Raw genomic sequence first — 55,513 nt, 5'->3', positions numbered from 1 at the left:
CACCCTGGCCATGAAGGAACGCGGCCTGGAGCCCGAATTTCCGCCAGGCGCGCTGCAACAGCTGCAGGCCCTGCACGGGCCGGGCCGTGATGCTGACCCCCAGATCCGCGACCTCACGGCGCTGCCCTGGTGTTCGATCGACAACGACGACTCGCGCGACCTCGACCAGCTCACCGCGTGCGCGCCCCTGCCGGGCGGGGCCGTGAAGGTTCTGGTCGCGGTGGCCGACGTGGATGCGCTGGTCCGCAAAGGCTCGCCACTCGACGCGCACGCACACACCAACACCACGTCGGTCTACACCTCGGCGCGGGTGTTTCCGATGCTGCCCGAGCGCCTGTCGACCGACCTGACCTCGCTCAACCCGCACCAGGACCGGCTGGCCATCGTGACCGAAATGGAGGTGGACGGTGAAGGCGCGGTGGCCCATTCGGCGGTGTACCGCGCCCTGGTGCGCAACCAGGCCCAATTGGCCTACGAGGCCGTGGCCGCCTGGGTCGAGGGCGCGGGCGAGCTGCCCGAGGCCGCGCGCGCCGTGCCCGGCATGGACGCGCAGCTGCGCACGCAGGATGCGGTGGCCCAGGCCATGCGGGCACGCCGGCGCGCGCAAGGCTCGCTGGAGCTCGAAACCTTCCAGCCGCGCGCGGTGTTCGAGGGCGATCGCGTGGTGGACCTGCGCCAGCCCGTGCACAACCGCGCGCGCCAGCTCATCGAGGAGTTCATGATCGCCACCAACACCTGCACGGCGCAGTTCCTGGCGCACCACGGCGCCGCCGCCCTGCGCCGCGTCGTGCGCTCGCCCGAGCGCTGGCTGCGCATCGTCGAGGTGGCGCGCAGGTACGGGGAGACCTTGCCCCAGACGCCCGACTCGCAGGCGCTCGAGGCCTTTCTGGCGCGCCAGCGCAAGGCCGATCCGCTGCGCTTTCCCGACCTGTCGCTGGTCATCATCAAGCTCATGGGCTCGGGCGAATACGTGGTCGAGCAGCCGCACGGCGCGCCCATCGGCCACTTCGGCCTGGCGGTGCGCGACTACGCGCATTCCACCGCGCCGAACCGCCGCTACCCCGACCTCATCAGCCTGCGCATGGTCAAGGCCATGCTCTCGGGGGAGCGGCCGCCCTATAGCGTGGCCGAGCTGGAGGCGCTGGCCGTGCACTGCACGCGCCAGGAAGACGCGGCGCAAAAGGTCGAGCGCAGTGTGCGCAAGTCCGAGGCAGCACTGTACCTGCAGCCCTTGATGGGCCAGCAGTTCGACGCCATCGTCACCGGCCGCACCGACAGCGCCACCTGGGTGCGCACCTTGGCGCCACCGGCCGAAGGCCTGCTGGTGGCGGGCGAGCCTTTGCTCGATGTCGGGCAAAGGATCCGCGTGAAGCTGGTGGGCACGAATGTCGAGCGCGGCTTCATCGATTTCGAACAGGTGCGCGCGCCATGAGCCCGTCCCCCGCGCCTTCGGCGCCGTCCGACCGCGAAGACCGGGCCCGGGCGTGCTACCGCGCCGTCCGCGGCGGCATGGTGGCAGGGGCGCCCGCGGCGGTGCTGCACATCGGCGCGCAGGGCAGCGTGGTCGTGGCCGGCACGGGCGCCGAGCCCGCAGCGACCCTGGCCCTGGCAGTGGGCGCGCAGAAAACCGCGCAGGATTTCTTCCGGCGCAACCCGCCCACGCCGCTGGAGCTGGAGAACGCCATCGCCACCGTCGAAGACGAGGTGGTGCGTGCGCTGGCGGTGCTGCCGGCAGGTTGCACGCTGTGGTGTGGCGACACCCTGGTGCGCGAGGTGGCCGTGCGGGCCGGCGTGCAGCCCGGCCCGCGCATGGCCCTTTCGCTGGAGGCCATGGAGCGGGTGTTCGAGCGCTTTGCCGCGGTGGCCGAGGGCCGGCCCGCCGCGCTCGAAGGCCTGCCGGGCAACCCCGAATTTGCCGCCACCTTGCTGATCCTGCGCGAGTTCATGCACCACCTGCGCTTTGCGTCCATCACCGTGCTGGCGGACACCGCGGCATAACCGTCCGGCAGCGATGCCCCTGCGGACATCGCCGGGGCGGCCGGTGTCCAGCACGGCCATGGGGCTGCAATTTTTTCGCCCATTGATGCAACTATTCAATTATTGTTGAATAATTGCCCTATGGACAAAGCCACTGCCACCACCGTGTTCGAATCGCTGGCCTCGGGCGTGCGGCTCGACGTCTTTCGCCTGCTGGTCAAGCAGGGGCCCGCAGGCCTGGTGGCAGGGGAAATCGCCACCGCGCTGGCGCTGCCAGCCACCAATCTGTCCTTCCACTTGAAAGCGCTCACGCAGGCGGGCCTGCTGACGGTGGTGCAGGAGGGGCGCTACCAGCGCTACCGCGCACACATCGCCCTGATGGTGGACCTGATCGCGTACCTCGGCGACGAATGCTGCGCCGGCCAGCCGGCCCTGTGCGAAGGGCTGGCCGTGCCGGAGTGCCTGTCCTGCGGCAGCGGACCCACCCACGCTGCCTGACACCCCACGGTCTGCCCAGCGGCGCAGGCCCGCTCCATTTCCTTGTTTCCCCACTCCACCATGAACGTCCTGTTCCTTTGCACCGGCAACTCCTGCCGCTCCATCCTGGCCGAGGCCACCTTCAACCACCTCGCGCCTGCGGGCTGGCACGCCACGAGCGCCGGCAGCCAGCCCACGGGCCAGGTGCACCCGCGCGCGCTGGCGCTGCTGGCGCGCGAAGGCATTTCCGCCGAGGGCTGCCACAGCAAGCCGTGGAACGACCTGCCGGTGGTGCCCGACGTGGTGGTGACGGTGTGCGCGAACGCCGCCGGCGAAACCTGCCCGGCCTACCTGGGGCCGGTGCTGCGCACGCACTGGGGCGTGGCCGACCCGGCACACGCGACGGGCACGGAGGCGCAGATCGATGCCGCCTTTCTGGCCGCCTACCGCACGCTGCGCGTTCGGATCGAGGCCTTTCTGGCGTTGCCGCTGGCGGGTTTGCGGCAAGAGCCGGCCCGCCTCCAGGCCGCGCTGGACCGCATCGGCACGCTGCTGCCCTGACCGCGACGCCCCTTCCTGAAGAAGCTTTTCATGACAACGCCTCCAGACGCTCCCGCTCGATCGAACCGTGCGAATGCCATCCCCGCGGCAAACCCCGCCAGGCGCACGGCCTGTGAAGGGGTTGCCCGGCCGGCGGCCCCGGCCCCCATGGGCGTGTTTGAGCGCTACCTCACGCTCTGGGTTTTTGCCTGCATCGTCGTTGGCATTGCGCTCGGGCAGGGGCTGCCGGGGCTGTTCCAGGCCATCGGGCGCATGGAGGTGGCGCAGGTCAACCTGCCCGTGGGCCTGCTGATCTGGGTGATGGTCATCCCGATGCTGGTCAAGGTGGACTTTGCGGCGCTGGGCCAGGTGCGCCAGCATGTGCGCGGCATTGGCGTGACGCTGTTCGTCAACTGGATGGTCAAGCCGTTCACCATGGCGTTTCTGGGCTGGCTGTTCATTCGCCACCTGTTTGCGCCGCTGCTGCCCGCCGATCAGCTCGACAGCTACATCGCCGGTCTGATCCTGCTCGCCGCTGCCCCGTGCACGGCCATGGTGTTCGTGTGGAGCCGCCTCACCGGCGGGGACCCGCTGTTCACGCTGTCGCAGGTGGCGCTCAACGACAGCATCATGGTGGTGGCCTTTGCGCCGCTGGTGGCGTTCCTGCTGGGCATCTCGGCCATCACCGTGCCGTGGGACACGTTGCTGGTGTCGGTGGGGCTGTACATCGTGGTTCCGGTCATCCTGGCGCAGCTCTGGCGGCGCGCGCTGCTGGCACGGGGGCAGGGCGCGTTCGACGCTGCCATGGCGCGCATCGGGCCGTGGTCCATCACCGCCTTGCTGGCCACGCTGGTGCTGCTGTTCGCTTTCCAGGGCGAGGCCATCCTGGCGCAGCCGCTGGTGATCGCGCTGCTGGCGGTGCCCATCCTGATCCAGGTGTTCTTCAACTCGGCGCTGGCCTACGGGCTCAACCGCGCGCTGGGCGAGAAGCACAGCATTGCCTGCCCGTCGGCGCTGATCGGGGCCTCCAACTTCTTCGAGCTGGCCGTGGCGGCCGCCATCAGCCTGTTCGGGTTCCATTCCGGCGCGGCGCTGGCCACGGTGGTGGGCGTGCTGATCGAGGTGCCGGTGATGCTGCTGGTGGTCCGCGTGGTCAACCGCACCAAGCCGTGGTACGAGCAGGGCCGGCCCTGAAGCCGGCCTCCTTTTGACCATTTCACAGAACCTTCATGAGCGATTTTTCCGACCTGCCCCATGTCCAGCCCGATCTGGTGCAGGTGCCCGACGGGGCCCAGCTGCGCGCGGCGGCACCTGCTGCGCACGCGCCGCGCTTTTTGCTGTTGTATGGCTCGCTGCGGCCGCGCTCCTTCAGCCGCTTGTTGGCAGAGGAGGCGGCGCGCCTGCTCACGGCCCTGGGCGGCGATGTGCGGATGTTCCACCCCGGTGGCCTGCCGCTGCCCGACGATGCGCCCGACACCCATGCCAAGGTGGTCGAGCTGCGCGCCCTGGCCCAGTGGGCCGAAGGCATGCTATGGTGTTCGCACGAGCGCCACGGTGCCATGACCGGCCTCCTGAAAGCGCAGATCGACTGGATCCCGCTGGCCCAGGGCGCCGTGCGGCCCACGCAGGGCAAGACGCTGGCGCTGATGCAGGTGTGCGGCGGATCGCAGTCGTTCAATGCCGTCAACCAGATGCGCGTGCTGGGGCTGGATGCGCATGCTCACCATTCCCAACCAGTCCTCCGTGGCCAAGGCCTACCAGGAGTTTGGCGAGGACGACCGCATGAAGCCCTCGCCCTACTACGACCGGGTGGTCGATGTGGTGGAGGAACTGGTCAAGTTCACGCTGCTGACGCGCGACGTGGCGCCCTACCTCGTGGACCGCTACAGCGAACGCAAGGAGGCTGCGGCGCAGCTGTCGCGCCGCGTTGCGCTGCCAAGCCTGTGAGCGGCCGGGGCAGGGTTGCCTAGCGCAGCACCAGCACCGGCACCGGGCTCAGGCGCAGCAGCGCCGTCGTGGTGCTGCCCACGATGAGCTGGCGGATGCGCGCGTGGCCATAGGCTCCCATCACCAGCACGGCATTGCCCTGGGTCGCCAGCAGCTCGGGCAGCGCTTGTTCGGGATCGCCCTGCCGCAGCGCGGTCTGCACGGCAAAGCCGGCCGCTTGCAGCACCGACTGCGCCTCGTGCAGCTGCCGGTGCGCCTCGGGCGTGTCGGGCGCCACCATGGCCACCAGCGCCGGCAGGCCCTGCAGCAGCGGGCTGGCCGCGACCATGGTGATCATCTTGCGCGCAGTGGCGCTGCCGTCGAAGGCCAGCACGAAGCGCTCGGGCGCGGCAAACGGCGACACGGTGGCGACGAGCACCGGGCGTTTGATGCTGCGCACCACGCGTTCGACGTGGTGGCTGAGGTAGATCCTGCGCGGCGTGCTGGCGCGGTAGTGCTCGCCCAGCACCACGAGCCGCGTGCTGGCCTCCAGGCCCAGCAGGGTCTCGACCAGGTCGCCGTAGTGCATGCCTTCGGCGACGTGCGGCACGCCGGCGGCGCTGGCGCGCTCGCACGCGCTCTGCAGCAGATGGCGGCCGGCCTCGCGTTCGATCGCGCCGCGCTGCTCGTCCAGTGCGCTGAGCTGCTGCTGGAGCAGCTCCTGCGCGCCAAAGCCCAGCGCGCCGCTGTAATCGCCCACGGGCGGCATGGCCGCGGGCTCGTCGAGCACATGCAGCAGCTGCAGCGGCGCATTCAGCCGCAGCGCCGCCCATGCGGCCCAATCGACCACCGCAGCGGCGGCGGGCAGGGCATCGATGCAGGCACAGATCTGGTGGTTCATGGTCTCTCTCCTTGGCAGCGATGGCAGCACTGTACGCCGGCTGCGCCCTGTGCGGCCGGCGGGCGCGCCGCGCGCTGCGGTGGCGGGCCGCACGCCATTGGCGGCAGTGGCCACCGGTGCGAAAGGTTTTGGCCCAATAGGCCTTCAGCGCTTACCCATCCAGCGCCATGCGCTATCAATAATGCGGCATTCGAGCGCGCCATGCCTTGCCCTGCCAGCGTGCAAGGCTGCGCCGCTGCCGGCCCTGGCAGGACACGGGGTAAGCTCTCCGCGGGCGGCCCGCTCCCTGGCCGCCAGCCCCGAACCGCCTGTTTGCCATGACGCCCCCGCCGTTTACCGAAAAATCCCCGGACACCCGGCACACACCCGAAGCCCGTGCGGCCGCCGCCGCGCGCAGCACCTGGGTCAGTGTGGGCGTCAACCTGGTGCTGTCTGCGCTGCAGATTGCCGTGGGGGTGCTGGCCAAATCGCAGGCGCTGATCGCCGACGGCCTGCATTCGTTCTCCGACCTGGTGGCCGATTTTGTCGTGCTGTTTGCCAACCACCACGCGCACAAGGACCCCGACGAAGGCCACCCCTACGGCCACCAGCGCTTTGAGACCGCCGCGTCGCTGATGCTCGGGCTGGTGCTGCTGGGCGTGGGCGTGGGCATGGTCTGGTCGGCGGTGCTGAAGGTGCAGAACCCGGCCGCATTGCAGCAGGTGCATGTGGCGGCGCTGTGGGTGGCCCTGGCCACGCTGGTGCTCAAGGAGCTGCTGTTCCGCTACATGCTGCGGGTCGCCAAGCGCGTCAAGTCGAGCATGCTGGTGGCCAACGCATGGCATGCGCGCGCCGACGCCGCCTCGTCGCTCGTGGTGGCCATCGGCATTGCGGGCAACCTCGCGGGCTACACCATCCTGGACACCATCGCGGCGCTGATCGTGGGGCTGATGGTGGCGCGCACCGGCTGGCAGTTCGGCTGGAGCGCGCTGCACGACCTGATGGACAGCGCCGTGGACGCGAGCGAAGTGCAGGCCATCGGCCAGACGCTGCGCGAGACGCCCGGCGTGCGCGGCGTGCACGACGTGCGCACGCGCAAGATGGGCGACATGGTGGTGGTCGACGTGCACCTTGAAGTCGACGCCACGCTGAGCGTGGAGGCCGGCCACGCGATTGCCGTGGATGCCCGCGCGCGCGTCCTGCAGCGCCACCGCGTGCTCGATGTCATGACCCATGTGGACCCGTGGCGCCGGCCCGACCTGGACCACGCGCCGCAGCCGCTGCCGCCGCAGCCGGTGCCACTGGCGCAGCCCCCGCACCCCGCGCCCGCCGCGCGCCGCTGAAGTCGGCCGGTCAGGCGGGCCGCAGTTCCACCATCCGCGCGACCAGCGCCTGCGCCGCCACCGACAGGCTGCGGTCGCGCCGGCGCACCAGGTAAATCTGCCGCGTGAGCCCGGGCAGCGCCAGCGGCCGCGTCACGAGGCCGGGCTGCCCGAAGTGGAACAGCGTGAGCGCCGGCACCACGCTGATGCCCAGGCCCGCGCGCACCATGCCCATCACGGTGGCGAGCTGCTCCACCTCCATCAGCGTGTGCATGGCCTGCGGGTGGAACGCGGCCTCCAGGTACTGGCGCACGCTGCTGGTGCGCGCCAGGTGGATGAACGGCCACGCGGCCAGGTCGGCAGGGGCCAGCGTGCGTTGCCGCAGCAGCGGGTGGCCGCTGCGGCAGACCAGGTGAAAGTCGTCGGCGCAGAACGGCTCGGCCTGCAGTTCGGGCGTGTCGGCGCGGATCGCGGCGAGAGCAAAGTCGGCCTTGCCGGTGGCCACCTGCTCGATGCAGCGCTCGGACAGCACATCGGCAATCTCCAGTTCGACGCCCGGGTGTGCCGCGTGGTAGCCGGCCAGCACGCCGGGTAGCCAGCCCGCGGCCAGGGAGGGCAGCAGCGCGATCGCCACGCGCCCGCGCTGGAGCGTGGCGGCGTCGCGCATGCGGGCCAGCGCGCTGTCGATTTCGGCGCGGATGCGGCGCGCCGCCTCCAGAAAGTTCTCTCCTTCGCCCGTCAGTGCCACATGGCGCGTACTGCGGTCGAACAGGCGCAGGCCCAGGCCGTCTTCGAGCGCGCGGATGAGGGCGCTGAAGGCCGGCTGCGACAGGTGGCACTGCACGGCCGCACGGGTGAAGCTGCGCTGTTCGGCCAGCGCGAGAAACGCGTCGACCTGCCGGGAAGAAATATTCATTTGAATTCCAGATGGATTGATCGCAACAATCAATTTCACAGAATAACCCGGTGCACCTACATTGGTGGCAGGAGACCTTATGGCGAACCCCCACAACTTGCTGATCGGCTGCGCGGCCGGATTTTCCGGCGACCGCACCGACGCCGCCGCACCGGTGGTGCAGGCGTTGATCGACAGCGGCCAGCCGGCCGTGCTGATCTTTGAGACGCTGGCCGAGCGCACGCTGGCGCTGGCCCAGCTGGCGCGCCGCGCCGACCCCGACGCCGGCTACGAGCCGCTGCTGGCAGACCTGCTGCGCCCGGTGCTGGCGCAGTGCCTGCAGCACGGCGTGCGCATCGTCAGCAACTTTGGCGCGGCCCACCCGCTGGGCGCGGCGCGGCGCATCCTGCAACTGGCGCGCGAGCTGGGCACGCGCCGCCCGCGCATCGCCGTGGTCCACGGCGACGACCTGAGCGGGCCGCAGCACCGCGCGCTGCTGCAGGAGGCCCTGGGCAGTGCCATGCCCACCGACCCCATCGTGAGCGCCAACGCCTACATCGGCGCCGAGGCCATTGCCGATGCGCTGCGCGCCGGCGCCGACATCGTCGTCTGCGGCCGCGTGGCCGACCCGGCGCTGGTGCTGGGCCCGGCGCTCGCGCACTTCAACTGGCCGCTGGACGACTGCGACCGGCTGGCGCGCGCCACCATGGCAGGCCACCTGCTCGAATGCGGCGCCCAGGTCACGGGCGGGTACTTTGCCGACCCGGGCTACAAGGACGTGCCGTGTCTCGCCCGGCTCGGCTACCCGCTGGCAGAGATCGACGCCAACGGCGACTGCACCCTCACCAAGCCACCCGGCACCGGCGGGCGCATCGACGAGCGCACGGTCAAAGAGCAGCTGCTGTACGAACTGCACGACCCCGCCGCCTACCTCACGCCCGACGTGGTGGCCGACATCACGCAGGCGCGCGTGCGGTGCGTGGGACCCGACCAGGTGCGCCTTGAAGGCGTGCGCGGCCATGCCCGGCCGCCAACGCTGAAGGTGAATGTGTGCTCTGAAACCGGTTGGTTTGCCGAGGGCGAGATTTCGTATGCCGGCGCGCGCGCCGAGGCCCGCGCCCGGCTTGCCGGCGAAGTGCTGCGCGAGCGCCTGCAGGGCCTGGGCCCGCTGCGCATCGATCTGATCGGCGTGACCAGCGTGTTCGGCGACGACGCCGGGCGCTGGCTTGGCGCGCCGGCGGGCGATGCCCGCGATGTGCGCCTGCGCGTGGCGCTGCAGCACCGCGACCACGCCAGCGCCCAGCGTCTGGTGCGCGAAGTCACGGCGCTGTACTGCTGCGGCCCGGCCGGCGGCGGCGGCGTGCGCACCGCCACGCGCCCGCGCCTGGGCACGGTGTCGTGCCTGGTGCCGCGCGGCGCCGTTGCCACCGGCTACGACATGCTGGACTGAGCGCGAGAAAAAAACCATGAACGCACCCACCCTGACCGTGCCCCTGTACCGCCTGGCCCACGGCCGCACCGGCGACAAGGGCAACCGCTCGAACATCAGCGTGATCGCCTGGCATCCCGCGCTGTGGGACGTGCTGGTCGCGCAGGTCACCGAAGCTGCCGTGGCGCGGCAGTTCGCGCTGCGCCAGCCCAGCCGCGTGGCGCGCTACCTGCTGCCGAACCTGCAGGCGATGAACTTCGTGCTCGACGACGTGCTCGATGGCGGCGTCAACGACGCGCTCAACCTCGACAGCCACGGCAAGGCGCTCTCGTTCCTGCTGCTGGACCTGCGCGTCGAAGTGCCGGCCGCGCTGGCGCAGCACCTGGCCGGCCCGCCCTGAATCACCGCCAATTTTTTCCCCCAACCCTAGAAATACAGGAGACAACATGAACCCCCATTTCCCATCCCGCCGCCGCGCGCTGGCCCTGGCCAGCTCTCTCGCCGCCACCACCCTGAGCCTGGCGCTGCCCGGCATGGCCGCCGCGCAGGCGCCGGCGTACCCGGCCAAGGCCATCACCTTCGTCGTGCCATTTGCCGCCGGCAGCGCTACCGACCAGCTCGCGCGCGCCATCGGCCAGGCCGTCAGCGCCGAAACCAAACAGCCCGTGGTGATCGACAACAAGGCCGGCGCCAGCGGCATGATCGCCGCGCAGGCCGTGGCCAAGGCCCCGGCCGACGGCTACACGCTGCTTATCACCACCAACACCACGCATGCGGCCAACGAGCACCTGTACAAGAAGCTGTCCTACGACCCGGTCAAGGATTTCGCGCCGATCTCGGGCCTGGGCAAGGGCGGCCAGGTGCTGGTGGTGAACGCCGCCGCGCCCTACAAAAGCGTGGGCGAGCTGGTGGCCGCCGCCAAGAAGAACCCCGGCAAGCTCAGCTTCGGCAGCGGCAGCTCGTCGAGCCGCGTGGCGGGCGAAATGCTCAAGCAGCTCGCGGGCGTGGACATCCTGCATGTGCCCTACAAGAGCAATCCGCTCGCGATCACCGACCTGCTGGGCGGCCAGATCGACCTGATGATCACCGACACCTCGACCGGCGTGCCGCAGATCAAGGCCGGCAAGCTGCGCGCGCTCGGCTATTCCACGCACAAGCGCAGCGCGCAGTTGCCCGATGTGCCGACCATCGACGAAGCGGGCGTGAAGGGCTACGACATGGGCTACTGGTTCGCGGCCTACGCGCCGGCCGGCACACCCGCGCCCGTGGTGGCGCGGCTGAACGAGCTCATGGCCCGTGCCACGCAGAGCGCCGCCGCCAAGTCGTTCTTCGACATGGCCGGGTCCGAAGCCTGGACCACCACGCCCGAGGAGCTCGCCAAGTTCCAGGCGGCCGAGACCCAGAAGTGGGGCAAGGTCATCCAGGCGGCGGGCATCGTGGCCGAGTGACGGTCCGTGGCAGGCTCGGGCGAACAGGGCCTGGCTCTGGAGCCAAAAAGGCCTTCGGCGCTCGCGCAGCAAGCGTTGCAAGCTATCGATAGTGAAGCATCGCGCGGCGCCCGAGCGTGGTCGGGCGTGGGGGCTGCGACAATCTGATCCGTATTTTTTACCAAAATCTGGATCTGTACTGTTTTGGTGGTGCGCGTAGAGTCTGCGTGTTCCCCACGCCCCCTAATGAACCACCCATGATTGCTTTCTTGCGCACCACGCTGCGCCGTTTTCTGCCGCTGCTGCTGGGTTCTGCCTTGTGCGGGGGCGCGTTGGCCGCCCCTGCGGCTGCGCCTTCCGCGCCGGCCACCGCCGAACGGGCCGATGCGATGTCCACGCGCGTGCTGGCCTGCACCGCCTGCCACGGCAAAGAGGGCCGCGCCACGCCCGAGGGCTACTTCCCGCGCATCGCGGGCAAGCCGGCGGGTTACCTCTACCACCAGCTGCTCAATTTTCGCGACGGGCGACGCAGCTACCCGCCAATGGCCTACCTGATCGAGCACCTGACGGACGCCTACCTGCAGGAGATGGCGGACCACTTCGCCGCGCTCGAGGTGCCCTATGCCCCGCCGCCCGCGCCCCAGGCGCCGCCGGCCGCGCTCGAGCGCGGCCGCCTGCTGGTGCAGCAGGGCGACGAGGCGCGCCAGATTCCGGCCTGCGTGCAGTGCCACGGCCAGGCCATGACCGGCGTGAACCCGTTCATCCCGGGCCTGCTGGGCCTGCCGCGCGACTACCTCAACAGCCAGCTGGGCGCCTGGAAAACCGGCCAGCGCCACGCCCAGGCCCCCGACTGCATGGCGCAGATCGCGCGCCAGCTCACGCCCGACGACGTCAGTGCCGTCTCGGCCTGGCTGTCCGCCCAGCCCGTGCCGGGCGCTGGCAGGCCCGCTGCTGCCTTGCCGGCGCCGCTGCCGATGCGCTGCGGCGGCGTCGATGGCGCCGTGCTGGGAGCGGCACAATGAAGCGCGCGCTCTGGACCCTGGCCGCGCTCGCGGCCGTGCTGGTGGTGGCGGCGGCTGCCGTGGTGTCGCTGAACCTGAGCGGCGAAGACGCCTTGCCGGCGACGCCGCAGGCGTTCACATCGACCCCTGAATTGGTAGCGCGCGGCGCCTATCTGGCACGGGCCGGCAACTGCATGGGCTGCCACACCCCGCAGGGCGGCGCACCCTATGCGGGCGGGCGCGGCATCGATACGCCGTTCGGCGTGGTCCACACCTCCAACCTCACGCCCGACGCCGCCACCGGCATCGGCAACTGGTCGGCGGCCGAGTTCTGGCGCGCCCTGCACAACGGCCGCTCCAAGGACGGGCGCCTGCTGTACCCCGCGTTCCCGTACCCCAACTACACGCAGGTCACGCGGCCGGATTCTGACGCCATGTATGCCTACCTGCGCAGCCTGCCGGCCGTGGCGCAGGCGAACCGGCCGCACGCGCTGCGCTTTCCGTACAACACGCAGGCGGCGCTGGCGGGCTGGCGGGCGCTGTTCTTCACGCCGGGCACGGCCGTGCAGGAGCCCGCGTCCGATCCGGCCCAGTCGCTCGACTGGAACCGCGGCGCCTACCTGGTCAACGGCCTGGGACACTGCGCCGCCTGCCACACGCCGCGCAACGCCCTAGGCGCCAGCAGCGAGGCGCGCGCCTTTGGCGGCGGCCTGATCCCGGTGCAGAACTGGTATGCGCCCGCGCTCAACGCCGCCGCCGAGGCCGGCGTGGCGCAGTGGCCGCTGGAACACGTGGTGGCGCTGCTGAAAACCGGCGTGGCGCCGCACGGCTCGGCCCTCGGGCCCATGGCCGAGGTGGTCTTCAACAGCACGCAGTATCTGACCGACGCCGACGCACGCGCCATGGCGGTGTACCTGCAGGCGCTGCCGCAGCAAGAGAGCGTGGCCGTGGCCGCGCCGGCAGCGCCGGCCGCCACGCTCGAGCGCGGCGCCAAGGTCTACGAGCAGCAGTGCGCCCAGTGCCACGGCGACCGCGGCCAGGGCAAGCCCGGCGCCTTCCCGGCGCTGGCCGGCAACCGCGCGGTGGCGCTGGCCGATCCGACCAATGTGCTGCGCGTGGTGCTGCAGGGCGGCTACCTGCCGGCCACGGCGGGCAACCCGCGACCGCACGGCATGCCGCCGTTCATGCAGGTGCTGCGCGACGACGATGTGGCGGCCGTCACCTCGTTCGTGCGCCAGTCCTGGGGCAACCAGGCCTCCGGGGTCGCTACCATCGACGCTTATCGCGTCCGAGAGCGGCGCGGTCCCTGAGTCCCTTACCTGCCATGAACCACCCCTCGCCGGCGCCCGCTACCGAGTCCTCCGCAACCCCGTCCGCCGCCTGGTGGGTGGTGTGCCTGTGCGCCAACTGGTGCGGCGTGTGCCGCGACTACCGCGCGCTGTTCGACGCCCTCGCGCAGGCCCACCCCGGGGCGCGCTTTGTCTGGGTCGACGTGGAAGACGAGGAAGACCTGGCGGGGGACCTGGACGTGGAAACCTTTCCCACGCTGCTGATCGCCGACGGCCAGCAGGCGCGGTTCCTCGGGCCGCTGCTGCCCCAGGCCCCGGTGCTGGCCCGCCTGCTGGCCAGCCTGCAGGACGCGCCGCCGCCCCCGTCGGCCGTGTCGGCACAGGCCCAGGCCGTGTTCGAGCGCGTGCGCGCCGCCCACGCGCAGTGAGCCGGGGTCCCGCGCAGCGTGCGCGGGCCGCTGGCTGGCCCGGCCATCCACTCCTTTTTTGATAGCCTCTTGCGCTTACCCGATAAGGGTTAGAGGCGTATTTCACTGAATTCCATGCAAGACACGCCCTGGTTCGACCTGCCTTCGCTGCAGCCGCAGTGCGACAGCGGCGCCTGGCAGCGCGGCCTGGCGCTGCAGCGCGGCGGCCAGGTGCTGGGTGTGGATGTGGCGCCGCTGCGCGACCGGTGGCTGCTGCAAGGCCAGGTGCAGGACACACGGCGCCAGCCCCACAGCGTGTCGATCGAGCTGTCTCTGCGGGACGACGGCACGGTGGACTCTTTCGACGGCGACTGCTGCTGTCCGGTGGCGCGCCAGTGCAAGCACACCGTGGCCGTGCTCGCAGAGGCGGCAGAGGGGCGGTGGCAGGGCTTCGAGCACCTGCCCGCCGCCGCGCTGCGCCAGACGCTGCAGGCGCGCAGCGCCGAGGCCGAGCGAGGGGAAGCCGAAGCGTGCCTGCTGCGCTGGTTCGACGCCCTGGACCAGGTCTGCGGGCAGAGCGGCGCGCCGCGGCCGGGCACCGCGCGCCGCGGTGGCCCCGGCGAGCGGCCGCCCGAGCAGTACCTGTACCTGCTGACGGCCATCGGTGCGCCGCGCAGCGCGCCGCAGCTGCAGCTCGAAGCCGTGCTCTCGCGTCCCCAGGCCACGGGCGGATGGTCCAAGCCCCAGCGCATCCGCACCCCGCCCGGCAAGGGCCAGGCCGCTTACGACCGCGCCAGCGAGGCCGACCGCCAGGTGCTGCAGCTGTTGCGCGCACTGAGCCTGGCGCAGGGCGCTTATTACTCCGCCCACCACGCTGCACCCTGCGCCGTGGTCGATGGCGCGGTGGGCGTGCAGGCGCTGCAGCAGGCCGCCGGCACCGGGCGCCTGTTTGCCGACGTGCAAGGGGCCGCCCTCGGTGCGCCACTGCAGTGGGGGCAGGCGCTGGCGCCGGCCTGGCATTGGCACGAAGAGCCCGCCAGCGCCCCCGGCCGCGAGAGCGCGTGGACGCTGCGCGCCAACCTGGCCAGTGCCACAGCGACGCTCTGCCACCACAGCCCGCCGTTGTACCTGGATGCGGCGCGCGGCCGGTGCGGCCCGGTGCAGGGTGATGGCCTGGCGCCCGCGCAGCTGGAAGTGCTGCTCCAGGCGCCGTCGTTCACCGCGTCGGCGCTGCACAAGCACCAGGCCGGCCTGCTGCAGCGCCTGGGCCCCGTGCCGCTGCCGCCGGCGCTGCACGGCGCCGCGCGGCTCACCGGCATTGCGCCCGTGGCGCGCCTGCACCTGTCGCCCACGCCGGCCGGCGAGGTGCCCGCCAAAGGCCTCATCACGGCGCAGCTGCGCTTTGACTACCACGGCTGCGTCGGCTGGTGGTCGGACCAGCCGCTTTCGCTGCTGGTGGACGGCCCCACCGGGCCCGTGCTGCTGCAGCGCGATGGTCCGGCCGAACAGGGCGCCATCGACCGACTGCAGGGCCTGGGGCTGCAGGGCAGCGAAGGGGGCGGCTTCGGCATCCCCGGGGCCCAGCCCCAGCATGCCTGGATGCACTGGGCCGACCACGGCTTCGAGGCGCTGCGCGCCGCCGGGTTTGCGCTCACGCTGGACGCCGATCTCGACGGCTGGATCGCGCATGCCCAGGGGCCGGACGTGCAGCTGCAACCGGCCGGCGGCGCGGCCGTGGGGGCAGGGCTCTCGCCCTGGTTCGATCTGTCGCTCGGCATGGAGGTCGGCGGCCAGCGCCACAACATCCTGCCGTCGCTGCCCGAGCTGATTTCGGCGGCCGCTGCGCAGCCGCCCGATCCGGTCACCGGCTTGCCGACGCTGCCGCCCTTCGTCTATCTGCGCACGCCCGTTCGCGGGGGCTTTGTGCGCCTGGCCACCGACGCCTTGCAGCCCTGGATGGCCGCGCTGCTCGACCTGGTGGGCGAGAGGGCGCACGACTTCGCCGGAGACAGCCTCCGGCTCTCGCGCCTGGACGCATTGCGCGTGAGCGCTGCGTTGGGCGAGGGCGCCGTGTGGCAGGGCGCGGCAGGGTTGCGCGCCCTGGTCCAGCAGCTCAAGGGGCAGGGCACATTGCCCGAGGTGCCGGTGCCCGCCAGCGTGCAGGCCGAACTGCGCCCATACCAGCGCCAGGGCCTGAACTGGCTCCAGTTCCTGCGCGCCCACGGCCTCGCCGGCATCCTGGCCGACGACATGGGCCTGGGCAAGACGCTGCAGACGCTGGCGCACATCCAGGTCGAGAAGGACGCAGGTCGCCTCACGCACCCGGCGCTGGTCATCGCGCCCGTCAGCCTGCTGGGCAACTGGCAGCGCGAGGCCGCGCGCTTTTGCCCGCAGCTGCGCTGCCTGGTGCTGCATGGCAAGGAGCGCCACGCCGTGGCCGAGTCGATGGCGGCGCACGACATCGTGATCGCGCCGTATTCGCTGCTACAGCGCGACCGCGCGCGCTGGCTGGCCGCGCGGTGGCACCTCGTGGTGCTCGACGAGGCGCAGCACATCAAGAACGCCAGCACGCACGCCGCACAGGTGGCGGGCCAGCTGCAGGCACAGCACCGCCTGTGCCTGTCGGGTACGCCCATGGAAAACCATCTGGGCGAGGTCTGGAGCCTGTTCCATTTCCTGATGCCGGGCTTTCTCGGCAGCCAGAAGCGCTTTGGCGAATGGTTTCGCACGCCGATCGAAAAGCAGGGCGACACCGGGCGCCTGGCGCAGCTGCGCGCCCGCACCGCGCCGTTCATGCTGCGCCGCAGCAAAGCACTGGTGGCGAGCGAGCTGCCGCCCAAGGTTGAAACCGTGGTGCGCGTGGCGCTGTCGGGCGCGCAGGCCGACCTCTACGAAACGATTCGCCTGGGGACCGAAAAAACCGTGCGCGAGGCGCTGGCGAGGGAAGGCCTGGCGAAGTCGCAGATCACCATCCTGGACGCCTTGCTCAGACTGCGCCAGGTGTGCTGCGACCCGCAACTGGTGCCGCTGGAGGCCGCAAAAAAGGTGAAGGCCTCGGCCAAGCTGGAGCAGTTGATGGAGCTGCTGCCCGGCATGCTGGCCGAGGGGCGGCGCATTCTGCTGTTCTCGCAGTTCACCAGCATGCTCGCGCTGATCGAGGCCGAGCTCAAAAAGCGCCAGCTGCCCTGGGCCAAACTCACCGGGCAGAGCCAGCGCCGCGACCAGACCATCGAGCGTTTCACCCGCGGCGAGGTGCCGCTGTTCCTCATCAGTCTCAAGGCCGGGGGCGTGGGCCTGAACCTGCCGCAGGCCGACACCGTGATCCACTACGACCCGTGGTGGAACCCCGCCGCCGAGCAGCAGGCCACCGACCGGGCCCACCGCATCGGCCAGGCGCAGAGCGTGTGGGTGCTCAAGCTGGTGGCGCAGGACACGCTCGAGGAGCGCATTCTGGCGCTGCAGGAGCGCAAGGCGCAGCTGGCGGGCAGCCTCTACGGCGGGCACGAAGGGCGCCAAGAACCGCTTTTTAGCGAGGGCGACCTCGTCGAGCTGCTCAAGCCGCTATCGAGTTCATAGCTGTCTTCCCAGGTGAAGAAAGGGCCGGACGGCTTTTTGGCATGAAATCTGGCTTGCGGGTTCGCGCCTGTGCCCCATGCTGCGAAACAAGGCAGGATCTTTGCAAATCAACGCGTTGCAGGCTACAATACCGTCCTCACGACCAAACGGGCGGGTACCCACCGCCCGTTTTTTTTGGTCGTTTGCTTTTGGAGCTCGAAGCCTCAGGGGTTATCGGGTTTTTTGTATTTCCGGGATTGAATAGATACACGTGGCACTGCAGCAAATCGTTGAGCAAACCGTGACAGGACTGGGTTATGACCTGGTGGAGATTGAGCGCTCCGCCGGTGGCCTGCTGCGCATCACCATCGATTGGCCGTGGCAGGCGCCTGCCGAGGGCGCGGGCGCAGTGCCCGAGCAGTACGTGACCGTGGAAGACTGCGAGAAAGTCACGCGCCAGCTGCAGTTTGCGCTCGAAGTCGACGGCGTCGACTACAAGCGGCTGGAGGTGTCTTCGCCCGGGATTGATCGGCCTTTGCGCCACGAGCAGGATTTTGTGCGTTTTGAGGGCTCGGTGATCGATCTCGCGCTCAAGGCGCCCATGGGGGTTGCCGCTGCCGGTCAGGTCAGCGCGAACCGCAAGAAATTTCGAGGCACGCTCGAGCGTGCCGAAGCCGGTGGTTGGCAAATCGTCTGGAGCGACGAGCCAGCGCCCAAACCTGGTCAAAGAGTGAGCAAGAAGCGGGTGCCAGCCCCCCTGCAGGTGCTGGGCTTCGTGCTCGGCGAGCTGCGGGAGGCGCGGCTGGCGCCAATCGTTGATTTCAAGGGGCGGGGGGCAAAGTCCGAGCCATTGCCGGATTGAGCTGCTGGATGTTGTGGTGGGCTGGGGCCGCAGGGCCGCGGCCGCCGGATGATAGAAACAGGAGAGTCGTCGCATGAATCGCGAATTGTTGATGTTGGTAGATGCCATTTCACGCGAAAAGAACGTTGAGCGCGATGTGGTGCTGGGCGCTGTGGAGCTGGCTTTGGCGCAAGCCACCAAGAAGCTGTACCAGGGCGAGGTCGACATTCGCGTGTCCGTCGACCGTGACAGTGGAAATTACGAAACCTTCCGCCGCTGGCTGGTGGTGCCGGACGATGCCGGCCTGCAGAACCCCGAAGCCGAAGAGCTGCTGATGGATGCGCGCGAGCGCATTGCCGACATCGAAGTCGGCGAATACATCGAAGAAGCCATCGAGTCCGTGCCGATCGGCCGCATCGGCGCCATGGCGGCCAAGCAGGTCATCCTGCAGAAAATCCGCGATGCCGAGCGCGAGATGCTGCTCAACGACTTCATGTCGCGCGGCGAAAGGATCTTCACCGGCACCGTCAAGCGCATGGACAAGGGCGACCTGATCGTCGAGTCGGGCCGCGTCGAAGGCCGCCTGCGCCGCAGCGAGATGATTCCCAAGGAAAACCTGCGCAACGGCGACCGGGTTCGCGCCATGATCATGGACGTGGACCTGACGCTGCGCGGCGCGCCCATCATCCTGTCGCGCTCGGCGCCCGAGTTCATGGTCGAGCTGTTCCGCCACGAGGTGCCCGAGATCGAACAGGGCCTGCTCGAGATCAAGAGCTGCGCGCGCGACCCGGGCAGCCGCGCCAAGATTGCCGTGCTTTCGCACGACCGCCGCGTCGACCCCATCGGCACCTGTGTGGGTGTGCGCGGCACGCGTGTCAACGCCGTCACCACCGAGCTGGCCGGCGAGCGCGTGGACATCGTGCTGTGGTCCGAGGACCCGGCGCAGTTCGTGATCGGTGCGCTGGCGCCGGCGAATGTGTCCTCCATCGTCGTGGATGAAGAAAAGCACGCCATGGACGTGGTCGTGGACGAAGAGAACCTGGCCATCGCCATTGGCCGTGGCGGGCAGAACGTGCGCCTGGCTTCCGACCTTACGGGGTGGAAAATCAACATCATGGATGCCGCCGAGTCGGCCCAGAAGCAGGCCGACGAGACCGATACGGCACGCCGCCTGTTCATGGAAAAGCTCGACGTGGACCAGGAAATTGCCGACATCCTGATTGCCGAGGGCTTCGAAAGCCTCGAAGAGGTGGCCTACGTGCCGTTGCAGGAAATGCTGGACATCGAGAGCTTCGACGAGGACACCGTGAACGAGTTGCGCGCCCGTGCCAAGGACGTGCTGCTGACCATGGAAATCGCCCGCGAAGACAGCGTCGAAAGCGTTTCGCAGGATCTGCGCGATCTCGAGGGCGTCACGCCCGAACTGATTGCCAAGCTCGCCGAAGGTGGCGTGCACACGCGTGATGATCTGGCCGATTTGGCCATTGATGAGCTGACCGACCTGACCGGCCAGTCCGCAGAAGATGCCACCGCCTTGATTTTGAAGGCGCGCGAACATTGGTTCGCAGCAGGGCAAGAGTAAGGTCAGGGAGGTACGAACCACATATGTCCAGTATTACTGTCGCCGAGTTCGCTAGTGAACTCAAAAAAACCCCCGAAATCCTGCTCGAACAGCTCAAGTCTGCCGGAGTGGTCAAGGCTGCCTCGTCCGATCCGTTGACCGAGTCTGACAAGCAAAAACTGCTTGCGCACCTGCAGGCCAGCCATGGCGGCGGGTCCGGGGATCGCAAGAAAATCACGCTGGTGAAGAAGTCCACCAGCGAGATCAAGCAGGCCGATGCCTCGGGCAAGGCGCGCACTATCCAGGTGGAAGTGCGCAAGAAGCGCACCTTCGTCAAACGTGACGACGGCGCTGACGCTCCCGTGGGGGACGACGACGCTGCCGATTCCGTGCAGGCACAGGAAGCGGCGCATGCGGCGGAGAACAAGGAGCTGGCCCGCCGCGAGGAAGAAGCGCGCCGCCAGGCCGAGCTGATCAGCCGCCAGGAAACTGAACTGGCCGAGCAGCGCAGCGAGCGCGAAGACCGCGAACGCCGCGAACGCGAAGCCGCTGAGCGCGCTGCTGCCTACGCTGCCCAGGAAGCCGAGAAAAAGGCCCAGGCTTCTGCGGTCAAGCAGGAAGCCAGCCGCGAGCAGGCTGCGGAAGCCGCCGCCCGCGCCGCCGCGCAGGCCGAGGCCCGCGAGAAGGCCGAAGCCGAATCCCGCGCCCGTGCGCAGGAAGAGGCCGCACGTGCGTCCGACCTCGAAGAGCGCCGCCGCAAGGCCCTGGCCGAGGCGGCTGCCATCCGCACCATGATGGCGACGCCCAAGAAGGTCATGGTTGCCAAGAAGCCCGAAGAGCCCAAACCCGTGCCGCGCGCGGTCACCGGCGACGCCAAGAAGGGTACGCTGCACAAGCCTGCCGTGACCCCGGGCGCGCGCACCGGCACCGCTGCGGCGCCCGCCGCTGGCGCAGGCAAGGAAGTCAAGTCGGCCAAGCTCTCGTCGAGCTGGGCGGGCGATCCGGCCAAGAAAAAGGGCATTCCAACCCGTGGCGACACCGGTGGTGGTGCCAACCGCAGCAGCGCCTGGCGCGGCGGACCCCGCGGTGGCGGTGGCCGCCGTGGCAACGACCGCGATCGGGGCGGCTCGCTCTCCATGCACCAGGCTCCGGTGGAGGCGCGCATCATCGAAGTGCACGTGCCCGAAACCATCACGGTGTCTGAGCTCGCACACAAGATGTCTATCAAGGCATCCGAAGTCATCAAGGCGCTCATGAAGATGGGCCAGATGGTCACCATCAACCAGCCGTTGGACCAGGACACCGCGATGATCGTCGTGGAAGAAATGGGCCACAAGGCGCTGGTCGCTGCGCTGGACGATCCTGAGGCCTTTGCCCAGCACGAAACCGCGCAGCAAGACGTCGAGTTTCTGCCGCGCGCTCCTGTCGTCACCGTCATGGGCCACGTCGACCACGGCAAGACCTCGCTGCTGGACTACATCCGCCGCGCCAAGGTGGCGCCGGGCGAAGCCGGCGGCATCACGCAGCACATTGGCGCCTACCACGTCAAAACGCCGCGCGGCATGGTGTCGTTCCTCGACACCCCCGGCCACGAAGCCTTCACGGCCATGCGTGCCCGGGGCGCGCAGGCCACCGACATCGTCATCCTGGTGGTGGCGGCCGACGACGGCGTGATGCCGCAGACCAAGGAAGCCATCAAGCACGCCAAGGCGGCGGGTGTGCCCATCGTGGTCGCCATCACCAAGTCCGACAAGCCCGAGGCCAACCCCGACCGCGTCAAGCAGGAGCTGGTGGTCGAAGAGGTGGTGCCCGAGGAATACGGCGGCGACTCGCCCTTCGTTCCGGTGTCGTCCAAGACGGGCGCTGGCATCGACACCCTGCTCGAGCAGGTGCTGCTGCAGGCTGAAGTGCTGGAACTCAAGGCGCCGGTCGACTCCATGGCCAAGGGCCTGGTCATCGAAGCCCAGCTCGACAAGGGCCGCGGCCCGGTCGCCACGGTGCTGGTGCAGTCCGGCACGCTCAAGGTGGGCGACGTGGTGCTGGCCGGCCAGACCTTTGGCCGCGTGCGCGCCATGCTGGATGAAAACGGCAAGGTCACCAAGACGGCCGGTCCATCGATCCCGGTGGAAATCCAGGGCCTCACCGAAGTGCCGCAGGCCGGCGACGAGTTCATGGTGCTGTCCGACGAGCGCCGTGCGCGCGAAATCGCGACCTACCGTGCCGGCAAGTTCCGCAACACCAAGCTGGCACGCCAGCAGGCGGCCAAGCTCGAGAACATGTTTGCCGACATGACGGCGGGCGAGGTCAAGCACCTGCCCATCATCGTCAAGGCCGACGTGCAGGGCTCACAGGAAGCGCTGTCGCAGTCGCTGCTCAAGCTCTCGACCGACGAGGTCAAGGTGCAGCTGGTGTACGCCGGCGTGGGCGGCATCAGCGAGTCCGACATCAACCTGGCGATCGCCTCCAAGGCCATCGTCATCGGCTTCAACGTGCGCGCCGATGCCGGTGCGCGCAAGCTGGCCGAGAACAACGATGTCGACCTGCACTACTACAGCATCATCTACGACGCCGTGGACGAGCTGAAGGTGGCGATGTCCGGCATGCTCGCTCCCGAGCAGCGCGAGGAAGTCATCGGCACGGCCGAGATCCGCACCGTGTTCGTGGCGACCAAGATCGGCACCATTGCCGGCAGCTACATCACCTCGGGCCATGTCACGCGCAATGCCAAGTTCCGCTTGCTGCGCGACAACGTGGTCGTCTACACCGGAGAGATCGACTCGCTCAAGCGCCTCAAGGACGACGTGCGCGAGGTCAAGGAAGGCTTCGAGTGCGGTATCAAGCTCAAGAACTACAACGACATCAAGGAAAATGACCAGTTGGAGTTCTTCGAGATCAAGGAAATCGCGCGGACCCTCTAAGCCATGGCAGCCAAAAAGTCTTCCACGCCCAACCGCGCCTTCAAGGTGGCCGACCAGATCCAGCGCGATCTGACGGAGCTGATCGCGCGCGAGTTGAAAGACCCGCGCGTGGGCATGGTGACGCTGCAGGCCGTCGAGGTCACGCCCGACTACGCCCATGCCAAGGTGTTCTTCAGCCTGCTCACGGGGGACCCGCAGCAGACGCAGGACGCCTTGAACCAGGCAGCAGGCTTCCTGCGCAACGGCCTGTTCAAGCGCCTGCACATCCACACAGTGCCAACGCTGCACTTCGTGTTCGACCGCACCACCGAGCGTGCGGCCGACATGAATGCGCTCATCGCGCAGGCCGTGGCGTCGCGTTCCAAGGAAGAGTAGTCCATGAACGCGCCCCGCACCCGGGTGCAGCGGCGCCCTGTGCATGGGGTGTTGCTGCTCGACAAGCCGCTGGGATGGTCCAGCAACGATGCTCTGCAAAAGGCCAAGTGGCTGCTGCGCGCCGAAAAGGCCGGGCACACCGGCACGCTCGACCCGCTGGCCACCGGCGTCTTGCCGCTGTGCTTTGGCGCCGCGACCAAGTTCAGCCAGCTGCAGCTCGATGCCCCCAAGACCTATGAAGCCATCGCCCGGCTAGGCGTGACGACGACGACGGGCGACGCCGAGGGCGAGGTGCTGCGCGAGTGCGCGGTCGATGCGGCCATGCTGGCGCCCGAGCGCCTGGCACAGGTGCAGCGCCAGTTCACCGGCCCGATCCGGCAGGTTCCGCCGATGTACAGCGCGCTCAAGAAAGACGGCAAGGCCTTGTACGAATACGCGCGTGCAGGCGTCGAGGTCGAGCGCGCCGCGCGCGACGTCGAGATTCATGCATTGAATGTGGCTCTAGCGCTTGATGGGCAAGCGCAGCCAGCTATCAAAATAATAGTTACATGCAGCAAAGGCACCTATATCCGCACGCTCGGCGAAGACATCGGAGCGGCACTCGGCTGTGGCGCCCACCTGACCTTTTTGCGCCGCATTGACACCGGGGGCCTCGGCATCGAGCGCTGCGTCACGCTCGCCGACTTCGAGGCCATGGACGAGGCCGAGCGCCTGGCCTGCCTGCTGTCCCCCGAGGCGCTGCTGGCCGGCCATCGCCATGTCACGCTGGGGGGCGAAGATGCAGGCCGCTTCCTGTCGGGTCTGCGCCGACGCGGCAGCTGGCCTGACGCCCCGGCGGTGGCCGTGTTCGGCGATGCGCCGCGCGCCTTGCTGGGCGTGGCCCACACGGCGGCCGGCGAACTGATTCCGGACCGTCTGCTGAGCCCGATCGAAATTCAACAAATCCTGGAAAGTACGCCGGCCACCGTTGCCGCCGGCATTTTGGAAACACCATGAGCAAACAAATCCGCAATATCGCCATCATCGCCCACGTTGACCATGGCAAGACCACGATGGTCGACCAGCTGCTGCGCCAGTCTGGCACCTTTGCCACCCACGAAAAAGTGGTCGACACCGTGATGGACAACAACGCCATCGAACGCGAGCGCGGCATCACCATCCTGGCCAAGAACTGCGCCGTGAGCTGGGAAGGCACGCACATCAACATTCTCGACACCCCCGGCCACGCCGACTTTGGCGGTGAAGTGGAGCGCGCGCTGTCCATGGTCGATGGCGTGGTGCTGCTGATCGACGCGCAAGAAGGCCCTATGCCGCAAACGCGTTTCGTGACCAAGAAGGCGCTGGCCCTGGGTCTGAAGCCGATTTTGGTGGTGAACAAGGTGGACAAGCCCGGTGCGCGTCCTGATTACGTGGTCAATGCCGCGTTTGACTTGTTTGACAAGCTGGGCGCGACCGATGAACAGCTGGACTTCCCCGTCGTGTATGCCTCGGGCATCAATGGCTGGAGCTCGCTCACCGAAGGTGCGCCCGGCGAACAGTGGGGCTCTGACATGTCGGCGCTGTTCAACACCATCCTGAGCCACGTGCCTGTGGTCAAGGGCGATCCCAGTGCACCGCTGCAACTGCAGATTTCGGCGCTGGACTATTCGACTTTTGTCGGCCGCATTGGCGTGGGCCGCATCACGGCGGGCACCATCAAGCCCAACATGGACGTGCTGGTCATGGAAGGCCCGGACGGCAAGTCGTTCAAAGGCCGCATCAACCAGGTGCTGCAGTTCCAGGGCATTGACCGCGTGCAAGTGCAGGAAGCCGGCCCGAGCGACATCGTGCTGATCAACGGCATTGCCGAACTGGGCATGGGCGTGACCGTGACCGATCCGCAAAACCCGGCTCCGCTGCCCATGCTCAAGATCGACGAGCCGACCCTGACCATGAACTTCTGCGTGAACACCAGCCCCCTGGCCGGTCGCGAAGGCAAGTTCGTCACCAGCCGCCAGATCTGGGATCGCCTGCAGCGCGAACTGCGCAGCAACGTAGCGCTGCGTGTCAAGGAAACCGACGAAGACGGTATCTTTGAAGTCATGGGCCGGGGCGAACTGCACCTGACCATCTTGCTCGAAGAAATGCGCCGCGAAGGCTACGAACTGGCGGTGTCCAAGCCGCGCGTGGTGTTCCGCGAGATCGACGGGGAAAAATGCGAGCCCATCGAACTGGTGACCGCCGACATCGAAGAGCAGCACCAAGGCGGCGTGATGCAGGCCCTGGGCGAGCGCAAGGGCGAGCTGGTGAACATGGAGCCCGATGGCCGCGGCCGTGTGCGCCTGGAGTACCGCATTCCGGCGCGTGGCCTGATCGGCTTCACCAACGAGTTCCTGAACCTGACGCGTGGTTCCGGCCTGATCTCGAACATCTTCGACAGCTACGAGCCGTACAAGGGCGAAATCGCGGGCCGGAAGAACGGCGTGCTGATTTCCATGGACGACGGTGAAATCTTCACCTATGCCCTGGGCAAGCTCGACGACCGCGGCCGCATGTTCGTGCGCGCCAACGACCCAGTCTACGAAGGCATGATCGTCGGCATCCACAGCCGCGACAACGACCTGATCGTCAACGCCACGCGCACCAAGCAGCTGACGAACTTCCGTGTCTCGGGCAAGGAAGACGCCATCAAGATCACGCCACCGATCGACCTGACGCTGGAATATGGCGTCGAGTTCGTGGAAGACGACGAGCTGGTCGAAATCACGCCCAAGTCGATCCGCCTGCGCAAGCGCTTCCTCACGGAAGGCGAGCGCAAGCGCGCTGGCCGCTGATAGCGCCGGCCCGGACCGCCAAGGTCTGGCCCCCTAGCCACCGCACTGCGGTGGCTTTTTTTTGCCTGCGCGCGCCGCTGTCGCGTGCGGTATCGCACTGCGTGCCGCCCGCGCGCGACAATGCCGGGTTACCCGATGAATTTTTGACAAAGGAATGATCAATGACGCAGATGGTGGCTGAAGTCGTGACCGAGGTGCGCGGCCAGGTGGGTTTCATCACGCTCAACCGCCCGCGCGCGCTCAATGCGCTGTCGCTGGGCATGGTGCGTGACCTGATGGCGGCGCTGCTGGCCTGGCAGGACGACGCGTCCGTGCTGGCGGTGGCGATCCGCGGCAGCAACAAGGAGGGCCCGTTCGGTGCTTTCTGCGCCGGCGGGGACATCCGCTTCCTGCACCAGGCGGGCAGCCAGGGCAACCCGCAGATCGAGGACTTCTTCAGCGAGGAGTACGCGCTCAACCACCTGATCCACAACTACCGGAAGCCCTACATCGCGTTCATGGACGGCATCGTCATGGGTGGCGGCATGGGCATCAGCCAGGGCGCTGCGCTGCGCATCGTCACCGAGCGCACCAAGATGGCCATGCCCGAGACGGCGATTGGCCTGTTTCCCGATGTCGGCGGCGGCTATTTCCTCTCGCGCTGCCCGGGGCACGTCGGCGAGTGGCTGGCGCTCACCGGCGACGCCATTGGCGCCGGCGATGCCATCGCCTTCGGCCTGGCCGATGGCTGCCTGGCCGTCGACCAGCAGGCGCCGCTGTGGGATGCGCTGGGCACGCAGGCGTTTGCCGATGGCGCGGCAGTGAAGGCCTTTGCTGCTTCTCAATTGGTAGCTGTCAGCGCAGACACAGCAAGCGTTAGAGGTCAAATTGATCAATATTTTTCTCTGGACAGCGTGGCCGCCATCGTGGCCGCGCTCGAAGCCGCGGACAGCGATTGGGCGCGCGCCACGGCGGCCACGCTGCGCAAGCGCTCGCCGCTGATGTTGCACGTGGTGCGCGAGCAGGTGCGCCGCGCCCGTGGCATGGGCCTGGCCGATGACCTGCGCATGGAGCGCGACATGGTGCGCCACTGCTTCTACCTGCGCCCTGGCGCGAGTGAAACGGTGGAAGGCATCCGCGCTTTGGCGGTGGACAAGGACCACGCGCCGCGGTGGAATCCGGCGCGCATCGAAGAGGTGCAGCCTGCGCTGGTGGCATCGTTTTTCGACAGCCCCTGGCCTGCCCATGCGCACCCGCTGGCGGCGCTGCGCTGACCGGCCATAGCGCAACGGCGCCCGCCTGCGCCGCGGTCCATCACAGTTGCCGGTGCACGGCCCTCGCCAACTGCAGTAGCGCGGCGCGTGGCAGCGGCCCGCTCAGCGCGTAGCCAAAGCCCTGCTCGGTCCAGTAAAAGCCCGGAACGGGCCCTTCGTCCGTGAAGCGAAAGGCTGTCGGTGCCGTTCCCGGCACGGCGCCCAGGTAGAGGGTGATGCGCTGGCCCGTGCGGTCCTGGTACATGAACTGCGCACGGGCCCCCGCGTCACCGGGCAGCAGGCGCCCGCCGACCAGCTCATAGCCCTCGGCGCTCAGCACCGGCAGCTTGAGCGGGCGCTCCAGCCGTTTGGATAGCCATTGCACCAGATGCGCTTGCTGGTCTGCGGCCACTTCGACGGGGTGGCGTTGTTCGGGCTGGTACACGGCGTAGGCCAGCGCGGCCTGGTGCGCGAAGCCCTGGATCGGTGCCGGTGCGCTGGCCAGCGTGCCTTGGGCGCCCGGCGGCCAGGCGCTGCGGCCGAGCCAGCCCAGCGCAAACGCAAGCAAGACCGAGGCCGCCATGCCACCCCAGCGCCACCATTGGCTTTGCCGCGCTGCGGCGTGATCGACCTGGGCTGCGAGGGCCTGTAGCGCGCCGGGCACGGGTGCACCCAACAGCTCAAGGCGCAGGGCACGCAGCTGCTGGCGCTGGCGCTGCCAGTCGCCGGCCTGGGCGTGGGCCTGCGGGGCCTGCGCCAGCCGGGCGCTCAGTGCCGCGGCCTCGGCGGGGGCCATTCGTCCGTCCGCATAGGCGTGCAGATCTTGCTCGTCGAAAGAGGAGGTAGGGCGGGGGACTTGCATGGTTGCGGTGTTTACTTGAGGCGGTGCAGAAAAGGCGCTGCGTGCGGCGGTTCACTGGCCTGCGTTGCCATGAGTTCGCGCAGCCGCGCCCGGGCGCGCGACAGCCGCGACATCACGGTGCCCACCGGGATCGCCAGCACCCGGGCAGCGTCTTCGTAGGCCATGTCTTCCAGCGTGACCAGCAACAGCACGGCGCGCTGCTCGGGCGGCAGGCGCTGCAGGCAGCGCTCCAGGTCGATGGCCTCGTCGCGCCCCTCGGCGGGGGCCTGCAGGCTGTCCTGCACGTCTTCCAGTGCCACGGCGATGTGGGGCGCCTGGGCGCGCCGCTGGTTGAGGTAGAGGTGGTGCATCAGCGTGAACAGCCAGGCACGCAGGTCACTGCCGGTGCGCCACAGCAGCCACTTGCGGCAGGCGCGCTCGAGCGTGTCCTGCACCAGGTCGTCGGCGGCCCAGGCGTCTCCCGTGAGCACGCGCGCATAGCGGCGCAGCCCCGGCAGGTGCTCGGCAACCTGGGCACGGTTCATGCCGGTCCGCGTCAGGGTTTGGCAGCGTGCCAGACTTGGTTCATGCCGTCGCCCGTCATGTCGCCGGCCTTGCCATCCTTGGACCAGTAATAGAGCGGCTTGCCCTTGTAGGTCACCTGTGGCGTTCCGTCATCGCGCTGGATCATGCCGTAGTCGGCGCCACCGGGCGTGGGCAGTGACGTGAGCGGCGGCCAGTTGGTCGCGCAAGGGCCATTGCAGGTCGATTTGCCGGCCGTGTCGCGGTCCAGGGTGTAAAGGGTCATGCCGTTGGGTCCGACCAGCACACCGTTCATGGTCTGGAGCTGGGCCTGGGCCGCGGAATAACCCGTGGCCAGTGCCGCGAAGACGAGCAGGGATGAGAGTTTTTTCATGGATCACTCCAACAAAAGTGCAGGCATGGGGAAAAGCCCCCATGCATCTGGACAAACACCTTTGCAAAGCGCTTTATTCCATGGCACGCCGCCCGAGCGCCCCAAAATTAGCGGTGGCGGCTTTTCATGGCGCGCTCCACTTCGCGCTTGCCTTCGCGGTCCTTGATGGTGTCGCGCTTGTCGTGCTCGGCCTTGCCCTTGGCCAGCGCGATTTCGCATTTCACGCGGCCATCCTTCCAGTGCAGGTTCAGGGGCACCAGGGTGTAGCCCTTTTGCTCCACCTTGATGATCAGGTGCTTGATCTGCTCCTTGTGCAGCAAGAGTTTCTTGGTGCGCACCGCGTCGGGGTTGACGTGGGTGGAAGCGGTCTTGAGCGGGTTGATCTGGCAGCCGATCAGAAACAGCTCGCCATTGCGTATCACCACATAGCCATCGGTCAGCTGCACCTTGCCTTCACGCAGCGCCTTGACTTCCCACCCCTCCAGCACCATGCCAGCTTCGTGGCGTTCTTCGAAGAAGTAGTTGTAGGCCGCTTTCTTGTTGTCGGCAATGCGGGAGGAGGTTTGGGGTTTCTTGGCCATCAGGAATAAGTGCGGTGCCAGCCGGGAGGTAAAAGGCCTCCCTACAATTGCAGGCGTCGCGCATCCGCGATTCTAGTTTCTCTGGCCAGCGCAGCCGCTTTGCATGCCCTGGCCTCTCGCTCTGCGCATTGACATGAAAACCGTAAGCAAGTCCGTATTGATCTGGTACAGCCCCGAAGAGATGTTTTCCCTGGTGACGGGGGTCGAGCAGTACCCGCAGTTTCTGCCCTGGTGCGACCATGCACGGGTGTTGGAAGAGGACGCGGGCGGCATGCTGGCCGAGGTCGGCATCGCCATCAGCGGCATCCGCCAGACCTTCGTGACGCGCAATACGCACGAGCCGGGACGGCGTGTGCAGATGCACCTGGTGAAGGGTCCGTTTTCGCGGCTCGATGGCGACTGGCACTTCCATGGCGTGGGCGATGGCAGCCAGCGGGCCTGCCGGGTCGAACTGCAGCTCAACTACGGTTTTGACAATGCGACGCTGGCCAGGCTGGTCGGGCCGGTGTTTGACCGCATCGCCGGCACCATGGTCGACGCCTTCGTCAAGCGCGCCGAGAAAGTTTATGGCTGAGCCTGCTTCGGCACCCGCCGGACAGATGTGCGTCACCGTGGTGGCTTCGGTGGGACCGGGATCTGCCGTCGAGTGGACGGGGTTCTTGCCGCAAGGCGCTACGGTGGCCGACGCCCTGGCGGCCAGCGGTTTGGCCGACACCGCGCCTGAGCTGTTTGTGCCCGTGCCCCTGTGCGGGGTCTGGGGACGGGTGGTGGACCCGGCGCAGGTGCTGCGCGACCAGGACCGTGTGGAGCTGTACCGCCCGCTGACGGTCGACCCCAAGGTGGCACGGCGTGAGCGCTTCGCACGCCAGGGTGCCCGCAGCACAGGCCTTTTTGCGCGCCAGAGGCCGGGCGGAAAGTCGGGCTACTGAGGACGGGGGCACGCCCGCTGCCGCGATGGCGCCTAGCGCTTGCAGTCCGACGCGATGATGCCCTCGATGCGCCGGGTTTCTGCGGCCCGCCCTGCCTCGTCCAGAAACACCAGCTCGCCCTGGGCATTGGTCTGGCGCAGAAGCTTGCCGGAGTCAAAAGTGGCCTTGGCCTGTTTTGCGCGGCTGCAGTTGTCGGCGCGCAGGGCCGCAAGCTTGTCTTCCTCTGCCTTCTTTTTGGCGGCTTCGGCTGCCTCGGCCTGGATTTTCTTCTCTTCGAGTTCCTTGTCCTTGCCTGGGGCGCGTGCCGCATCGCGGGGAGCGAGTGCAGAAGCCGCCGCCGGCTCGGCTGCGGCAAGTGCCGGCGCAGGTGTGCCCGCAGGCTGCTTCAGAACGCTTTTGGCCGGGATGTCGGGCGGGGGTGCGCGGTCGCTGAAGACCTTGCGGCCGTCCTTGTCGATCCACTGCCACTGCGCCACGGCGCCCACCGACCAGGTGCAGGCCAGTGCAAGCAGAAAAAGTTTGGGCATTTTCATGGGCGCGAGTGTAGCTTTGCCCGCGGCACCAGCAGGAAGTGTTGCGGCGGGTACAATCCTTTTTTTGGAGCTTTCTCATGCGCCTTCTTGGAAAAGCGCTGACCTTCGACGATGTGTTGTTGGTGCCAGCGTACTCCCAGGTCCTGCCCAAGGACACTTCTCTTGCGACACGGTTTTCCCGCAACATCACCCTGAATTTGCCTTTGGTGTCCGCTGCCATGGACACCGTCACCGAAGCGCGCCTGGCGATCGCTATTGCGCAAGAGGGCGGCATCGGCATCATCCACAAGAACCTCACCGCGCAAGAGCAGGCCGCCGAGGTGGCCAAGGTCAAGCGCCACGAGTCGGGTGTGGTGAACGACCCCGTGGTCATCACCCCCGAGCACACCGTGCTGCAGGTGCTGGAGCTGTCCGAAAACCTCGGCATCTCGGGCTTTCCGGTCTGCGATGGCGGCAAGGTGGTCGGCATCGTGACCAGCCGCGACCTGCGGTTCGAGACGCGCTACGACGTCAAGGTCAGCCGCATCATGACGCCGCGCGAAAAGCTCATCACCGTCAACGAAAAGGACGGCACCACGCCAGCCGAGGCCAAGGCGCTGCTCAACAAGCACAAGCTCGAACGCATCCTGGTCGTGAACGACGCCTTTGAACTCAAGGGCCTGATCACCGTCAAGGACATCAACAAGCAAACCACCTTTCCCAACGCCGCGCGCGACGCCTCGGGCCGCCTGCGCGTGGGCGCCGCTGTGGGCGTGGGCGCCGGCACGGAAGAGCGCGTGGAGCTGCTGGTCAAGGCCGGTGTCGATGCCATCGTGGTGGACACCGCCCATGGCCACAGCCACGGCGTGATCGAGCGCGTGCGCTGGGTCAAGCAGAACTACCCGCAGGTCGATGTGGTGGGTGGCAACATTGCCACGGGCGCCGCAGCGCTGGCGCTGGTCGAGGCCGGTGCCGATGCCGTCAAAGTGGGCATTGGCCCGGGCTCCATTTGCACCACGCGCATCGTGGCCGGCGTCGGCGTACCGCAGATCATGGCCATCGACAACGTGGCCACCGCGCTCAAGGGCACGGGCGTGCCGCTGATTGCCGACGGCGGCATCCGCTTCTCGGGCGACATCGCCAAGGCACTGGCCGCCGGCGCCTCGACCATCATGATGGGTGGCATGTTTGCCGGCACCGAAGAGGCCCCGGGCGAGGTCATCCTGTACCAGGGCCGCAGCTACAAGAGCTACCGCGGAATGGGATCGATCGGTGCCATGCAGCAGGGCTCGGCCGACCGCTACTTCCAGGAAGCCACCACGGGCAATCCGAATGCGGACAAGCTGGTGCCTGAAGGCATCGAAGGCCGCGTGCCCTACAAGGGCTCGATGGTGTCCATCGTGTTCCAGATGGCCGGGGGCGTGCGCGCTGCCATGGGCTACTGCGGTTGCGCATCGATCCCGGAGATGAACGACAGGGCCGAGTTCGTCGAGATCACCACGGCCGGCATTCGCGAGAGCCACGTGCACGACGTGCAAATCACCAAAGAAGCGCCCAACTACCGCGCCGACTGATCTTTGTGCCACCACAGGCCCGAACCCACGCAATGCGGTGTTCGGGCCTTCGCCTTTCTCACCGCCATGCAACACTCCAAAATCCTCATCCTTGACTTCGGCTCCCAGGTCACGCAACTCATCGCGCGGCGCGTGCGCGAGGCCCATGTGTACTGCGAAGTCCATCCCTGCGACGTGACCGATGCCTGGGTGCGCGACTACGCCGCCGATGGCACGCTCAAGGGCGTGATCCTGTCGGGCAGCCACGCCAGCGTGTACGAGGACTCGACGGACAAGGCGCCGCAGGCGGTGTTCGAGTTGGGTGTGCCGGTGCTGGGCATCTGCTACGGCATGCAGACCATGGCGCACCAACTCGGCGGCAAAGTCGAAGGCGGCCACCAGCGTGAATTCGGTTTCGCGGCCGTGCGCGCGCGCGGCCATACGGCCCTCTTGAAGGACATTGCCGACTTCACCACGGCAGAGGGCCACGGCATGCTCAACGTGTGGATGAGCCATGGCGACAAGGTGACTGCGCTGCCCCCGGGCTTCAAGCTCATGGCCAGCACGGACAGCTGCCCGATCGCCGGCATGGCCGACGAAGCGCGCCATTTTTATGGCGTGCAGTTCCACCCCGAGGTCACGCACACGCAACAAGGCCAGGCCCTGCTCGAGCGCTTTGTGCTGGGCATCTGCGGCGCGACCCCGGACTGGGTGATGCGCGACCACATTGCCGAAGCGGTGGAACTGATCCGCAAGCAGGTGGGCGACGAGGAAGTCATCCTGGGCCTGTCCGGCGGCGTGGATTCGTCGGTGGCGGCAGCCTTGATCCACCGTGCCATCGGCGACCAGCTGACCTGTGTGTTTGTGGACCACGGCCTGCTGCGCCTGAACGAGGGCGACATGGTGATGGACATGTTCGTCGGCAAGCTGCACGCCAAGGTGATCCGCGTCGATGCGAGCGAGCTGTTCCTGGGCAAGCTGGCCGGCGTGTCCGACCCCGAGGCCAAGCGCAAGATCATCGGCGGCGAGTTCATCACCGTGTTCAAGCAGGAAGCTGCCAAGCTCACCAGTGCCGGTGCCAAAGGCGCCAAGTGGCTGGCGCAAGGCACCATCTACCCGGACGTGATCGAGTCGGGCGGCTCGGGCGCCAAGAAGGCCGTCACCATCAAGAGCCACCACAACGTCGGCGGCCTGCCCGAGCAGCTGGGCCTGAAGCTGCTCGAACCGCTGCGCGACCTGTTCAAGGACGAAGTGCGCGAGCTGGGCGTGGCGCTGGGCCTGCCGCCCGCAATGGTCTACCGCCACCCGTTCCCAGGCCCCGGCCTGGGCGTGCGCATTCTGGGCGAAGTCAAGAAGGAATATGCCGACCTGCTGCGCCGCGCGGACGCGATCTTCATCGAGGAACTGCGCAACTTCAAGGACGAAGCCACGGGCAAGAGCTGGTACGAGCTGACCAGCCAGGCGTTCACGGTGTTCCTGCCGGTCAAGAGCGTGGGCGTGATGGGCGATGGCCGTACCTACGACTACGTGGTCGCGCTGCGCGCGGTGCAGACCAGCGACTTCATGACGGCCGACTGGGCAGAACTGCCGTATGCGCTGCTCAAGAAGGTGTCGGGCCGCATCATCAACGAAGTGCGCGGCATCAACCGCGTGACCTACGACGTCAGCAGCAAGCCGCCAGCGACGATCGAGTGGGAGTGATCCTGCAATAGGAATTCACTGGAAATTACGGGAATAAAAACCCGCACAAGCCCGCGCCAATGCGGGCTTTTTTCATTTTTACGTGGAAATATAAGGAACAGGGCGCACCATCAAGAAGCGTATCTTGCATGGTTTTATTTTTGGTGCGGAGAAGCGAGATGCCATCAATACTGGCTTAGGACGCCCAAGCCAGCAGGGTCTTGCGTCGGATGAGGGTGGCAGGTTGTGTAGTGGTTGGCTGCTATCGCTCCAAACTCATTCCGATGGAGGCAGGCAGGCGCGAAAATGGCGGTTTAGAAAATGAGTTTCCCTGTGAATCAACCTGTTGCCCATACCGAATTGCTTGCCACTTTCAAGAGGGCGAAGGCAGAGGCTGCTCATAAACAAGGCCTCATCAAAACAGTTGCAGCCAAGGGGCCGAAGGCAATTCAAGCGGCGGTCGATACGGCAGCCAAGGCGGCAAAGCGCAGGGATGCGTATGCGGCAAAGCTCGCCCAGCTAGGGGTGGATCTGAAGGATTGAGTGGTTTATTACCCGCACGCCAGAGAGCCATCGAGCCGCTTTTGATGCTGGCGCTGCAGCTGAGGCAGGGCAGCAGTTCGGGTTTGGAGGCTAAATGGTTCTGTGGCTTGCCCGTGGGTCCGTAAGAAAAGCCTGTCCGACGCCTGTGGGCGTGAGTTGTGGGCAGTGGGTGAGTGGGTGGCAGGCATCTCAGTGGACAGGGGGTGACGCGCAGGTACCCTTGCTGGGTGGCGTCCTACAGCCCAGCGCCGGGCTTTGCCCTACCTTTTGGCTATTCCACTGCGGAGGCTGCGATGAGCGACGACCTAACCAAGACCGGCAACGACCGCAAACGGATCAGCCTGGAGCAGCCCTACGAGGTCCGCGACTGGACCGAGTCGCTGGGCGTGACCGAGCAGGAGCTGCGCGCCGCGGTCCAGGCGTTGGGGCATTCTGCCGACGCGGTGCGGCAGTACCTGCAGTCGCGCACATAACGGTCCGCAGCAGCCCTGCGGCGCCCCATGAACATCCTCGTCGGCACTGCGTCGTGGACCGACAAGACGCTGCTGGACTCGGGCAAGTTCTACCCGCCCGAGGCCAAATCGGCCGAGTCCCGGCTGCGCTACTACGCCTCCCAGTTCCCGGTGGTCGAGGTCGACAGCAGCTACTACGCGATTCCGAGTGGCGCCAACGCCCAGCTGTGGGCCGAGCGCACGCCCGAGCACTTCCTGTTCAACGTCAAGGCGTTTCGCCTGCTAACAGGGCACCAGACGCAGCCATCGGCCCTGCACAAGGACCTGCGCGAAGCGCTGCCGCCTGCTCTGCGCGACAAGAAAACGCTCTACTACCGCGACGTGCCCGAGCCAGTGCTCGACGAAATCTGGCGCCGCTTCCTCGAGGCCCTGGCCCCGCTCGAGCACAGCGGCAAGCTCGGCGCTGTGCTGTTCCAGTTCGCGCCCTGGCTCATCAACAACCGCGATGGCGAGGCCCACCTGCGCGAGTGCGCAGCCCGCATGGGCGAGCAGCAAATGGCCGTGGAGTTTCGCAACAAGACCTGGCTCGACGAGCGGCACCGCGCAGGCACGCTTGAACTCGAGCGCGAGTTGGGGGTGGCCCATGTGATCGTGGATTCGCCCGAGGTCGACACGGCCAACCGGGTGCCGGCCGTCTGGGACATCACGAGCACGCGCCTGGCGATCCTGCGCCTGCATGGGCGCAACCGCGAAAAGTGGAATGTGAAGGGACCGGCCGCCTCGGACCGCTTCAACTACGACTACTCGACAGAAGATCTGCAAGAGCTGCTGCTTGAAATCCGACTCATCGCTCGCCGGGTGGAGATGATGCAGATCATCTTCAACAACAACTACGGGGACCAGGGCCAGCGCAATGCGGCCGAGCTGATGGCGCTGCTTTGATTCGGGCGCAAAGCCGAAATTCAGCGTTCCGCGTCGTTCCCCTGCTTGCCGGTGATTGCAGAGTCAAGCAGTTCAATCACGGCGGACAGAACGAAGCTGGCCAAGCCCACATGCCCTGCCACGTACTACGTGATCGAGACGATGACGCATGAAATCGAACAAAGATGAGTAAGCCTCAGCTGTCACCTTCAGTCACTGGGGCGTTCAGAACCATTGCGGAAAGTCTGGCCCACCCTGGATGAGCTGCGCTGTGAACGTGGAAGCAGCACCGAGCGAAGGCAGGCCCTGTGCGGGAAGCGGGGCCGGCAGAGGCGTGAAGATCAGCACCTCAATCTGAACTGCTGATCTCGCGTCTCTTTCCGCTCACGTCTGACCCAGTCGAGGTCGTAGTACCGGCTGCCTGCCCGGCCCATGCTGTCGAGCATCTTCACGCGCTCATCGAGCGCGGAGCATTCGGCCGTGCGGTTCGGCATGTGCTGACGCTGCGGAGCTGGGGCTGCGGGTGGAGGGTTGGCGAGGGCTTGGGCCTGGTCGCGCTGGTACTGGGCATGCCGCACTTGCTCGTCCCAACCCATGTTCGCTGGCACGCTCTCGGTGCGCTCGATAAAGGCATTGTGTTGATGGCAGTGCGCACTTGACCAAAACATGCCGCCGCCGTGGCTTTGGCAGAGGTAAATGGTCTTGGTGCCGCTGCCATTTTGTCCGCCCTCGACGCGAACAGGCGCTGACGTTTCTACCGCGCGACCGCCTTTGCAAGCTTCCTGGCTGTAGGTATTGCCGCAGCGGTAGACCTGGGCCGCAGCGCTTGACGAAAGCGCCAGGAACGCTACAGGGATGAGGGCGCGCCGGGCGCCCACCCATTTATTTGCGGCGCCCGCCAACGTATTTGCCACCCTTGCCGCTTTTGCCAGAACCACCTACACGCTTGCTGCTTTTGCGGTTGGCCGCCTCGAAAGAGGCAGGGGTGGAGGCAGAGGTTAGGCTCATGCCTGCAGCGACTTTCGCTGGCAGGGGAGCTGCATGCACCATGCCGGCCATGCCAAGTGCGATTGCGAAGAGTGCGGTTTTCACGTGGTCTCCAGTGATTGTGACGACATGTTACGCGGCGAGGCTTGCAGCGGCCTTGCGCGTTTACCCCGTTATGGACTCACCGCACCTTCGCTCTCCTGGCAGAAGCACCATACGCAATGCGCCATAGCTGATCGGGTGCGCCGCGCGTGTATCGGCTGAGTTCTCTTGCCGATGCGCCCAGGCCGTTCTGAAGTCCGCGTCGTACACCAGGTGGAAGATGTGGATGGCACGCGCGCTTGGTTCGCGCCGACTGCTGGCGCGTCATTTCGCAAACACTGGCCCGGCGATGACATACACGGCGCCTTGAGCGCAGCGCATATATGCGCGTACCCCCGATCTTTGCCCACGGCCCGCTGTTCCGCTTTCGGTTCTGCGCACCCTGTTGGTCAGGCTGAGCAACTGGGCCATCGCGGCCGGCGTCGGCATCTCGCCGGCTCGCGCCATGTGGCCGCGCGAGTAGCCCCGAGCCCTTGTAGGCGCTCAGTTCAGCATGCTCGGCTTGGGCAGCCGAGCATCGGCAAAGCACTTGTCCGTACGCTACTCATCAGCATCCAGCTACGCCAGCTCACAGCTGACACGTTCCACGCCCCGATCGGGCGGCTCATCGAAACCCGCCTCAAGCCCGTGTTTGCGCATGAAAGCCAGCATGCGCCCGTTGACGTCCAGCACGTCGCCGTAGAGGTGGCGCAAGCCGGCACCGCGTGCGCTGTCCATGAGGGTGGTCATCAGCTGGCTCGCCACCCCCGAGCCCTGCCATCCGTCGAGCACGCTCAACGCCAGCTCGGCGCTGCCGCGTTCAGGGTCTACGACGAACCAGCCCGCCTCACCGATGATTTCCTCGCCGTGGGCGCCCCAGATGCAGGCCACCCAGGCCGCATGCCGGATGCCGTCGGCGTTGACCAGATAGGCCACCAGCTTGGGCGGGGCGCCGTTGATGCCCCCGTGGAAGCGGTTGCGCCGCGACGGTACGCTCAGCCCCAGCAGAAAGCCTTGCATGGTCTGGGCATCTTCCGTGCGCACACGGCGGACGAATACTGCGGGTCGCGTTGGCTGCTGCATGGTGGAGCACTCCAGTGATGTTCACAATTCCCGCATCAGACCGAGCAAGGTCACGTCGTCGTGCGGTTCGAACGCGCCGACGTGCGCAGCCAGCTGCGTGCGCACGCCGTCGACCATTTCCTGCGCCGAGCCGGCTGGGCGGCCCAATGCGTACCCCAATGCCTCTTCGCCAAACGGCCCCGACACGCCCCGCGCCTCGGTCGCGCCATCGGTGTGCAGGAGCAGCCTGGCGCCTGGCTGCAGTACCACTGTCTGCACCGTGCAGCGTTGGCCGGCCACCAGCCCCACTGCCGGCCCCGTGGTGTCGAGCCGCGCCGCGGTGCCGCCTTCTGCCTGCTGGACAAACGGCGCCTCGTGACCGGCATTGAGGTAGTGCATGCGCCCGCTGGCGGGCTCCAGGAGAGCGAAGAACACCGTGGCGAACATGTTCTCGTGCCCGTGCACGGTCGCGATGTAGTCGTTGGCGAAAGCCACGCTGCGCACCAGCGTCGTGGGAAGCGACTCCCCGGACACCGTCTGGCAGGCCATGGCCCGCAGCAGCGTGCGAAACAGCGCCATGTAGAGCGCCGCACCCACGCCTTTGTCGCACACATCGGCGACCACGAGAGCGAGCGCGCCTGCGGGCAGCGAATAGGCATCGTAGAAGTCGCCGCCGACCTGTCGGGCCGGCGTACAGCTGGCGCCCAGTGACCATCCTGCCACGCTCGGCAGTTCGGCAGGCAGGAAGCCTTGTTGGATCCGCTGGCCGATCTGCAACTCGCGGGAGAGTGCGTGCAGCAAGTGGCTCTTGTGGTCCTGCAGGCGTTTCTTGGCCAGCGATGATTCGATGCGTGCCTGCAGCACCACGGGGTTGCAGGGCTTGGGGAGGTAGTCGTCGGCCCCCAGCTCCAGGCAACGCACCACGCTTTCGCTCTCGTCGATGGCCGAGACCATCACCACGGGCAGCTGCGCCGACACGGGGTCGGCGCGGATGCGCCGCAGGGTTTCGTAGCCGTCCATCTCGGGCATGGTGATGTCCAGCAGCACCAGGTCCCAGGCCTGCTGCTGCAGCTGTTCGAGTGCATCGCGTCCGTTGACGGCGATGCCCGCCTCGTGGCCCAGGCGTTGGACGCGGCGCGCCAGGAGGTCGCGATTGAGCTCCAGATCGTCGACCACCAGGATGCGCATCCGGCGCTCCAGCTGTTCCGTCGGCGTGGGCGTTAGCTTGGACAGCATGTGTGCGTCCCGCGGGGTGTCGGCCGTGCCCTCAGGCCGCGGCAGGTTCAAGGCGTTCGCGGTGGGCATCGAGCAGGGCGCGCAGGTAGGGCAGTTGCTGCAGGGCCGCTTGCTCACCCTCTTCGATGATGTAGGGCACCTTGTCGGTGTCGAACAGGCGCACGCGCTGCTTGAACTGCGGCAGGATCAGGATCATCTCGGAATGGTGTGCTGCGCTGTGAAAGGCCAAGCGCGACTTTTGCAAATTGTTCGCGAGGATTGCGCTGAGCTGGGCCGCAAAACGTCCCGCACTGCGGATACTCTCTTGGTAGGGGCTCTCGAAACCCACCGCGACGATCACGCGGCTGCCGTTCTTCATCGCCACGCTGATCGGCAGCGGGTCGGACATGTAGCCATCGATCAGAACCCGGCCGTCCAGCTTCACGGGCCGAAACGCCAGGGGCAGCGACACGCTGGCGCGGAGCGCATCGACCAGGTCGCCGCGCACGATGTCGACCAGCTCACCATTCATGAAGTCGGTGGCCGTGATGTGCAGCGGAATTGGCGTGTCCTCGATGCGCTGCTGCCCGAAGACGTCGCGAAAGGCCGAGAGCATCGGGCCATCGTCACGCAAGCCAAAACTGTCCGACCGAAAGCCGAAGAGCCGGGGTGCGAGCAGGCGAAGAAAGCCCATGCGGCTGCGTTTGGCGGTCAGCTTGCGGGTCCAGGTGCGCAGCGTGACGTCCGTCATCCTGGCGGTGTCGAAGCCGAGGGCCACCCCGGCCGCGAACAGGGCGCCGCCACTGCAGCCGACCACGCGATCGATGCCGATGCCTGCGTCGGTGAGCGCCTTGACCACGCCGATGGCGGCAGCGCATTTGACGCTGCCCGAGCCAATCACCAGCGTGACCGCAGGACCCTGAACCGGTGCGCGTTTCATGCGGCCTCCGTGAAGCTCTCCACCGCGCGGTGCACGTTGGGAAAGATGTTGAGGATGCTGATAAAGCCGGCTATCTCGAGCACCCGTTGGACCTGGGGCTGCACCGCGGCCATGCGCAGGTCGCCGCCGGCGAGCCGGCAGTTTTTAACGGTGCCAAGCAGGGACCGGAGGCCGGCGCTGCTGGTGTAGTTCACCAGCGAGAAATCGGCCACCAGACGGACATTGCCCTGAGAGATCGACTCCGCAAAGCGCTGGGTCAATTCATCGGCGCTGAGACTGTCCACGCTGCCTGTGATGGCCAGGATGGAAATCGTGTCGTGTTGGGTGATGGTGATCTGCATGGTCTTGCTCCAGGGGTCAGTGGGGTGCGGGTGGCCCCAGATATTTTTCGATGGTGAAAACGTTGCCGCGCAGGGGGTGGCGCTGGTAGTGCTGGCGGTTCGAGAGTTGGCGGATCAGGTGCACACCCAAGCCGCCCAGCGTACGCGCCTCGATGGCAGCGTTGGCGTCCACCGGTTCGACCGACAGCGGGTCGAACGGCCGGCCCAGGTCCTCCAGCGTCAACACGATGCGGCGTGGACCGCCCCGGTGCACGATCCTGATCTCCAGCGTCAGCGGGCCGCTTTGGCCTGCGGGGTAGGCGTAGTGCATGACATTGACGCAGGCCTCTTCGACGATCAACTGCAGGTCGTGGCACGCCGGCTCGCCGATTCCCTCGCGACGGCACATCGTGGCCACCAGGGCCTGCAACGCCGGCAGGCTGGCGAGATCGGCGCCACACGCGATGCGATCGATCGCGCCAGCGGGTGGGGAGCGCTGGGCCGTCATGCGCTGCGCTCCGGGGGTATGCCTGGCGCCGCCCGGAGTGCCTCTTCTGGGGACGTACCGAGCTGCCGCAAACGGACCGGCTGGGGCAGCCAGACGGTGAAGCATGAGCCCGCGCCGGGTGTACTGGCCACGCCGATGTCTCCGCCCATCAGGCGGCACAGGCGGCGGCTGATCGCCAATCCCAGGCCGCTGCCGCCAAAGGCCCGGGTGGTGCCCTCATCGGCCTGCAGAAAGGGCTGAAACAGCCGGCCGATCTCGTCGGGGCTCAGGCCTATGCCGGTGTCTTCGACGTCGAAACGCACCTCCGGCACGCCGGGTTGCCGCTCGCGCATGGACGCGCGCAGCTGCACGCTCCCCTGGGCCGTGAACTTGGCCGCGTTGGACACCAGCGCGATCAGCACCTGCCGCAGGCGCAGCGCATCCCCATGGACCAGCGCCAGACCCGGCTGCACGTCGACCTGCATGCGATTTCCGTTGGCGGTCAGCAGCGGCTGCGCGGCGGCTTCGATGGACGACAGCAGACCGCGCAGGTCGCAGTCCTCGAGGTGGAGCTGGACCTTGTGAGCGTCCAGCCGGGTCAGGTCCAGCACGGCGTTGATCATCGACAGCAAATCCTTTGCCGCATGCTGGATGTGGCCCAGGTCCGTGCGGGCTTCGGGGGAGGCGCAGTCTGCCAGTTCTTCTTCGAGCAGTTCGGCATAGCCGAGCACGGCATTGAGCGGCGTTCGCAGCTCATGGCTCATATTCGCCAGAAAGGCGCTTTTGGCCTTGTTGGCCAGTTCCGCCTCCTGTCGCGCCTGTTCGAGGTGCACGGTCTGGGCCTCGATCTCGCGATTGCGCTCCTGCAAGGCCGCACGCGTCCTCGCGGTGCGCAGCGATTCGGCGTAGATCGCATGGCCGAAGAGCGACAGGTAGAGCGCCGCGGCCACGGCCGACAACGCAATGGTCAGCAACGAGGTGTCGGGACGGACCTCGAAGCCTGTCGCGGCGGCACCCGTTGCAAGGCCCATCCCCGTGGCGATCAGGCCACGCAACGCATGGCGACCGCCGCCGGAGCCGAGGTTCGATGCATGCATGGCGCCCCCCAGCGCGACGATGATCCAGAGATTGAGGCCCGAGAGCCCGCCGTAGATTCCTATCAGGAAAGAGTCGATCAGCAAGGCGCGCATCTCGCTGCGCCGGCTGTCAACGGCACGACAGCTCAGCCAGTACGCGACATGCGGCCACGTCAGCATGACCAACCCCGCCCACCACAGCGCGGGTGGCGGCTGCGTGGTGAAGACCGAGCCGAGCAGCAGGCCAGCGGCCACATGGGCGCCAATGCGCACCGGGTAATTCACGCGCACCCCGCCGTACAGGCGCCGTGGCGTGGCCGAGCCTCCGTTGGCCGTGTGCGGTGCACCGGGCACAGGGTCGACGCCCGTCGCCGCACGCATGCGGGGCAGCGCTGTCATAGCAGGCTCTCGATCTTCGCCAGCAAGCGCTCGAATTCGATCGGCTTGGTGTCGAAGTCGTCGCAGCCTGCATCCAGGGCGCGCTGGCGGTCCCCTTCCATGGCATGCGCGGTGAGAGCGATCACCGGGATTTCGCACAAGTCCGGGTTCGCCTTCAGGCGGCGCGTGGCCTCCCAGCCGTCCATGAACGGCAGGCTCATGTCCATCAGGATCAGCGCGGGGATGGCGCTCGCCGCAGCGCTCAGGGCCTGGGGGCCGTCGAAGGCCATCACCACCTCGTAGCCGCGCCGCCGCAGCCGCCGCGACAGCATGTCCCGGTTGAGATCGTTGTCTTCGACCAGCAGGATCTTGGGCATGTCAGTCCACGGCTGCGTGTTCGGCGAGGGGCAACTGCGCGAGCACCGCCGCGCGAAACTGGCTGCCCTTGCCCCACGTGCTGATGGCCGTCACGTCGCCGCCCAGCAGGCGACACAGACGGCGGCTAATGGCCAATCCCAGGCCCGTACCGCCATACTTTCGCGTGGTCTCGGCGTCAGCCTGCACGAAGGGTTGGAAAAGCCGGCCCAGCTGGGAGGGGGTCATGCCGATACCGGTGTCCGTGACCTCGAACACCACCATGGGGCGACCGCCCGCGTCGATTCCGGCAGTGGTTTCGATCGAAATGCTGCCATCGCTGGTGAACTTCGACGCGTTCGATACCAGGTTGATCAGCACCTGGCGCAGCTTCGTCAAGTCGGACTGCACCGGGTCCAGGCCCTGCGCGCAATGCACCTGCAGGCGGTTGCGGTTGACGGCAAGAAGGGGCTGGGTGGTCGAGACCACCTGGTCCAGCAGTTCGGCCAGTTGAAAAGACTCGACATGCAATTCGATCTTGCCCGCTTCAATTTTCGAGAGGTCGAGCACATCGTTGATCATTTGCAGCAGATGCCGCGCCGCCCCCTTGATGCGGCCCAGGTCGGCGAGTGCGGTGCCCGGTTCGCCGCGCTCCGCGAAGTCTTCCTCCAGCATCTCGGTATAGCCGATGACGGCATTGAGCGGCGTGCGCAGTTCATGGCTCATGTTGGCCAGGAAGGCGCTCTTGGTGAGGTTGGCGGCCTCTGCCAGCTCACGGGCCCGCTCGGCAAGCACACGGGCCTGTTCGAGATCCGCCTTCTGTTGCTCGATGACCTGGTTGCGCGCGTGGACTTCGCGCTTGGCGCCAATGGCTTGGCGCGTCTGGAAGTGAGACGCCAGGCCGAACCCGGTCGTGTAGGCAATGACAGCGAGCGCCGTCATGGCGTGTGCCAGCGGTGGGACCGGCAACACGTCGAACCCGGCATGGAGTCCCGTGACCAGGATCCCGAGCAGGAAGCACGCGACGCCGATCCAGCCCTGGCGCCGCCCGCCGATGCTCAGGTTGGCGGCGTTGATGGCGGTGAAGGACACCACGCCGATCCACAGATCGAGGCCGGTCAGCAGCGTGAACGCGCCCAGCAGGAAGGAGTCGATCAGCAAGTTCCGCTGCTCGGCGGCTTTGCTGTCGCGTGCACGGTTCGCCACCAGATACGCCAGATGCGGCCACAGCAAGGCAATGCCGCAGATCAGCACCACGGTGCCCACGTGCAGGGCCCGCAACTGCAGCACCGAGAGTGCCACTGCGCCAAAGAACCCTTGCCCCAACACGCGCAGACCGTAGTCCAGGCGCACGGTCGGGTGGACACGGCGCGGCGACTCGGGGGATGGAAGGCTTTGCACGGCGGTATTCATGGCAGGGCTGTGTGCAGATCCGTGGGGTGGCGCACGTCACACCCCGAGGTTGCCGCCCGGGACCTGTGTTCTGACGATGTGGGCGCGGCCGCTGCGGTCACTCGGTCCGCGCTTGCCGCGCCCGCGCACGGTCTCCGCCCTGGCCACCCAGGCCCCGGTGGCGGGCTCCAGAGACGGTGCTGGCGGATGTTCATGGCGCAAATTCCTCGGGAGGGACGCGAGCAGGACTTTCCCCTGCGAGAGCAATTCCAGGACAGGGGTGAAACCATTGTAATACGTATTACTTCAGGTGGTTCTGTTTGTTGTGTCCAGGGCGCAGCGCGGATCCGTCTGCCGTGGGCGTTGGATTGGCTTGCCGCTGCATAGGGCTCGGCCACTGCATGCGTGCCCCAGGGCGACATTGCATGCTACTTTTTCAATAGCTGAATGCGCTTGACCCTTAAGCGTTTCAGGCATTTTTCTTTCAAAACGTGCAGCGCTGCCGCCCGGGCCGCGCTGCACCAAGCGTGCATTGGCCTGCGGGCCGGCCTGGTGGTGCACGGCTGAGCGCAGTGCGGCGCCCAGAAATCGAGAAGCACGGGGGCCGGCCGAAGCCGGCTCGCCGACTAGATGGGCTCGATGCGCGCGGCTTTTGCGAGTGCCTGCAGCTTCACGGCGTCTGCGGCATAGAAGCGCGCGGCGTCGGCCAGGGACATCGGAGACGGAACGGCACCCCCGGCGGCATCGATGGCCTTGCGCACGTCCGCATCGCTGAGCGCTTCGGTGACGACCTGGTGCAACCGCACACTGGCGCTTTCGCCTATCGCGGCGGAGGCCAGCAGACCGACCCAGATGCTCGGGCGACCGACGGCGGGCGCCGATCTGCTTTCGTCGAAGGTCGCGGCAGCGGGGAAGCGCGCGAGCCGCTGTGCGGACGAGACACCGAGCACCTTCATCCTGCCGCCGGCGACCATGCTTCCGAGCAAGGCGTCCACGGGTAGCATCGTGAAGTCGATGGTGCCGCCCTGAAGGTGGGTCAACAGGGGCACGCCGCCGCGGTAGGGGACGTGCGTGGCCTGGATGCCGGTGGCGGACAGCAACGTTTCCGTCACGAGGTGGAACAACGAGCCTTGCCCGGTGCTGCCGTAGCTCAGGGGCTTGCCGCCACGTTGGCGCGCCAGTTCCACGAGTTCGTCGAGGTTGTTCGCGGGCAAGTCGCTGCGCGCATACAGCGCCAGCGGGGAATCGTTGACCAAGCTCAAGAGCTGGAAGTCCGTGGACCGGTAGCGGACAGCGCGCAAGGTGAGCGGCGCGAGCACGGTCTCGGAGGGAGATCCGACCAGGAGCGTGGAGCCGTCGGGCACGGCTGCCAGCAAGCGGCTGGCGGCGATGGAGCCGCTCGCGCCGGTGACGTTCTCCAGCACCACGGTGCGCCCGAGCCCCCGGCCCAGTGCTGGAGCAACGGCGCGCGCGAATGCATCGGTCACGCCGCCAGCGGGTTGCGCCACAAGAAGGGTGAGCTGGCGGGCGCGGGTCTGGGCGAGAAGGCCGGGGGCCGCCGCGAGGGCTGCTGCGCCCAGGCCCGACAGGGAGAGTGCGCGGCGCGAGATGTTCATGGCGGAATCCTCTGCTCGGGGCATCGTCCAGACCGGTACGTCTCCCGGAGCCAAGCCAGGGAGCGCGCAATAATAATGCGTATTATGGATATCAGGACACCATGAAGAAAGCGACGTTCCGCGAACCTGCGCCCGCTGGCGCCCGCCCCTCGGCGGCATTCGCCAGCCAAGCTAAGGCGCCTGTGATGGCCTTGCGGCGGCCTACACAGCGCGACATCGCCGTTGCCACGGGCCTGTCGCAAACCGCCGTGTCCCTGGTGCTCAACCGGGTCGAGCCATCGACGGTGGCGGCGGAGGCGCGCGAACGCATACTGCAGACCGCCCAACGGCTCGGTTATGTGCCCAACCGCATGGCCCGGAGTCTTCAGTCTGCGCGCACGCGCACGCTGGCCTGCATCGTCCCGGACATCACGAACCCGACCTATCCGGCGCTGGTGCGGGGGTTCCAGTCCGCCGCCGATGCGGCCGGGTACGACACCATGATCTTCGACACCGACGGCGCGCCCGAGCGCGAGCACCGGGCGTTGCAATGGCTGTCGCAAGGGCACGTGGACGGCGTGATGGCGGTGTTCTTTCACATCGGCGAAGCCGAACTGCTCAAGGCCGTGCGCGGACGCATTGCCGTGGTTCAGCTGGAAAGCCAGGCGCACCGGCCGTCCCGCGACATCGACAAGATCTACATCGACAACGCGGCGGCGGCGCAGGCCATGGCGCAGGCCCTGATCGGCAAAGGGCACGAGCGCATCGCCATGCTGTCCTGCCCGATGGGCCCGGGCGCGGAGCGCCAACGCGGCTTTCATGCAGCGATGCAGCGGGCGGGGCTGCCGACCTGCATCGTTGCCGCCGAGGACTTCACCCAAGCGGCGGGCGAACGCGCCCTCGCAGCCGAACTGGCGGGCCGCTTCGATGTCAGCGCCGTGTTCGCGGCCAATGACCTCTTGGCCATCGGCGCCATCGCAGCGCTGCGCGCGGCGGGGCGGCGCGTTCCCGACGACGTCGCGGTGGCCGGCTTCGACGACATTCCCGCCGCGCAAGTGATGCACCCTGCGTTGACCACGGTGGGCCGTTCCGAACAGGCGATCGGCCGCTTTGCCGCCGGGTTGCTGATCGCGCGGCTGGACGGCCCCGACGCAGACCAGCCGGGCCGCAGCTTTGAATTGCCGTTCCAGCTGGTCCTGCGCGATTCGGCCTGACTTGCGCGCATGCCTCGGGTGCGGTCGTTCCGCGGGCGCGCAAGGCGGTGGTCGCAGTAGAGTCGGCAGGCCGCAAGCCCCGGAGGCCGATCCATGCCCTTTGAACCCTCTCCGCCGGGCAGCGCCCCGGACGCACTGCGCAGCCACAGGGTCTTTTTTGCGCTATTGCCCGATGCCCGGGCCGCAGCGCAGGCCGCGCAGTTGGCCGAGCAGCTGTGCCGCAGCCATGGCCTGAAGGTCCCCTGGCGGGCGCGTGCCGAGCGCCTGCATCTGACATTGCTCTGGCTGGGCGCCCATGCCGCGTTTCCGGCGCGCACGGCGGACCGTGCCGTGGAGGTGGCAGAGCGTGTGCACCTGCCGGCCTTTCGCGTCTGCCTGGACCGGGCGCAAAGTTTTTCCGGGCGCAAGGCGCTGCCTTGGGTGTTGCTCGGAAGCGACGCGAGCGTTGCCGGCGTGGTGGCCTTGCACCAGGCGCTGCTCGCGGCCTTGCACGACGATCTCTCCGAGGGGCCGGAACCGGCGTTCACCCCGCACATGACCGTGCTGCGCGCACCGCAGGCGCTGGCCGAGCAGGCCATCGCCCCGCTGGCGTGGACCGTGCGCGAGTTTGTCCTGCTCTACAACTTCGTCGGCTCGCGCGGGCCCTATACCGTGCTGGGGCGCTGGCCCTTGCAGAGGTGATGCGCTTGCGGCAGCAGGCGTGATTCAAAAAAGATAGCTGATAGCGCTTGATGGATAAGGGCTAGAGGCCGTTTTGACTGTTAATTCTGCTGCGTGGCGGGCGCATGCGCCGAAGGGTAGGGCACCGCGCGCGGCAGCGGCTGCCCGGCTGTCGCACCGGGTGCAGACTGCACGCACAGCCCGGGTGAAAAGCGTGCCGCGCCGCTGAGCTTCACGCGACAGCGGAATGGGAGAAACCCGCGCCGCAGCGCGGGAGGGCAGGGCTAGACTTTGGCGCAAAGGAGTCGTCCATGCGCCCGCATTACCAGTTCTGGCCCCGCCGCCTGCCCCAGGCCATCACGCCGCCCGCCACCTCGCTGTGGGACAACCTGGCGGTCAGCGCGCTGCGCTATCCGGACAAGCCGGCGTTGGCGTTCTTCGGCGAGACCCTGGCTTACCGGGCGCTCGCCGACGGCGCACAGCGCATGGCGGCCTGTCTGCATTCCCTGGGCGTGCGGCGCGGCGACCGCGTGCTGCTGTGCATGCAGAACTGTCCGCAGCTGGTGCTGGCGCATTTCGCCATCCTGCGCGCCAATGCCGTGGTGGTGCCGGTCAACCCCATGAACCGGGCTGAAGAGCTCAAGCACTACATCACCGACCCCGATGCCAGGGTCGCCATCACCACCGCCGACCTGGCGCCGGAACTCGCGCGCGCCAGCAATGCGCTGGCGCCGGGGCAGCGCCTGGCGCACCTGGTGGTCACACAGTTCACCGACGCCTTCGATGCGGCCGCTGCGGGCGGCGATGCACCGCCCCCGGCCTGGCACGAGTGGCTGTGCACGGTGCACGCGCTGCCTGCGCTCGACGGCGGACAGGTGCACCGCTGGGCCGATGCGCTCGCATGCGGCCAAGCGCCACCGCCCCTGGAAGTGGGGCCCGAAGACCTGGCGCTGCTGCCCTATACCAGCGGCACCACCGGCCTGCCCAAGGGCTGCATGCATCCGCACCGCAGCATCATGCACAACGCCGTGGCCGGCAGCCTGTGGGGCACCGGCTCGCCCGAAACCGTGGCGCTGGCCGTGGTGCCGATGTTCCACATCACGGGCATGGTGAGCGTGATGCACACCGCCATCTACCTGGGCGCCACGCTGGTGGTCATGCCGCGCTGGGACCGCGAACTGGCGGGGCGCCTCATTTCGCGCTGGCGCGTGACCAGCTGGACCAACATCCCCACCATGGTGATCGACCTGCTGGGCAGTCCGAACTTCGCCCGATACGACCTCTCCAGCCTGGTCTACATCGGCGGCGGCGGTGCGGCCATGCCCCAGGCGGTCGCGCAGCGCTTGTTGGAGCAGTACGGGTTGCAGTACGCCGAGGGCTATGGCCTGACGGAAACCGCCGCTCCCTCGCATTCGAACCCGCCCGACCGCCCCAAACAGCAGTGCCTGGGCATTCCCTTCATGGGCACGGACGCGCGCGTGGTCGACACCGAGACGCTGCAGGAGCTGCCCGTGGGCGAGCAGGGCGAAATCGTCGTGCGCGGGCCGGAAGTGTTCGAGGGCTACTGGAAGCAGCCCCAGGCCACGGCGGCGGCGTTCATGGAGCTTGAGGGACAGCGCTTCTTTCGCACCGGCGACCTCGGGCATATGGACGCAGAGGGCTACTTCTTCCTCACCGACCGGCTCAAGCGCATGATCAACGCCTCGGGTTTCAAGGTCTGGCCGGCGGAGGTCGAGGCCCTGATGTTCCGCCACCCGGCCATCCAGGAAGCCTGCGTCATCGGCACGCGCGACAGCTACCGCGGCGAAAGCGTGAAGGCCGTGGTGGTACTGCGCACCAGCCACGCCGACACCAGCGAGCAGCAGATCATCGACTGGTGCCGCGAACACATGGCGGTCTACAAGGTGCCGCGCAGCGTGCAGTTCGTCACGGCGCTGCCAAAGAGTGGCAGCGGCAAGGTGATGTGGCGCGCGCTGCAGGAATCTGAAAATCCATAAACACCACGGATTCGATGCCATCTGCGGGACAGCAACTGGCCGATTGTTTGGCGCGGGCATGAAAATGTCGATGCACCATTGGGATGGCACGTCAACACCAAAATGGTCCGAATGCGCGCCTGCCAATGGGCTCACGCCCTGGGCTTCGAGCCTGCACGGCATGCAACGGCGCACTTCACCATCACCGCCAGCCGAGTTCGCCTTGAAGAAACTGGGCGGCCTCAGGAGGCAGGTCCTCGCTATGGAAGAATGCCGCCACCGAGCGCTGCACAATAAGCCGCCCTCCTTGAAGGTAAGCCACGCGCGTTGCCAAGCGTTTGGCCTGGCCCAGGTTGTGCGTGCTCATCACAATCGTGACACCGCTGGCGGCCACTTCTTCGATCAACAGTTCGATTTCGCTTTTTGCGCTCGGGTCCAGGCTGGCGGTAGGTTCGTCCAGAAACAAGATGTCCGGTGACAGCGCCCAGGCGCGCGCAATTCCCAGGCGCTGCTGCTGGCCACCCGAGAGCGTACGTGCATGCCGAGCAGCGTGCTCCAATAAGCCCACACGCGCCAGCGCCCGGTGGCATCGCTCACGGCGTTCAGCTCCGGGCACCCCCGCCAGCCACAGGCCGACCCAAACATTGCGCCAGACCGAGAGGCTCAGCAGAAAGGGCCGTTGAAACAACATGGAGGCGCGCGAGACATGGCCTTCGGGGCGCAGCGGCAGGCGCTCATAGCGGCCTTCGCAAGGCAGCAAGCCGTGCAGCAGCCGCAGCAGCGTGGTTTTGCCCGAGCCGTTGGCTCCGACCAGGACCAGGCGCTCACCTCGTGTGAGCGTCAGTGAGACCTCGTGCAGTGCGACCACATTGCCGAAGCGCACGGTGGCACGCTCGATCACCACCAGGGGTGTCGCCTCCGCCGCAGATGGAGGCGCGCTGGCCGGTTGAGCAAGCGCCAAGGGGGTGTTGGTCAGCGGATTGCCCACCCGCGGGCGGGAGGCCAACCAGTGCAGCAGCCCAATTGCGCCGTTGACTGCGGCCACCACGGCCAGCAGCACGAAGCCCAGTGCGAGCGCCAATGCAAGGTCCCCTTTGCTGGTCTCAAGCGCGATGGTGGTGGTCATCACGCGTGTCACGCCAGCGATATTTCCACCCACGATCATCACGGCGCCCACTTCGGCGATGGCTCGGGCGAAGGCCGTGAGCAGCACCGTGGCCACGCCCATGCGGTCATGCACCAGCATCAACAAGGCGGCGGTGAGTGGGCGGGCGCCCAGCGACTGCAACTGGCTCCCTCCATCGTTCAGGGCTGCGAGCACGAGTCGGCGCGACAGGGCTGCAATCAAGGGGGTAACAAGTACGCTCTGTGCGACCACCATGGCGGACGGAGTGAACAAAATGCCCAACTCTCCCAACGGCCCGGAGCGCGAGAGCAGCAGGTACACAAACAGGCCTACCACCACGGCTGGCAAGGCCAGCAGGGTGTTGACGAGCCATACGATCAGGGCATGGCCGGGAAAACGTGCCGCCGCAAGCCAAGCACCTAGCAACAGGCCGATCGAGGCGCCTACAACGCACGCCGTAGCGCTGACCTGCAGCGAGAGCGATGCGATGTGCACCAGTTCGGGTTCGGCATGGGCAATGAGCTGCCAGGCCAACACCCAACTTTCAGACATGGTGTTCATGGGGAGCTGATTTTCATCAAGACCGTTGGCGGTCGTCCAATTCAGCTCGAGATGGCGTGATCCGAATTCGCTTCAGGTGAAGGCTCCGGTTCCGCATCAAAGCGCTCGAAGCCCGTGTAGCAGAAAAAGTGTCGATTCGCTGCGCGCCCAAAGAGGGTCATGCCCAGACGGGTTGCGAGGTCATGGCCCATGGCGGAGACGCCGTTCCGAGAGACGACAATGGGCACACCCATCTGAGCCGCCTTGATGACCATCTCGCTCGTGAGCCGTCCGGTGGTGAAAAAGACCTTGTCGGTGCCGCTCACGCCGTGCATGAGCATCCATCCGGCAATGGTGTCGACGGCGTTGTGTCGCCCGACGTCTTCAACGAAGACCAGCATCCGTGAGCCTTCGAAGAGTGCGCAGCCATGGACTGATCCCGCGCGACGGTGCACGGTGTCACGCTGTCGCAGGCTGTCAAGCAGCTTGTAGAGTTGGCCCTGCGTGATGCGGGCGGCGCGTGCGTCGGGCAGACGGATATGGCCGAGCGCGTCCATGGCCTCGCCAAACACGGTGCCCTGGCCGCAGCCGGTCGTGACGATGCGGTGCGCGGTGCGACCCTGCAGATCGGTGATGCCCCCACGGGTGGTGATGGCTGCGGCATCGACTTCCCAGTCCACGCTGACAGCAATGACATCCTCTAACCGGTCTATCAAGCGCTGGTTGAGCAGGTAGCCCAGCACCAGCAATTCGGGACGCGCACCCAACGTCATCAGCGTAACGAGTTCGCGCTTGTCGACGAAGACCGTGAGCGGACGTTCAACGGGTATCTGAATGCTCCGCCGCACGCCGTGGTGATCCAGGATCTCGATGTCGCGCAGCAGAGCTGCGCTGGCATGGGTCATGCGCGGCGCGTGGGGCAGGGGCGGGTAGGCGCGAAGGTCGGCTTCAAAACCGAGCGCGCTTGCAGGTCCGGAAAGCTGTGGAATCAGGGCTTCGTTCCTGCTGCAGGTTGTGTGGTGCTGGGCGGCGTGGAAGCGGTTTGCGGTGGTGAATGCGCACCGGATGCTTCGATCGGCTTTGGCTCAGCCGGTGTGTAGCTGAAAGGGCCTGGGTCGGTGCAGGGGGGGGTGGCCACCGGCTGAACCGAGTGGCCGGCGGCCCTGGCACGATCCAGGTAGGTAGCGGCCACGCGATCCATGGATTGACAAAGCTTGTAGTTGGCGACCTTGTCACTCCATGCGGTTTTCGCAGCAGCCTCATCCGCCTTCGCCTTTGCCTCGTCGGACACTGGAGGCAGCTTGGCATTGGCGGTGCTTGCGCTCAGTGCCGACAGGGCAATAGCCAGCAGGGTGATCTGGAATCTCATGTGGCGTCTCCGTGTGCAATGGCGCGGCGCCTTATGCCTTGCGCGGCTGCGTTCGTGGCTCTGGGGAAGGCGATGCGCTCGAGCGTTGAGCTGGAATCTTTCCTGCCTGGATGTCCTCGTACCACAGTTCGTGGTGCTCCCTGGCCCAGCCTTCGCTGACATAGCCGGTGCGCATGGCGCGGTAGGCGCCGCGCATGCCGAGTGTGCCCAGGTAGATATGTCCAAAAATGATGCACAGCATCAGAACGGCAGCAACGGCATGAAACATGTGAGCGGCTTGCATCTGTCCCCGTGTGTAAAGCATGTTCGGAATCAGGTGGTTCAGCACCAAACCCGAGGCCACGACGGTGAGGCCCAGCACGAAGGCACCGATCCAGAATACACCTTTCTCGCCTGCGTTAAATCGGTGCGACGGAACTTCCTCGCCCGTGAACAGGCCTCCGCCTTTTTTGATCCACAGCCAATCCCAGGCGCGAGGAATGTTGTCCTGAAGGAACGTGAGAATGATGACAAGCAGCGACACTGCAAACAGCGGACCGACGAAATTGTGCAGCGTCTTCAGTCCATACGTGAGCGCTCCAAAGATGTCATGGCCCATCCATGGCAACAGCAGAATCTTGCCGAAGGCCATGACCACACCGGAGATGCCGAGAAGCACGAAGGCAATCGCGTTGAGCCAGTGTGCAGCACGTTCAAAGGACGTGAAGCGCTCGATCCTTCCTCTGCTTTCAGGGTGTTCATGGCCTACAGCGCCACGCCTGAAGTAAAAAAGGGCGATGGCCACCAGCACGATCAGCATGAGCGAGCCCCCGTAGGGAATGATCACGCGATTGCGTACCTGGCGCCACGCTTCGCCAGCGTTGGTGTGGTCAGAGGCGGGATAAGTCACGAAACGCTGAATCAGCACGCCTTTTTCGACGCCGGGGAGGTTGGTCACACCCTCGACTTCACCGGATTGACGAACACTGCGCCAGAAGGGCGCATTGTTGCCCGGTTGCGATTTCGCTCGGGCAGCATTGTTTTCATCCGGTTTTGGATCGGCGGGCACCACAAAGTCTGCGGGTGGGCCACTGGCCTTGTCTGCTGTGGAGACAGGCGGCGCTGCAGGTAAAGATGTGGGCGATTGCGCCTGCACCCAGGCACTGGCGATGGTCAGCAGACCCGCAGCCAACCAGCGAGAGAATGCCATATTCATCGTGAGGGCCTCCGCATCAATCTCAAGGCGCCATGCGCACGTACTCGTTCTGGCTACGATTGCGCTGCTTGATCTGCTCTTCCCAGCTGACCTTGTCGCCTGGCGCCCAGCCGGGGACATTGAAGGTCGTCTGGGCTCCGCCGTTCCAGGCTTGGACGTCGGCGGAGCGCGTTCCAGCGGTCTGCGGCTTTTCCCCGCACGCGCTAAGCAGCACAGTCAGTGCCGCGGCGACCACGGTCATTCGGGGAGTCAGCTTAAAGTCTTTCATGACTTGCTCGGCTTTCCGTAGGCCGTACCCCAACCCCAGACTTCGCTGCCCTTGCCACGGTGCAGCACGCGGGTGCGGAAGATGTCGGCCACGACGTCCCCATCGCCGCCGAGCAGGGCCTTGGTTGAGCACATCTCAGCGCAGGCGGGCAGCTTGCCTTCAGCCAGACGGTTGCGACCGTACTTCTCGTTCTCGGCGGCGCTGCCATTGGCCTCGGGGCCGCCGTTGCAGAAGGTGCACTTGTCCATCTTGCCGCGCAAGCCAAAGGTGCCGTTGCTCGGAAACTGAGGTGCGCCGAAGGGGCAGGCATAACTGCAGTAGCCGCAGCCGATGCATACGTCCTTGTCATGCAGCACCACGCCCTCGTCCGTGCGGTAGAAGCAATCCACCGGACACACGGCCATGCAGGGCGCATCGCTGCAGTGCATGCAAGCCACCGAGATGCTCTTTTCGCCCGGCTCGCCGTCTCCCAGCGTGACTACACGGCGCCGGTTCACCCCCCAGGGAACATCGTTCTCGGCCTTGCATGCGGTCACGCAGCCGTTGCACTCAATGCAACGCTCGGCGTCGCAGATGAATTTCATTCGCGCCATGGTCAGTCTCCTTATGCAGCCTTCTCGATCTGGCACACGGTGGTCTTGGTTTCCTGCATCATCGTGACGCTGTCGTAGCCGTAGGTGGTGGCGGTGTTCACTGCCTCACCCCGTACGATTGGCTTGGCGCCCTCGGGGTAGTACTGCGCAAGGTCAATGCCGCCCCAACGCCCAGAGAAGTGGAAAGGCAAGAACACGGTGCCCGCGTCGACGCGCTCGGTCACAAGGGCGCGCACTTTCAGGCCCTTGAAATCGGGCACGGCCGCCATGGGGGGGGTCTTCACCCAAACGAACTCACCGTTGCGAATGCCCCGGTCGTTGGCTGCCCTGGGGTTGATTTCGACGAACATCTCCTGCTGAAGCTCGGCGAGCCAAGCGTTGGAACGCGTTTCCTCGCCCCCGCCTTCGTACTCGACCAAGCGGCCGGATGTCATGATCAACGGGAAGGTCTTGCCGATGTCCTTGTTCTTGTCCTGAAGTGACTTGTAGAGGGTCGGCAGGCGCCAAAAGGCCTTTTTGTCCTCGTGCGTGGGGTACTTTTCGACGAGATCAGAGCGCGTGCTATAGATGGGCTCGCGGTGCTGCGGGATCGGGTCGGGGAAGTTCCAGACCACCGCGCGCGCCTTGGCGTTGCCGAACGGATGGCAGCCATGGTTTTTCATGACCACGCGGATGATCGCACCCGTGGGGTCGGTTTTCCAATTCTTGCCTTCGGCGGCTTTTTGCTCGGCTTCGCTGAGTTCAGTCCACCAACCCAGCTTCTTGAGCAGCAGGTGGTCAAACTCTGGATAGCCGGTGGTGAGGTCGGCACCCTTGCTGTGCGATCCATCGGCGGCCAGCAGCGGGACGCCCTCGCGCTCCACGCCAAAGTTGGCGCGGAAGTTGCCGCCGC

55 protein-coding genes and 1 pseudogene (2 of these 56 cut by a window edge) are annotated in these 55,513 nt (G+C 67.0%); 31 read left to right on the top strand and 25 right to left on the bottom strand.

What is annotated here, in order from left to right:
* From B2J86_RS07755 to arsH, 6 genes and pseudogenes are all read left to right on the top strand, one after another.
* On the top strand, window positions 1–1,432 hold the 3' portion of the coding sequence (locus B2J86_RS07755) for an RNB domain-containing ribonuclease (protein WP_169167398.1). It extends 50 nt beyond the left edge of the window; 1,432 of the gene's 1,482 nt are visible here — the last part of the coding sequence; its start codon lies beyond the left edge, outside the window; the stop codon is at window positions 1,430–1,432.
* Window positions 1,429–1,998: a hypothetical protein gene (locus B2J86_RS07750; RefSeq protein ID WP_169167397.1), complete on the top strand. Its 570-nt coding sequence runs from the start codon at window positions 1,429–1,431 to the stop codon at window positions 1,996–1,998. The genes B2J86_RS07755 and B2J86_RS07750 overlap by 4 nt, the downstream gene beginning before the upstream one ends.
* 120 nt (window positions 1,999–2,118) lie before the next feature.
* Window positions 2,119–2,475: a helix-turn-helix transcriptional regulator gene (locus tag B2J86_RS07745; protein ID WP_169167396.1), complete on the top strand. Its 357-nt coding sequence runs from the start codon at window positions 2,119–2,121 to the stop codon at window positions 2,473–2,475.
* 60 nt (window positions 2,476–2,535) lie between these two features.
* Entirely contained in the window at window positions 2,536–3,015 is a 480-nt protein-coding gene (locus tag B2J86_RS07740; RefSeq protein ID WP_169167395.1) for an arsenate reductase ArsC, read from the top strand.
* A 147-nt stretch (window positions 3,016–3,162) separates the two neighbouring features.
* The gene (arsB, locus tag B2J86_RS07735; protein WP_169167394.1) at window positions 3,163–4,188 is read left to right on the top strand and encodes an ACR3 family arsenite efflux transporter; all 1,026 of its coding nucleotides are present in this window, start codon (window positions 3,163–3,165) and stop codon (window positions 4,186–4,188) included.
* 35 nt (window positions 4,189–4,223) lie between these two features.
* Window positions 4,224–4,941 (top strand): annotated as a pseudogene (arsH, locus tag B2J86_RS07730) (arsenical resistance protein ArsH).
* Window positions 4,942–4,960: 19 nt separating this feature from the next.
* Here the strand turns inward: arsH and B2J86_RS07725 are convergent.
* Window positions 4,961–5,821, bottom strand: coding sequence for a universal stress protein (locus tag B2J86_RS07725; RefSeq protein ID WP_169633707.1), 861 nt, complete (start codon window positions 5,819–5,821; stop codon window positions 4,961–4,963).
* A 317-nt stretch (window positions 5,822–6,138) separates the two neighbouring features.
* Here B2J86_RS07725 and B2J86_RS07720 point away from each other — a divergent pair, with 317 nt between their 5' ends.
* Window positions 6,139–7,143 (top strand): cation diffusion facilitator family transporter, encoded by a 1,005-nt coding sequence (locus B2J86_RS07720; protein ID WP_169167391.1) that lies wholly within the window; start codon window positions 6,139–6,141, stop codon window positions 7,141–7,143.
* 10 nt (window positions 7,144–7,153) lie between these two features.
* Here B2J86_RS07720 and B2J86_RS07715 read toward each other — a convergent pair whose 3' ends face one another.
* A complete protein-coding gene (locus B2J86_RS07715; RefSeq protein ID WP_173025133.1) occupies window positions 7,154–8,038 on the bottom strand; it encodes a LysR family transcriptional regulator in 885 nt (294 codons plus the stop codon).
* 79 nt (window positions 8,039–8,117) lie between these two features.
* Between B2J86_RS07715 and B2J86_RS07710 the strand changes: the two genes are divergently transcribed.
* From B2J86_RS07710 to B2J86_RS07645, 14 genes are all read left to right on the top strand, one after another.
* Window positions 8,118–9,467 (top strand): acyclic terpene utilization AtuA family protein, encoded by a 1,350-nt coding sequence (locus B2J86_RS07710; RefSeq protein ID WP_173025132.1) that lies wholly within the window; start codon window positions 8,118–8,120, stop codon window positions 9,465–9,467.
* 16 nt (window positions 9,468–9,483) lie between these two features.
* Complete coding sequence (locus tag B2J86_RS07705; RefSeq protein ID WP_173025131.1) at window positions 9,484–9,846, top strand: hypothetical protein; 363 nt, start codon at window positions 9,484–9,486, stop codon at window positions 9,844–9,846.
* A 46-nt stretch (window positions 9,847–9,892) separates the two neighbouring features.
* The gene (locus B2J86_RS07700) at window positions 9,893–10,894 is read left to right on the top strand and encodes a tripartite tricarboxylate transporter substrate binding protein (protein ID WP_173025130.1); all 1,002 of its coding nucleotides are present in this window, start codon (window positions 9,893–9,895) and stop codon (window positions 10,892–10,894) included.
* A gap of 236 nt (window positions 10,895–11,130) precedes the next feature.
* Window positions 11,131–11,895, top strand: coding sequence for a c-type cytochrome (locus tag B2J86_RS07695; protein ID WP_169167386.1), 765 nt, complete (start codon window positions 11,131–11,133; stop codon window positions 11,893–11,895).
* Window positions 11,892–13,184 (top strand): cytochrome c, encoded by a 1,293-nt coding sequence (locus B2J86_RS07690; RefSeq protein ID WP_169167385.1) that lies wholly within the window; start codon window positions 11,892–11,894, stop codon window positions 13,182–13,184. Before B2J86_RS07695 ends, B2J86_RS07690 begins: the two co-directional genes overlap by 4 nt.
* Before the next feature lie 14 nt (window positions 13,185–13,198).
* Window positions 13,199–13,591, top strand: a complete 393-nt coding sequence (locus tag B2J86_RS07685; RefSeq protein ID WP_169633702.1) for a thioredoxin family protein — start codon at window positions 13,199–13,201, stop codon at window positions 13,589–13,591.
* Window positions 13,592–13,705: 114 nt separating this feature from the next.
* Window positions 13,706–17,146, top strand: coding sequence for a DEAD/DEAH box helicase (locus tag B2J86_RS07680; protein ID WP_173025129.1), 3,441 nt, complete (start codon window positions 13,706–13,708; stop codon window positions 17,144–17,146).
* A 250-nt stretch (window positions 17,147–17,396) separates the two neighbouring features.
* Window positions 17,397–17,987: a ribosome maturation factor RimP gene (gene rimP / locus B2J86_RS07675; protein WP_169167382.1), complete on the top strand. Its 591-nt coding sequence runs from the start codon at window positions 17,397–17,399 to the stop codon at window positions 17,985–17,987.
* A 73-nt stretch (window positions 17,988–18,060) separates the two neighbouring features.
* Complete coding sequence (gene nusA / locus B2J86_RS07670; protein ID WP_169167381.1) at window positions 18,061–19,548, top strand: transcription termination factor NusA; 1,488 nt, start codon at window positions 18,061–18,063, stop codon at window positions 19,546–19,548.
* A gap of 23 nt (window positions 19,549–19,571) precedes the next feature.
* Entirely contained in the window at window positions 19,572–22,445 is a 2,874-nt protein-coding gene (infB, locus tag B2J86_RS07665; protein WP_169167380.1) for a translation initiation factor IF-2, read from the top strand.
* A 3-nt stretch (window positions 22,446–22,448) separates the two neighbouring features.
* Window positions 22,449–22,820: a 30S ribosome-binding factor RbfA gene (gene rbfA / locus B2J86_RS07660; protein WP_169167379.1), complete on the top strand. Its 372-nt coding sequence runs from the start codon at window positions 22,449–22,451 to the stop codon at window positions 22,818–22,820.
* Window positions 22,821–22,823: 3 nt separating this feature from the next.
* Window positions 22,824–23,816 (top strand): tRNA pseudouridine(55) synthase TruB, encoded by a 993-nt coding sequence (gene truB, locus B2J86_RS07655; protein ID WP_173025128.1) that lies wholly within the window; start codon window positions 22,824–22,826, stop codon window positions 23,814–23,816.
* Complete coding sequence (gene typA / locus B2J86_RS07650; protein WP_173025127.1) at window positions 23,813–25,633, top strand: translational GTPase TypA; 1,821 nt, start codon at window positions 23,813–23,815, stop codon at window positions 25,631–25,633. Before truB ends, typA begins: the two co-directional genes overlap by 4 nt.
* Before the next feature lie 161 nt (window positions 25,634–25,794).
* Entirely contained in the window at window positions 25,795–26,886 is a 1,092-nt protein-coding gene (locus tag B2J86_RS07645; protein WP_173025126.1) for an enoyl-CoA hydratase/isomerase family protein, read from the top strand.
* Between the two features lie 40 nt (window positions 26,887–26,926).
* On the opposite strand, the gene B2J86_RS07640 is transcribed toward B2J86_RS07645, so the two are convergent.
* The 4 genes from B2J86_RS07640 to smpB all read right to left on the bottom strand — a co-directional run bounded on the left by B2J86_RS07640 (window position 26,927) and on the right by smpB (window position 29,203).
* On the bottom strand, window positions 26,927–27,727 hold the full coding sequence (locus B2J86_RS07640; RefSeq protein WP_169167375.1) for an anti-sigma factor: 801 nt from the start codon (window positions 27,725–27,727) through the stop codon (window positions 26,927–26,929).
* An 11-nt stretch (window positions 27,728–27,738) separates the two neighbouring features.
* Window positions 27,739–28,251 carry a sigma-70 family RNA polymerase sigma factor gene (locus B2J86_RS07635; RefSeq protein WP_169167374.1) on the bottom strand — a complete coding sequence of 171 codons (513 nt, stop codon included), beginning with the start codon at window positions 28,249–28,251 and terminating at the stop codon, window positions 27,739–27,741.
* Window positions 28,252–28,262: 11 nt separating this feature from the next.
* Entirely contained in the window at window positions 28,263–28,622 is a 360-nt protein-coding gene (locus B2J86_RS07630) for a hypothetical protein (RefSeq protein WP_169167373.1), read from the bottom strand.
* Window positions 28,623–28,729: 107 nt separating this feature from the next.
* Window positions 28,730–29,203, bottom strand: a complete 474-nt coding sequence (gene smpB, locus B2J86_RS07625) for an SsrA-binding protein SmpB (protein WP_169167372.1) — start codon at window positions 29,201–29,203, stop codon at window positions 28,730–28,732.
* A gap of 133 nt (window positions 29,204–29,336) precedes the next feature.
* On the opposite strand from smpB, the gene B2J86_RS07620 reads away from it, so the two are divergent.
* Both B2J86_RS07620 and B2J86_RS07615 read left to right on the top strand, forming a co-directional pair.
* Window positions 29,337–29,777: a type II toxin-antitoxin system RatA family toxin gene (locus B2J86_RS07620; RefSeq protein WP_169167371.1), complete on the top strand. Its 441-nt coding sequence runs from the start codon at window positions 29,337–29,339 to the stop codon at window positions 29,775–29,777.
* Window positions 29,770–30,132, top strand: a complete 363-nt coding sequence (locus tag B2J86_RS07615) for an RnfH family protein (protein WP_173025125.1) — start codon at window positions 29,770–29,772, stop codon at window positions 30,130–30,132. The genes B2J86_RS07620 and B2J86_RS07615 overlap by 8 nt, the downstream gene beginning before the upstream one ends.
* Before the next feature lie 32 nt (window positions 30,133–30,164).
* Here the strand turns inward: B2J86_RS07615 and B2J86_RS07610 are convergent, their stop codons facing one another.
* The gene (locus B2J86_RS07610) at window positions 30,165–30,665 is read right to left on the bottom strand and encodes a DUF4124 domain-containing protein (RefSeq protein ID WP_169167369.1); all 501 of its coding nucleotides are present in this window, start codon (window positions 30,663–30,665) and stop codon (window positions 30,165–30,167) included.
* Between the two features lie 77 nt (window positions 30,666–30,742).
* On the opposite strand from B2J86_RS07610, the gene guaB reads away from it, so the two are divergent.
* From guaB to B2J86_RS07585, 5 genes are all read left to right on the top strand, one after another.
* A complete protein-coding gene (gene guaB / locus B2J86_RS07605) occupies window positions 30,743–32,218 on the top strand; it encodes an IMP dehydrogenase (RefSeq protein ID WP_173025124.1) in 1,476 nt (491 codons plus the stop codon).
* A 66-nt stretch (window positions 32,219–32,284) separates the two neighbouring features.
* Complete coding sequence (guaA, locus tag B2J86_RS07600; RefSeq protein WP_173025123.1) at window positions 32,285–33,898, top strand: glutamine-hydrolyzing GMP synthase; 1,614 nt, start codon at window positions 32,285–32,287, stop codon at window positions 33,896–33,898.
* A gap of 312 nt (window positions 33,899–34,210) precedes the next feature.
* Complete coding sequence (locus B2J86_RS07595) at window positions 34,211–34,420, top strand: hypothetical protein (RefSeq protein ID WP_173025122.1); 210 nt, start codon at window positions 34,211–34,213, stop codon at window positions 34,418–34,420.
* A 293-nt stretch (window positions 34,421–34,713) separates the two neighbouring features.
* Window positions 34,714–34,893 (top strand): DUF3606 domain-containing protein, encoded by a 180-nt coding sequence (locus B2J86_RS07590; protein ID WP_169167365.1) that lies wholly within the window; start codon window positions 34,714–34,716, stop codon window positions 34,891–34,893.
* Between the two features lie 27 nt (window positions 34,894–34,920).
* Window positions 34,921–35,814, top strand: coding sequence for a DUF72 domain-containing protein (locus B2J86_RS07585; protein ID WP_173025121.1), 894 nt, complete (start codon window positions 34,921–34,923; stop codon window positions 35,812–35,814).
* A gap of 320 nt (window positions 35,815–36,134) precedes the next feature.
* Here B2J86_RS07585 and B2J86_RS07580 read toward each other — a convergent pair whose 3' ends face one another.
* The 11 genes from B2J86_RS07580 to B2J86_RS07530 all read right to left on the bottom strand — a co-directional run bounded on the left by B2J86_RS07580 (window position 36,135) and on the right by B2J86_RS07530 (window position 45,701).
* A complete protein-coding gene (locus B2J86_RS07580) occupies window positions 36,135–36,707 on the bottom strand; it encodes a DUF4124 domain-containing protein (RefSeq protein WP_371736265.1) in 573 nt (190 codons plus the stop codon).
* Window positions 36,676–36,885 (bottom strand): hypothetical protein, encoded by a 210-nt coding sequence (locus B2J86_RS07575; RefSeq protein ID WP_169633666.1) that lies wholly within the window; start codon window positions 36,883–36,885, stop codon window positions 36,676–36,678. Before B2J86_RS07575 ends, B2J86_RS07580 begins: the two co-directional genes overlap by 32 nt.
* Before the next feature lie 555 nt (window positions 36,886–37,440).
* Window positions 37,441–37,881 carry a GNAT family N-acetyltransferase gene (locus B2J86_RS07570; RefSeq protein WP_169633698.1) on the bottom strand — a complete coding sequence of 147 codons (441 nt, stop codon included), beginning with the start codon at window positions 37,879–37,881 and terminating at the stop codon, window positions 37,441–37,443.
* A gap of 84 nt (window positions 37,882–37,965) precedes the next feature.
* Window positions 37,966–39,159 (bottom strand): PP2C family protein-serine/threonine phosphatase, encoded by a 1,194-nt coding sequence (locus tag B2J86_RS07565; RefSeq protein WP_173025120.1) that lies wholly within the window; start codon window positions 39,157–39,159, stop codon window positions 37,966–37,968.
* Window positions 39,160–39,190: 31 nt separating this feature from the next.
* A complete protein-coding gene (locus B2J86_RS07560) occupies window positions 39,191–40,078 on the bottom strand; it encodes a patatin-like phospholipase family protein (protein WP_169633696.1) in 888 nt (295 codons plus the stop codon).
* Window positions 40,075–40,419 carry an STAS domain-containing protein gene (locus B2J86_RS07555; protein WP_169167360.1) on the bottom strand — a complete coding sequence of 115 codons (345 nt, stop codon included), beginning with the start codon at window positions 40,417–40,419 and terminating at the stop codon, window positions 40,075–40,077. Before B2J86_RS07555 ends, B2J86_RS07560 begins: the two co-directional genes overlap by 4 nt.
* A 16-nt stretch (window positions 40,420–40,435) precedes the next feature.
* Window positions 40,436–40,906: an ATP-binding protein gene (locus B2J86_RS07550; protein ID WP_169167359.1), complete on the bottom strand. Its 471-nt coding sequence runs from the start codon at window positions 40,904–40,906 to the stop codon at window positions 40,436–40,438.
* Window positions 40,903–42,360, bottom strand: a complete 1,458-nt coding sequence (locus B2J86_RS07545; protein WP_173025119.1) for an ATP-binding protein — start codon at window positions 42,358–42,360, stop codon at window positions 40,903–40,905. The genes B2J86_RS07550 and B2J86_RS07545 overlap by 4 nt, the downstream gene beginning before the upstream one ends.
* Complete coding sequence (locus B2J86_RS07540) at window positions 42,357–42,716, bottom strand: response regulator (RefSeq protein ID WP_169167357.1); 360 nt, start codon at window positions 42,714–42,716, stop codon at window positions 42,357–42,359. The genes B2J86_RS07545 and B2J86_RS07540 overlap by 4 nt, the downstream gene beginning before the upstream one ends.
* Window position 42,717: 1 nt before the next feature.
* On the bottom strand, window positions 42,718–44,106 hold the full coding sequence (locus B2J86_RS07535; protein WP_169167356.1) for an ATP-binding protein: 1,389 nt from the start codon (window positions 44,104–44,106) through the stop codon (window positions 42,718–42,720).
* A gap of 605 nt (window positions 44,107–44,711) precedes the next feature.
* Window positions 44,712–45,701: a tripartite tricarboxylate transporter substrate binding protein gene (locus tag B2J86_RS07530; RefSeq protein WP_173025118.1), complete on the bottom strand. Its 990-nt coding sequence runs from the start codon at window positions 45,699–45,701 to the stop codon at window positions 44,712–44,714.
* A gap of 101 nt (window positions 45,702–45,802) precedes the next feature.
* Between B2J86_RS07530 and B2J86_RS07525 the strand changes: the two genes are divergently transcribed.
* The 3 genes from B2J86_RS07525 to B2J86_RS07515 all read left to right on the top strand — a co-directional run bounded on the left by B2J86_RS07525 (window position 45,803) and on the right by B2J86_RS07515 (window position 49,551).
* A complete protein-coding gene (locus B2J86_RS07525) occupies window positions 45,803–46,894 on the top strand; it encodes a LacI family DNA-binding transcriptional regulator (RefSeq protein ID WP_216842319.1) in 1,092 nt (363 codons plus the stop codon).
* Between the two features lie 93 nt (window positions 46,895–46,987).
* A complete protein-coding gene (locus tag B2J86_RS07520) occupies window positions 46,988–47,575 on the top strand; it encodes a 2'-5' RNA ligase family protein (protein WP_173025116.1) in 588 nt (195 codons plus the stop codon).
* A gap of 290 nt (window positions 47,576–47,865) precedes the next feature.
* The gene (locus tag B2J86_RS07515; protein ID WP_173025115.1) at window positions 47,866–49,551 is read left to right on the top strand and encodes a long-chain fatty acid--CoA ligase; all 1,686 of its coding nucleotides are present in this window, start codon (window positions 47,866–47,868) and stop codon (window positions 49,549–49,551) included.
* 181 nt (window positions 49,552–49,732) lie between these two features.
* On the opposite strand, the gene B2J86_RS18370 is transcribed toward B2J86_RS07515, so the two are convergent.
* The 7 genes from B2J86_RS18370 to B2J86_RS07480 form a co-directional block, all read right to left on the bottom strand.
* Window positions 49,733–51,193, bottom strand: a complete 1,461-nt coding sequence (locus B2J86_RS18370) for an ABC transporter permease (RefSeq protein WP_371736262.1) — start codon at window positions 51,191–51,193, stop codon at window positions 49,733–49,735.
* Between the two features lie 65 nt (window positions 51,194–51,258).
* A complete protein-coding gene (locus tag B2J86_RS07505; protein ID WP_169167350.1) occupies window positions 51,259–52,101 on the bottom strand; it encodes a formate dehydrogenase accessory sulfurtransferase FdhD in 843 nt (280 codons plus the stop codon).
* Between the two features lie 83 nt (window positions 52,102–52,184).
* Entirely contained in the window at window positions 52,185–52,565 is a 381-nt protein-coding gene (locus B2J86_RS07500; RefSeq protein ID WP_169633690.1) for a hypothetical protein, read from the bottom strand.
* Window positions 52,566–52,596: 31 nt separating this feature from the next.
* Window positions 52,597–53,760: a formate dehydrogenase subunit gamma gene (locus tag B2J86_RS07495; protein WP_371736261.1), complete on the bottom strand. Its 1,164-nt coding sequence runs from the start codon at window positions 53,758–53,760 to the stop codon at window positions 52,597–52,599.
* Between the two features lie 22 nt (window positions 53,761–53,782).
* Window positions 53,783–54,028 (bottom strand): hypothetical protein, encoded by a 246-nt coding sequence (locus tag B2J86_RS07490; protein WP_169633689.1) that lies wholly within the window; start codon window positions 54,026–54,028, stop codon window positions 53,783–53,785.
* Window positions 54,025–54,621 carry a formate dehydrogenase FDH3 subunit beta gene (fdh3B, locus tag B2J86_RS07485; RefSeq protein WP_169167346.1) on the bottom strand — a complete coding sequence of 199 codons (597 nt, stop codon included), beginning with the start codon at window positions 54,619–54,621 and terminating at the stop codon, window positions 54,025–54,027. Before fdh3B ends, B2J86_RS07490 begins: the two co-directional genes overlap by 4 nt.
* Before the next feature lie 11 nt (window positions 54,622–54,632).
* Window positions 54,633–55,513, bottom strand: partial view of a formate dehydrogenase subunit alpha gene (locus B2J86_RS07480; RefSeq protein ID WP_169633688.1) — the end only. Its footprint extends 2,095 nt past the window's final position; the window shows 881 of its 2,976 coding nt (coding positions 2,096–2,976); the start codon falls outside the window, past its right edge — the gene reads right to left on this strand; the stop codon is at window positions 54,633–54,635.

Source organism: Acidovorax sp. SRB_14 (genome assembly GCF_012932145.1).
GTDB lineage: Bacteria > Pseudomonadota > Gammaproteobacteria > Burkholderiales > Burkholderiaceae_C > Simplicispira.
This window is presented reverse-complemented; position numbering and strand designations above follow the sequence as displayed.

Coding starts and splice junctions, on each gene's coding strand:
- B2J86_RS07750 (WP_169167397.1), top strand. CDS start 1,429: ATGAGCCCGTCCCCCGCGCCTTCGGCGCCGTCCGACCGCGAAGACCGG.
- B2J86_RS07745 (WP_169167396.1), top strand. CDS start 2,119: ATGGACAAAGCCACTGCCACCACCGTGTTCGAATCGCTGGCCTCGGGC.
- B2J86_RS07740 (WP_169167395.1), top strand. CDS start 2,536: ATGAACGTCCTGTTCCTTTGCACCGGCAACTCCTGCCGCTCCATCCTG.
- arsB (WP_169167394.1), top strand. CDS start 3,163: ATGGGCGTGTTTGAGCGCTACCTCACGCTCTGGGTTTTTGCCTGCATC.
- B2J86_RS07725 (WP_169633707.1), bottom strand. CDS start 5,821: ATGAACCACCAGATCTGTGCCTGCATCGATGCCCTGCCCGCCGCCGCT.
- B2J86_RS07720 (WP_169167391.1), top strand. CDS start 6,139: ATGACGCCCCCGCCGTTTACCGAAAAATCCCCGGACACCCGGCACACA.
- B2J86_RS07715 (WP_173025133.1), bottom strand. CDS start 8,038: ATGAATATTTCTTCCCGGCAGGTCGACGCGTTTCTCGCGCTGGCCGAA.
- B2J86_RS07710 (WP_173025132.1), top strand. CDS start 8,118: ATGGCGAACCCCCACAACTTGCTGATCGGCTGCGCGGCCGGATTTTCC.
- B2J86_RS07705 (WP_173025131.1), top strand. CDS start 9,484: ATGAACGCACCCACCCTGACCGTGCCCCTGTACCGCCTGGCCCACGGC.
- B2J86_RS07700 (WP_173025130.1), top strand. CDS start 9,893: ATGAACCCCCATTTCCCATCCCGCCGCCGCGCGCTGGCCCTGGCCAGC.
- B2J86_RS07695 (WP_169167386.1), top strand. CDS start 11,131: ATGATTGCTTTCTTGCGCACCACGCTGCGCCGTTTTCTGCCGCTGCTG.
- B2J86_RS07690 (WP_169167385.1), top strand. CDS start 11,892: ATGAAGCGCGCGCTCTGGACCCTGGCCGCGCTCGCGGCCGTGCTGGTG.
- B2J86_RS07685 (WP_169633702.1), top strand. CDS start 13,199: ATGAACCACCCCTCGCCGGCGCCCGCTACCGAGTCCTCCGCAACCCCG.
- B2J86_RS07680 (WP_173025129.1), top strand. CDS start 13,706: ATGCAAGACACGCCCTGGTTCGACCTGCCTTCGCTGCAGCCGCAGTGC.
- nusA (WP_169167381.1), top strand. CDS start 18,061: ATGAATCGCGAATTGTTGATGTTGGTAGATGCCATTTCACGCGAAAAG.
- infB (WP_169167380.1), top strand. CDS start 19,572: ATGTCCAGTATTACTGTCGCCGAGTTCGCTAGTGAACTCAAAAAAACC.
- rbfA (WP_169167379.1), top strand. CDS start 22,449: ATGGCAGCCAAAAAGTCTTCCACGCCCAACCGCGCCTTCAAGGTGGCC.
- truB (WP_173025128.1), top strand. CDS start 22,824: ATGAACGCGCCCCGCACCCGGGTGCAGCGGCGCCCTGTGCATGGGGTG.
- typA (WP_173025127.1), top strand. CDS start 23,813: ATGAGCAAACAAATCCGCAATATCGCCATCATCGCCCACGTTGACCAT.
- B2J86_RS07645 (WP_173025126.1), top strand. CDS start 25,795: ATGACGCAGATGGTGGCTGAAGTCGTGACCGAGGTGCGCGGCCAGGTG.
- B2J86_RS07640 (WP_169167375.1), bottom strand. CDS start 27,727: ATGCAAGTCCCCCGCCCTACCTCCTCTTTCGACGAGCAAGATCTGCAC.
- B2J86_RS07635 (WP_169167374.1), bottom strand. CDS start 28,251: ATGAACCGTGCCCAGGTTGCCGAGCACCTGCCGGGGCTGCGCCGCTAT.
- B2J86_RS07630 (WP_169167373.1), bottom strand. CDS start 28,622: ATGAAAAAACTCTCATCCCTGCTCGTCTTCGCGGCACTGGCCACGGGT.
- smpB (WP_169167372.1), bottom strand. CDS start 29,203: ATGGCCAAGAAACCCCAAACCTCCTCCCGCATTGCCGACAACAAGAAA.
- B2J86_RS07620 (WP_169167371.1), top strand. CDS start 29,337: ATGAAAACCGTAAGCAAGTCCGTATTGATCTGGTACAGCCCCGAAGAG.
- B2J86_RS07615 (WP_173025125.1), top strand. CDS start 29,770: ATGGCTGAGCCTGCTTCGGCACCCGCCGGACAGATGTGCGTCACCGTG.
- B2J86_RS07610 (WP_169167369.1), bottom strand. CDS start 30,665: ATGAAAATGCCCAAACTTTTTCTGCTTGCACTGGCCTGCACCTGGTCG.
- guaB (WP_173025124.1), top strand. CDS start 30,743: ATGCGCCTTCTTGGAAAAGCGCTGACCTTCGACGATGTGTTGTTGGTG.
- guaA (WP_173025123.1), top strand. CDS start 32,285: ATGCAACACTCCAAAATCCTCATCCTTGACTTCGGCTCCCAGGTCACG.
- B2J86_RS07590 (WP_169167365.1), top strand. CDS start 34,714: ATGAGCGACGACCTAACCAAGACCGGCAACGACCGCAAACGGATCAGC.
- B2J86_RS07585 (WP_173025121.1), top strand. CDS start 34,921: ATGAACATCCTCGTCGGCACTGCGTCGTGGACCGACAAGACGCTGCTG.
- B2J86_RS07570 (WP_169633698.1), bottom strand. CDS start 37,881: ATGCAAGGCTTTCTGCTGGGGCTGAGCGTACCGTCGCGGCGCAACCGC.
- B2J86_RS07565 (WP_173025120.1), bottom strand. CDS start 39,159: ATGCTGTCCAAGCTAACGCCCACGCCGACGGAACAGCTGGAGCGCCGG.
- B2J86_RS07560 (WP_169633696.1), bottom strand. CDS start 40,078: ATGAAACGCGCACCGGTTCAGGGTCCTGCGGTCACGCTGGTGATTGGC.
- B2J86_RS07555 (WP_169167360.1), bottom strand. CDS start 40,419: ATGCAGATCACCATCACCCAACACGACACGATTTCCATCCTGGCCATC.
- B2J86_RS07550 (WP_169167359.1), bottom strand. CDS start 40,906: ATGACGGCCCAGCGCTCCCCACCCGCTGGCGCGATCGATCGCATCGCG.
- B2J86_RS07545 (WP_173025119.1), bottom strand. CDS start 42,360: ATGACAGCGCTGCCCCGCATGCGTGCGGCGACGGGCGTCGACCCTGTG.
- B2J86_RS07540 (WP_169167357.1), bottom strand. CDS start 42,716: ATGCCCAAGATCCTGCTGGTCGAAGACAACGATCTCAACCGGGACATG.
- B2J86_RS07535 (WP_169167356.1), bottom strand. CDS start 44,106: ATGAATACCGCCGTGCAAAGCCTTCCATCCCCCGAGTCGCCGCGCCGT.
- B2J86_RS07530 (WP_173025118.1), bottom strand. CDS start 45,701: ATGAACATCTCGCGCCGCGCACTCTCCCTGTCGGGCCTGGGCGCAGCA.
- B2J86_RS07525 (WP_216842319.1), top strand. CDS start 45,803: ATGAAGAAAGCGACGTTCCGCGAACCTGCGCCCGCTGGCGCCCGCCCC.
- B2J86_RS07520 (WP_173025116.1), top strand. CDS start 46,988: ATGCCCTTTGAACCCTCTCCGCCGGGCAGCGCCCCGGACGCACTGCGC.
- B2J86_RS07515 (WP_173025115.1), top strand. CDS start 47,866: ATGCGCCCGCATTACCAGTTCTGGCCCCGCCGCCTGCCCCAGGCCATC.
- B2J86_RS07505 (WP_169167350.1), bottom strand. CDS start 52,101: ATGACCCATGCCAGCGCAGCTCTGCTGCGCGACATCGAGATCCTGGAT.
- B2J86_RS07500 (WP_169633690.1), bottom strand. CDS start 52,565: ATGAGATTCCAGATCACCCTGCTGGCTATTGCCCTGTCGGCACTGAGC.
- B2J86_RS07495 (WP_371736261.1), bottom strand. CDS start 53,760: ATGAATATGGCATTCTCTCGCTGGTTGGCTGCGGGTCTGCTGACCATC.
- B2J86_RS07490 (WP_169633689.1), bottom strand. CDS start 54,028: ATGAAAGACTTTAAGCTGACTCCCCGAATGACCGTGGTCGCCGCGGCA.
- fdh3B (WP_169167346.1), bottom strand. CDS start 54,621: ATGGCGCGAATGAAATTCATCTGCGACGCCGAGCGTTGCATTGAGTGC.